The sequence below is a fragment of the Sphaerisporangium sp. NPDC049002 genome, from assembly GCF_040649355.1.
In the GTDB taxonomy this organism is placed as follows: domain Bacteria; phylum Actinomycetota; class Actinomycetes; order Streptosporangiales; family Streptosporangiaceae; genus Sphaerisporangium.
In genome coordinates this window covers 1-40,605 of sequence record NZ_JBEZFH010000043.1, presented here as the reverse complement: position 1 = coordinate 40,605, position 40,605 = coordinate 1, and the positions used below count along the sequence as shown (strand labels likewise).

Sequence of the window (40,605 nt, the reverse complement as noted above, 5' to 3'; positions counted from 1 at the left end):
ATGCTCAGCGCGATCGCCCTGGTCGTGTCGTACTTCTCGGGCCCTATGCTCAACTTCGGCGACTTCTCCCGGTACGGGAAATCGTTCGGGGCGGTCCGCGCCGACCCCCGAGGACGTGCGGGCACCGGACTCGGTGCTGACCGACACCGAGAACCCCATGCCGAAGAAGCTGATCGCGGCGGGGAGGGTCGCCGTGTCGGCGTATTCCGTGTGGTCGCGGGAGAAGATCGGCGACAGGAGCGACCGCCTTCAGGACACCTGGTACCTCTACAACCCCGGGACCGGGACCTACGGGCGGACCGACTGGGCCAAGCTCGACGTGGCGCCGGGCATGAAGCTCGCGGCGGTGCTGGAGCGCGACCTGCCCGCCCGCCGGATCGGCCTTCTCGATATGGCGACTTCGCAGGTCGTCACGTGGGTCGATCTCGATCACCCCGTGACCGACGTCTCCTGGTCGCCCGATGGCACCAAGCTGCTGGCCACGGCGTATGACAGGGATCCCACGATCCGCACCCACCTCTCCGCCGACGGGAACAGCTATCGGACCCCAGACCCCGGGCGCACCGGTTTCCAGGTGGTCGACGTGGCGTCGGGCCGCGCGTCGTTCCACCCTGTGGCCGCGGAGCGGGACGCCGGCTCTTTCCCGAAGCCGGCCTCCGTCTTCCGGTGGTCCGACGACGGCACGCTGGTCTTCGAACCCGACGGGCAGAAGGGGTACGACCACAGGCTGTACTACGACCTGGACGGACGGCGTCGCGACGACGCGCCGAAGGACGTGGTCACCTACCAGCGGGCGGGCGTCTCTCCCAACGGGAGGCTGTACGCCGACGGAGGCACTCCGCCGGGCCCGGAGACGACGGTCAGGGACGTCGCCACCGGCAAGGTCGTCGGCAGGCAGAAGATGCTCCAGCTTCTCGCCTGGGCCGACGACGAGCATCTGATCGCCCTCGGCTGCGCGGGAGCGTGCGAGAACGAGTTCCACAACGGGCTGGTGCTGGTCGGCATCGACGGGAAGACGAAGGTCCAGCTCTCGGGCAACCGCGAGAACACCCAGCGCCCCGGAAGCTGGGAGCCCATCTTCACCCGCCGCTGAACGACCGCCGGGTCACCCGCCGCGGGCCGGGCCGGTGGCGGGCCGGTGGCGGACGTGTGCGGTCGCTTCGCTAGATCAGGCGGGCGAAGTGGTTCTGGGGTTTGCGGATCACGAGGGTGACCTCGTCTCTGGTGGCGGGGAGGCGGTCACCGGAGAGCTTGCCGATCACCTGGCAGACGCCGCGTACGAGCCTGGCGCGCGGGCCGCGCAGCGCGGGACCCGACGACCCCGAGTAGTCCTCGGCGATCATCAGCCCGCGCATCAGGCAGTAGGAGTGGATGCCCTCGCGCGAGGCCACCTGCTCGTAGATCGCCGGGAGCGGCCCGACCGCGCCCTTCGGGGCGAAGCGGGACCACAGCAGCCGTCGCAGCCATGCGGGGACGAAGCGGTCGCAGAAGCCGTACGCCGAGGACCGGTCGCGCATCCGGATCAGCAGGAGGCCGCCGGGGCGCAGGGCGTTGACCATGCGGTCGAGCACCAGCTCGGCGTGGCGCACGCGCTCCAGCAGGAAGGCGACGTGTACGACGTCGAACGTGCGGGGAAGCAGCGGCGCGGCCCGCAGGTCGCCGACGAACCGCGCGTCCAGGTCGGCGCGGCGCCCGATCGAGGCGCGCAGCACGGGGAGGTCCTCGTCGATGCCCGTGACGCGGGTCTCGACGCGGTCGACGTCGATGGTGTCGCCTCGCCCGCATCCGGCGATGAGGATGTCGAGCCGCCGGCCGAGCTGCTCGGTCCACAGCTCGCGCATGCGGAGACTGAAGACGTCGCCTTGGGTCGCCGGCCACCATCGAACCTCTGACATGTGACTCAGGGTAGTCATGAAAACTCCTTCCGTAGTGGATTTACTTTACGAAAGGGCCGTTCTTCACCGCCGGAGCCCCGCCATGACCGGGCCGGAGCCGCTTCGTGACCGCGCAAGGAAGTGCGGTCGCACCGGTAGCTTTCATGACAAGTCCACTTCGATCGGGCGGAGAGGTGGTTCTCGGCATGGCGGGGCCTAGAGGGAAGTAGCCTTGTGGTAATCCCGGTGATCCGACGAACCCGGGATCGCGCGTGTCGCCGTACACATCGCTTGCGGGAACGTGTGCGGCCGTACGGAGTGATCGCGGCCGTACCGGCGCGCGCTGGTGGGTCGCCACGTGGAGTGTTCGAAGCCGAGCAGGCGGTCCGCGAGGCGAGCGAGAAGGCGGGCGCGACCATGTGGGGGCATTTCTAAAATGAGTCTTTCCGGACTGCTCGATCTTGTCGTCGCCGAACCACAGCTGGCCGGGGCCCTGGAACGCACGGGCGAGGACGTCAACCTGATCGCGCCGCCCGCGCTCCGGCCCTTCGCGGTCGCGGCGCTGGCGCGCCGGCGGCCCGTGCTCGCCGTCACGGCCACCGCGCGGGAGGCGGAGGACCTCGCCGCGGCGCTCACCGGCCTCGTCGGAGAGCACGCCGTCGCGGTCTTCCCGGCCTGGGAGACGCTGCCGCACGAGCGCCTGTCGCCGCGCAGCGACACGGTGGGCCAGCGACTGGCCGTGCTGCGCAGGCTGGCCCACCCCGTCCAGGGCGACGCCGCCGCCGGGCCGCTGAGCGTCGTCGTGGCGCCGATCCGCGCGGTGCTACAGCCCCTGGTCACCGGGCTCGGCGACCTGGAGCCCGTACGGCTGCGCTCGGGCGACGACGCCGACCTCGAAGAGGTGGTCGAGCGCCTGGTCGGCAACGGCTACCACCGGGTCGACATGGTGGAGAAGCGCGGCGAGGTGGCCGTGCGAGGCGGCCTGCTCGACGTGTTCCCGCCCACCGAGGAGCACCCCCTGCGCCTGGAGTTCTGGGGCGACACGATCGAGGAGATCCGCTGGTTCAAGGTCGCCGACCAGCGTTCGCTCGAAGTGGCCGAGGGCGGCCTGTTCGCCGCGCCGTGCCGCGAGCTGCTCCTCACCGAGGAGGTCAGGGAGCGGGCGAGCGATCTCGGCGAGCTGCACCCCGCGCTGAAGGAGATCCTCGACCAGCTCGCCGACGGCATCCCGGTCGAGGGCATGGAGGCGTTCGCTCCCGTGCTGGTCGACGGCATGGATCTCCTGCTCGACCACCTTCCCGCCCGCGCCGCGGTGATCGTCTGCGACCCCGAGCGGATCCGCGGCCGCGCCGTCGAGCTCGTGCACACCAGCCAGGAGTTCCTCGAAGCGTCGTGGATCAACGCGGCGGCCGGGGGCGAGGCGCCGATCGACCTCGGCGCGGCGGCGTTCCGCAGCCTGCCCGAGGTGCGCCACCAGGCCCGCGAGCTGGGCCAGCCGTGGTGGACCATCGCGCCGTTCGCGACCACCGACCAGACCGAGCAGACCGGCCGCATGGCCGCCTCCGGCAGGCCGGACATCTCCGACGACGACGTGTACGGCGAGAGCGAGATCATCGAGCTGTCGGCCCGGGAGGCCGAGTCGTACCGGGGCGACACCCAGCGCGCCCTCGGGGACATCAAGGGATGGCTCGGCGACGGGCGCGCGGTCGTGCTGCTCAGCGAGGGGCACGGCCCCGCCGAGCGCATGGTCGAGCTGCTCAAGGGCGTGGACGTCGCCGCCAGGCTGGTGCCCACCCTCGACGTCGCCCCCGGCAGGGACGTGGTCAACGTCACCACCGGCCGCGTCGAGCACGGCTTCGTCAGCGACACCGTGGCCGTCCTCACCCATCTCGACCTGGTGGGGCAGAAGGCATCCACCAAGGACATGCGGCGCCTGCCGTCCCGCCGCAGGAACATGGTCGACCCGCTCCAGCTCAAGGTGGGCGACTTCGTCGTCCACGGCCAGCACGGCGTCGGGCGCTACATCGAGATGGTCCAGCGGGCCGTCCAGGGCGCGACGCGCGAGTACCTGGTGATCGAGTACGCCAAGGGCGACCGGCTGTACGTGCCGACCGACCAGCTCGACGAGGTCACCCGGTACGTCGGCGGCGAGTCTCCCACGCTGAACCGCATGGGCGGCGCCGACTGGGCCAAGGCCAAGTCGCGGGCGAAGAAGGCCGTCAAGGAGATCGCGGGCGAGCTGATCCGCCTGTACAGCGCCCGCATGGCCTCGCCCGGCCACGCCTTCGCCTCCGACACCCCGTGGCAGCGCGAGATGGAGGACGCCTTCCCCTACGCCGAGACCGGCGACCAGCTTGAGGCGATCGACGAGGTCAAGCGCGACATGGAGCGTCCGATCCCGATGGACCGCCTGATCTGCGGCGACGTCGGCTACGGCAAGACCGAGATCGCCGTGCGGGCCGCCTTCAAGGCCGTCCAGGACGGCAAGCAGGTCGCCCTGCTCGTCCCGACCACACTCCTCGTCCAGCAGCACCTTTCGACCTTGGGCGAGCGGTTCGCGAGCTTCCCCGTCGTGGTCAAACCGGTGTCGCGATTCCAGAGCGACGCGGAGGTCAAGGCCACCCTCGAAGGGCTCAGGGACGGTGGCGTCGACATCGTGATCGGCACGCACCGGCTGCTCAACCCGGACATCCGGTTCAAGCAGCTCGGCCTCATCATCGTCGACGAGGAGCAGCGCTTCGGCGTCGAGCACAAGGAGGCCATGAAGCACATGCGTACGCAGGTGGACGTGCTCGCCATGTCGGCGACGCCGATCCCGCGCACGCTGGAGATGGGCCTCACCGGCATCCGCGAGATGTCGACCATCCTGACCCCGCCGGAGGAGCGGCACCCGATCCTCACCTTCGTCGGCCCGTACGACGAGAAGCAGATCGCGGCGGCCGTGCGGCGCGAGCTGATGCGCGACGGCCAGGTGTTCTTCGTCCACAACCGGGTGTCCTCGATCAACAAGGTGGCCGCCCGCATCCGCGAGCTGGTGCCCGAGGCGCGCGTGGCGGTCGCGCACGGGCAGATGAACGAGCAGCAGCTCGAAAAGATCATGGTCGGATTCTGGGAGCGCGACTTCGACGTGCTCGTCAGCACCACGATCGTCGAGTCCGGCCTGGACATCCCCAACGCCAACACGCTGATCGTCGACCGCGCGGACAACTACGGCCTCTCGCAGCTCCACCAGCTCCGCGGCCGGGTCGGGCGCGGGCGCGAGCGCGGCTACGCCTACTTCCTGTACCCGCCGGAGGCGCCGCTCACCGAGACCGCCCACGAGCGCCTGGCGACGATCGCCCAGCACACCGAGATGGGCGCCGGCATGTACGTCGCCATGAAGGACCTGGAGATCCGCGGCGCGGGCAACATCCTCGGCGCCGAGCAGTCCGGCCACATCGCGGGCGTCGGCTTCGACCTGTACGTCCGGATGATGGCCGAGGCCGTGCAGGAGCAGAAGGCCAAGCTCGCCGGCGAGGAGGTCGTCGAGGAGCGCGCGGACGTCAAGGTCGAACTGCCGGTCAACGCGCACATCCCCCACGGCTACGTGACATCCGAGCGGCTGCGCCTGGAGGCGTACAAGCGGCTCGCCGCCGTGGGTTCGGGCGCCGACATCGTGGCCGTCCGCGAGGAGCTCGTCGACCGGTACGGGCGTCCGCCGCAGGAGGTGGACAACCTGCTGGAGGTCGCCCGCTTCCGGGTCCACGCGCGCAAGGCCGGGCTGAGCGACGTCGCCTTCCAGGGTCAGCACATCAGGTTCGCCCGGGTGTCTTTGCGGGAGTCGCAGCAGGTGCGCCTGGACCGGCTGTACCCCAAGGCGATCTACAAGGTCGCCGCCGAGACGCTGCTCGTGCCGGTTCCGAAGACCAAGCCGATAGGGGGTCAGCCGCTGCGCGACCTCGATCTGCTCAAATGGTGCACCGACCTGGTCGAGGCCATGTTCCTCGAACTTCCCTCGAACCCCGCCAGGGCGGCAGGCACTCGATGACCGCTCTGACGCGCGGCTTGAGTAGAGTAGCCCGCGTCTGTCGAAGGGACCGCTAGTGAAGTCGAATCGTGTGCGCGTGCTGCCGGCCGTCGCTGCCGCCGTGCTCGCCGTTGTCGCGCTGACCGCCTGTTCCTCGCCCGTGCGGGTCGGCACGGCGGCGACCGTCGGGAGCAGCCGCATCACCAGCGGCGAGCTGGACGCCGAGATCACCGAGTACCAGGCGGCGCTGAAGCAGGCCAAGATCACCGAGGCTCAGCTCCAGATCCCGTCCATTCCGCGGGCCGTGCTGCTGCAGATGATCTCCATTCGCCAGTTCGAGCAGTTCGCGCAGCGCAACGGGGTCACGGTGACCGCGCGCGAGGTCGCCGACTTCCTCGCCGAGCAGGGCGGCATCGAGAAGATCGGCCCCGCGGCGCTCACCAAGGGCGTCCCCCCCTCCGAGACCACCGACTGGGTCCGCACCGCGCTGATCTACCAGAAGTCGCTGCAGAAGTTCGGCGCGAACCTGACCGACCAGGCGTCCGTCCAGACCGCGCAGCAGCAGCTGTTCGGGCAGATGGACACCATCCCGGTCGAGGTCTCGCACCGCTACGGCACCTGGGACCCGCAGCAGGGTCTCATCGAGGAGGCCCGGTTCGGCAAGCCCGCCGCGGGCACCGAGGCGACCTCCCAGCCGGATCCCGCCGCCGGCCAGTGAGATGACCCTCGTCGTCGTCACGACCTCGCCGAGGGTGGCCCCAGGCCTGCTGAGCGGTCGGGCGTGGGCGGTCCTCGGCTCCGGCCGGGTGCTCACCGGCTCCGGCGACCATCCTCTCCTGCCCTACCTCGCCGACGAGGGGATCCCGGTCGAGGTGGTGACGCCCGACCCGGTCGCCCTGTCGCGCGAGAGCCTCGACGCGACGCTGGTCTGGCTCGCCGCGCAGGACGGCGACGAGCCGTTCATGCGCGCCGTCGGCCGCGCCGCGCTCGACATGGAGGACCCCCCGGTCATCGAGCTGGTCCCCGGCTCGTACGACCTGCCGGGCGCCCGCCTGCTCGACCTCGTGGCCGTCATGGACCGGCTGCGCCGCGACTGCCCGTGGGACGCCAAGCAGACCCACGAGTCCCTTGTGCCCTACCTGCTGGAGGAGTCGTACGAGGTCCTTGAGACCATCGAGCAAGGCGACCACGCCGCCCTGCGCGAGGAGCTGGGTGACCTGCTCCTGCAGGTGATGTTCCACTCCCGCGTGGCCCAGGAGCGCTCGCCCGGCGACGGCGGCTTCGACGTGGACGACGTCGCCGGAGGCATCGTCGACAAGCTGGTCCGGCGCCATCCCCACGTGTTCTCGGACACGGTGGTCAGCGGTGCGGAGGACGTCAGCGACAACTGGGACACCATCAAGGCCGCCGAGCGCGCCGCGAAGGGCTGGGAGTCGCTGCTCGACGGCGTCCCGATGGGCCAGCCCGCGCTCTCCCTGGCCCAGGGGCTCCAGAGCCGCGCCGAGCGCGCGGGGGTCCCCGACGCCCTCGCGCGTGCGGTGGGCCAGGGCATCGGCCGCGAGCTGTTCGATCTCGTACGGCGGGCGCGCGCCGCCGGTCTCGACCCCGAGGCCGAGCTCCGTGCCGCCGCCCGCGCCTACCGCGACCGCGTCCGCACCTGGGAGCGGTCGGAGCGCGAGCCGTAGGGCGTGCGTGCTTCCTTGGTACGGTCGGCGGTCGCCGGTGGCGTGTTCACGGGAGGCACAGCCGTACCGGCGGGTAGGGCCCGATAGGCTCATGAGGCAAACCGTCCGCAACCGCATCGCGCACGACGGCGTGGTGGTGGGTTCCGGGGGCCCGTCCCCGGGCTGACAGATCTAGGAGCGCTTCGTGGCTGCCATCGAGGCCGTTACCGCCCGCGAGATCCTCGACTCCCGTGGGAATCCCACGGTCGAGGTAGAAATCCTGCTCGACGACTACAGCACCGGCCGCGCGGCGGTTCCGAGTGGTGCGTCCACCGGCCAGTTCGAGGCCGTGGAGCTGCGTGACGGTGACGAGCGCTACGGCGGCAAGGGCGTCCAGAAGGCCGTCCTCAACGTCACGGACGAGATCGCCGACGAGATCATCGGCTTCGACGCCGAGGAGCAGCGACTGGTCGACCAGACCATGCTCGACCTCGACGGCACGCCCAACAAGGGCAGGCTCGGCGCCAACGCCATCCTCGGCGTGTCCCTGGCCCTGGCCAAGGCGGCGGCCGACAGCGCCGACCTGCCGCTGTTCCGCTACGTCGGCGGGCCCAACGCCCACGTGCTGCCCGTGCCGATGATGAACATCCTCAACGGCGGCGCGCATGCCGACAGCAACGTCGACATCCAGGAGTTCATGATCGCTCCGATCGGCGCCGAGACGTTCTCCGACGCCCTTCGCATGGGCACCGAGACCTACCACGCGCTGAAGGGCGTGCTCAAGCAGAAGGGCTACGCCACCGGCCTCGGTGACGAGGGCGGGTTCGCGCCCAACCTGCCGAGCAACCGCGACGCGCTCGACCTGATCCTCGTCGCCATCGAGAAGGCCGGGTACGTCCCGGGCGAGGACATCGCGCTGGCGCTCGACGTCGCCGCGAGCGAGTTCCACTCCGGCGGCGTCTACACCCTCGACGGCAAGGGCCACAGCGCGGACGAGCTGATCGCCTTCTACGAGGACCTCGTCCGCTCCTACCCCCTGGTCTCGATCGAGGACCCGCTCGACGAGGAGGACTGGGAGGGCTGGAAGGCCCTGACCACCTCGCTCGGCGACAAGGTCCAGATCGTGGGCGACGACCTGTTCGTCACCAACCCCGAGCGTCTTGCGCGCGGCATCCGCGAGGGCGCCGCGAACGCGCTGCTGGTCAAGGTCAACCAGATCGGCACGCTGTCGGAGACCCTGGACGCCGTCGACCTGGCCCACCGCAGCGGCTACCGCTGCATGATGAGCCACCGCTCCGGCGAGACCGAGGACACCACGATCGCCGACCTCGCCGTGGCCACCAACTGCGGCCAGATCAAGACCGGCGCTCCCGCGCGGTCCGACCGCGTCGCCAAGTACAACCAGCTGCTCCGCATCGAGGAGCTGCTCGACGATGTCGCCCGCTACGCGGGTCGCGGAGCTTTTCCGCGTTTCCGGGGCTAGTTTTCTCCGTACGGCTTGCGCCTTATCCGCGCAAGCCGTACGGACCTGGGAGGATCATGAAGAAACGACCGCAGCTGACGGGACGTGCCGCGATCCTCGCGGTGGTCGTGTGCGCGATCGCCATGAGCCTTGCCTATCCTGTGCGGGAGTACGTCGCACAGCGGCGCCAGATCGCCCAACTGGAGAAGCAGCAGGCTCAGGCGCTCAAGGACCTTCAGGAGCTCGGAGAGCGCAGTAAGCGGCTCGACGATCCCGCGTACATCAGGCAGCAGGCCAGGGCCCGGCTGCACTACTGCGGCGTCGGCGAGAAGTGCTACGTCTTGCTCGACCTTTCCAAGAAGGCGAAGCAGCAGCCCAAGGCGGGGTCACCGCCTCAGGCCAGAGCACCCTGGTACCAGACGCTCTGGGAGTCGATCGAGGCGGCCGACCGAGGCACCGGTCAGCGAGTCGAAGCGGGCCGGACCCCGGCTCCGTGACGTCCTGTGGTCTGGTTGACGGTATTTCAGGGGGAGTGGACGACAGTGGAGCGGGCTGACATGACCGCGATGGGTCCGGGCGAGGCGGCCTTGGTGGATCCGGCCGATGTGGAGGCCGTGGAGCGGCAGCTCGGCCGACCGCCGAGGGGGCTGCGGGCCGTGGCGCACCGGTGCCCGTGCGGGCTGCCCGACGTCGTGGAGACGGCTCCGAGGCTCTCCGACGGCTCCCCGTTCCCAACCCTGTACTACCTGACGTGCCCGAAGGCGGCCTCTGCCATCGGCACGCTGGAGTCCTCCGGGCTGATGAAGCGGATGCAGGCCAGGCTCGCGGAGGAGCCCGACCTCGCCGAGGCCTACGCGAGGGCCCATGCCGGCTACGTCGAGCGGCGGGACAAGGTCGCTTCCGAGGACGGGCTGGAGCCGCTGCCCCGCGACATGCAGAGCGCCGGCGGCATGCCCAACCGGGTGAAGTGCCTGCACGCGCTGGTGGGGCACGAGCTGGCCGTACCGGGAAGCAACCCCCTGGGCCGTGAAGCTCTCGACGCGCTGCCCGAATGGTGGTGCGATGGCCCCTGTGTGGTTCCAGGGGAGGACGCATGACGCGAAGGTCGATCACACCGGCGCCGGTTTCGGTGAAGCTCTTGGGGAGGGGTTCATGACCCGCGTGGCGGCGATCGACTGTGGCACGAACTCCGTCCGCCTCCTCATCGCTGACATTTCCGGAAACGAGCTGTCCGAGGTCGAGCGCCGGATGGAGATCGTCCGCCTCGGCCAGGATGTCGACAGGACCGGGCTGCTCGCGCCCGAGGCGCTGGAACGCACGTTCACCGCGATGCGCGGCTACGCCAAGCTGATCAAGGAGCATGGCGCATCACGGGTGCGCGTGGTGGCCACCAGTGCCACCCGGGACGCCACGAACCGCGCCGACTTCGTCAGCGGCGTCAGGGAGATCTTCGGCGTCGAACCCGAGGTGATCACCGGGTCAGAGGAGGCGCACCTTTCGTTCCTGGGCGCCACGACCGGGGTCACCGGCGTGGCGACCCCGGTCGTGGTCGTCGACATCGGCGGCGGGTCCACCGAGTTCGTGCTCGGCTCCGCCGACGTGGAGAGCGCGATCTCCGTCGACATCGGCTGCGTGCGCCTGACCGAGCGCCACCTGTCGTCCGGGGCTTCCCCGCAGGCGGTGGAGGCGGCCGTCGCCGACATCGAGGCCGCCCTTGACCGGGTGTCCGCCAAGGTGCCCGTGGAGCGGGCGCGCACCGTCATCGGCCTGGCCGGGTCGGTGACCACGGTCGCGGGCATCGCCCTCGACCTGCACGCGTACGACCCTGAGCGGATCCACGGTTCCAGGATCCCGTCCGCGCGGGTGCACGAGGTCTCCCAGCGGCTCCTCGCCATGACCCACGACGAGCGCGCCGCGATCCCTGTCATGCACCCGGGACGGGTGGACGTGATCGGCGCGGGAGCGCTCATCCTCGCCCGCCTTCTCCGCCGGTACGCCTTCGCCGAAGTGGTCGTCAGCGAGCACGACATCCTCGACGGCATCGCCTACGGCCTGTCTCCCGGCGGCGCTCTTTAGACAAGACCGGCTGGACCATGGCCCGGCTCTGTACGTCTTGCCCGATCTCCCACACCTGCCTGCCGCCTCGGCGATGACGATGGCGGTCGAGAAGACCAGGACCGACGACGTCCTGTCGGCCTAGGCACAGATGTTTCCGAAACTTTCGGACACGTCGTGCGACCATGCGTCCTCCCCATGCCAGGTCCTCGTGATGACGGATCTGCCGTCGGCATGCTCAAAAGCCTGACCACCCACTGTGGATAACGGTTTGGTAGCTGTGCCCCTGCACCGTTGATCTCGATCTCCGAGCCCCTTACTGTCCACGTAGACGATAACTTTCGGACACGAACTCGAAACTTTCGAGAGGCTCCAGATGAAGAGACGCGCGTTCATGCGCACCGCCGGTGGTGGCGCGGTGCTGGCTCTAGGGCTGTCCCTGTCGGCGTGCGGAAACAGCAGCGAACCGGGCAACACGGGAGCGTCCGCCTCCGGTGAGGAATCCGGCCAGTTCCACGTCCTGGTCTACGGGGACGCCACGAACAAGGTCGAGAAGAAGATCGTCGAGACGTTCAACAAGACCTCGAAGGTCAAGGCGGTGCTCGACACCATCCCGGGTGCGGACTACCAGCAGAAGCTGCAGACGATCATCAACACCGACCAGGCGCCGGATGTGTTCTTCAACTGGGGCGGGGGCAGCATCGCCCCGTTCGTCCGCGCGAACCTGCTGCTGCCGCTCGACGACCTCATCGCCAAGAACCCCGGCCTGAAGGACAACTTCCTGCCGTCGGTGTTCAACACCGCCAGCGTGAACGGCAAGGCCTACGGCGTCCCGATGCGCGGGACCCAGCCGGTGCTGATGTTCAACAACAAGAAGGTGCTCGCCGACGCGGGCGTCACCCCGCCGCAGACCTGGGACGAACTGCTCGCGGCCGTGCAGAAGCTCAAGGCCAAGGGCGTCACTCCCATCGCGCTCGGCGGCGGCGACCAGTGGCCCACCCTGATGTGGTTCGAGTACGTCTACGACCGCGTCGCCGGGCCCGAGCTGTTCCAGAAGGCCCTCGACGGCGACAAGGAGGCATGGGCGAGCGAGGACAGCAAGAAGGCGCTGACCATGCTCAAGCAGCTCATCGACACCGGCGCCTTCGGCGACAACTTCGACTCGGTGAAGTTCACCGACCAGGGCTCACCCACCCTGCTGGCGACCGGCAAGGCCGGCTTCGAGCTGATGGGCTCCTGGGAGTACTCGACGATCAACGACTTCAACGAGGACTTCGCCAAGACCGGGCTCGGCTACACCAACTTCCCGACCATCACGGGGGGCAAGGGCGACCCGAACGACATCGTCGGCAACACCAACAACTTCTACTCGGTGCTGAAGAAGACCAAGACGCCGAACGCCATCGCCGAGTTCCTGAAGCTCATGTACTCGGACGAGTTCGTCAAGGCGCAGCTCGACATCGGCAACCTGCCGGTGACCACGAACACCGAGAAGTTCCTGGACCAGGCGGCCAGCCCCGACTACCTGAAGTACCAGTTCAACCTGGTCAAGCAGGCCCCGTCGTTCCAGCTCTCCTGGGACCAGGCCTACCCGCCGAGCGGCATCGAGCCGATCCACCGGGCCGTGCAGCAGTTCTTCAACGGCCAGATCGACGCCGACGGCTTCATCCAGGCCATGCAAGCGCTTCCCGCGGTCTGAGGTCCGTCACCGACATGACGACCATCGCTTCAGCGGTGAGCGGCAGGCGGCACGCCAAACGCCTGGGCAGGCTCGAAATGGGCCGCCCAGGCTTCGCCTGGGCCATACCCGCCACCTTGTTCTTCGGTCTCTTCGCGATCGTTCCGCTCGTGCTCGTCGCCGTCCTGTCCTTCACCAGGTGGGACGGCCTCAGCTCGCCCGAGTTCGTCGGACTCGCCAACTGGTCCGCGCTGCTCGACGACCCAATAATGATCAAGAGCCTCTGGCTCAGCCTGCTGCTCACCATGCTCGGCGTGGTGATCCAGACGCCGCTGAGCATCCTGCTCGGCGTCTGGGCCGCCGGTCACCAGCGCAACCGGGCCGTACTCTCGGTGATCTACTTCATCCCGCTCCTGCTGTCGGCCACCGCGGTGTCCGTCCTGTGGCGGGCACTCCTCGACCCGAACTTCGGCATCCCGGCGGAGGTGCGATGGCTGTTCGGTAGCGGCAACCTCTTCGGCTCGCAGGCCACGGCCGTCGGCGTCCTGGTCTTCGTGAGCACCTGGCAGTTCACGCCGTTCCACACCCTGATCTACCAGGGCGCCGCGCGGGCCATCCCCCGCGTCCTCTACCAGGCGGCGGAGATCGACGGCGCCAAGACCGTCCGCCAGTTCCTCCACATCACGTTGCCCCAGCTGCGCAACGCCATGATCACCTCGATGATCCTCATGGTCGTCGGCGGTCTGACCACGTTCGACACCGTGCTGATCATGACCCAGGGCGGCCCGGGCACCGACACGATGATCAGCGCCTACTACATGTACGAGAAGGGGTTCCGCAACTTCGAGTTCGGCGCCGCCTCCGCGATCGCGCTCGTCCTGGTGGTCGTCGCCACGCTCGTCTCGCTGGTGGTCGTGCGCGCCTCCGGCTACGACAAGATGCGCAGCACGATGGAGGGCATGTGAGGCCCCGCCCGAACCACCTGGCCGGACTGGGCTCGGTGGTCTGGCTCTTCATCGTCGGCCTGCCGATCTACGTGCTGATCTCGGCCACCCTCCAGACACGCTCCGGGTACAGCCAGCGCGGCCCGCTGAGCCTGCCCGGCTCGTTGACCCTGTCGAACTACGTCGACGTCTTCTCGGGCGGCTTCGGGCTGTACTACCTGAACACGGTGATCGTCACCGCGGCGGTCGTCGGCATCGTGCTCCTGCTGGTTCCGCCACTGGCCTACGCGATCGTGCGGAGCCGCAGCCGGGTGATCTCGGTCGTGTTCCGGATGTTCCTGCTGGGCCTCGCCGTCCCCGCCCAGGCCGTCATCGTCCCGGTGTTCTACGTCATCAGCACCGTGGGGCTGTACGACAACCTCATCGGCGTCATCCTGCCCACCGCGGCGTTCGCCCTGCCGGTCTCCACGCTGGTCCTGTCAGGGGTGATGCGTGACATCACGCCGGACCTCTACGAGGCCATGGCGATCGACGGCGCCTCGCCGGGGCGCACGTTCCTCCGGCTCGTCCTCCCCCTGTCCAAGGGCGGGCTGTCCACGATCGTGGTGTTCTCGGCGCTCCAGGCGTGGAATGGCTTCCTGTTCCCGCTGGTGCTCACCCAGTCGAACTCCACCAAGCTCATCACCATGGGCCTGTACGACTTCCAGACCCAGTACGGGATCAACATCCCCGGACTGCTGGCCGCGGTCATGCTGTCCATGGTCCCCATCCTGCTCGTCTATCTGTTCGCCCGTCGCGCCCTGGTACAGGGGCTGATGGGCGTCGGAGGAAAGTGACCCCCATCGTGTCCGTTGAGACAGACCCCGCCACTCCCATCTGGCAGGACCCCGCTCAGGACGCTGAGACCCGCGTCGACGGCCTCATCGCGGAGATGGCCGTGGAGGAGAAGGTCGCGCAGCTTTTCGGCGTCTGGGTCGGCGCTTCCCGCGAAGGCGGGGAGGTCGCGCCGCACCAGCACGACATGGAAGAGGCGGTCGACCTGGACGGCCTGCTGCCCAACGGTCTCGGACAGCTGACCCGCCCCTTCGGCACGGCTCCCGTGGATCCGGCGATCGGCGCGCTGTCGCTGCTCAGAACCCAGGAGCGGATCACCCGCGCCAACCGGTTCGCCATCCCCGCGCTGGCCCACGAGGAGTGCCTGGCCGGCTTCGCGACGTGGGGCGCCACGGCCTATCCGGTGCCGCTGTCGTGGGGCGCCACCTTCGACCCCGCGCTGATCCGCGAGATGGCGGGCGCCATCGGCCGCGACATGCGATCCGTCGGGGTACACCAGGGTCTCGCCCCCGTGCTCGACGTGGTGCGCGACGCCCGCTGGGGCCGGGTCGAGGAGACCATCGGGGAGGATCCGTACCTGGTCGGCACCATCGCCACCGCCTACATCCAGGGCCTGGAGTCGGCGGGCATCGTCGCCACGCTCAAGCATTTCGCCGGGTACTCGGCCTCCGTGGCCGGGCGCAACCTCGCCCCCGTGGCGATGGGCCCCCGCGAGCGCGCCGACGTGATCCTCCTGCCGTTCGAGATGGCGGTGCGCGAGAGCGGCGCACGGTCGGTCATGCACGCCTACACCGACACCGACGGCATGCCGGCCGTGGCCGACGAGTGGCTGCTGACCGGGCTGCTGCGCGACACGTGGGGCTTCGGCGGCACAGTGGTGGCCGACTACTTCGGCATCGCCTTCCTCAAGACGCTGCACGGCATGGCGGGCACCTGGGCCGAGGCGGCGGGTGCCGCGCTCGTCGCGGGGGTGGACGTGGAGCTGCCCACCGTGAAGACGTTCGGCGGCCCCCTGCTGGACGCGATCGCCGCCGGGCAGGTCCCCGAGGCGTTGATCGACCGGGCGCTGCGCCGCGTGCTGGTCCAGAAGGCGCAGCTCGGGCTGCTCGACCCGGACTGGAGTCCCGTGCCGTCCGGGCTGGCCGGCGCGGACCTGAGCGACCCCGAGGCGGTGCGCGGGTCGGTCGACCTCGACCCGCCCGCCAACCGCGAGATCGCCCGGCGGATCGCCGAGCGGGCCATCGTCCTGCTCAGCAACGACGGGACACTGCCCCTGGGGCGGCCCGGGAAGATCGCGATCATCGGTCCCAACGCGAACGACCCGCTGGCCGTCCTCGGCTGCTACTCCTTCCCCCAGCACGTGCTCGTTCACCACCCCGGCGTGCCCACCCGCATCGGGCTGCCCACGCTTCGCGAGGCGCTGGCGGCCGAGTTCCCCGGCACCGAGATCGTCACCGCGCCCGGGACCACCGTCGACGGCCTGGACACCGGCGGCTTCCCCGAGGCGGTCGAGCTGGCCCGCGGCGCGGACGTCGTCGTGGCCGCGCTCGGCGACCGGGCAGGGCTGTTCGGGCGGGGCACCAGCGGCGAGGGATGCGACGCCGAGTCCACGGCCCTGCCGGGCGTCCAGCAGGGGTTGCTGGACGCCCTCATCGGCACGGGGACGCCGGTGGTGACCACCCTCCTCGCGGGCAGGCCGTACGCGCTCGGCGACGCCGCCGGCGGCTCGGCCGCGATCGTCCAGTCGTTCTTCCCCGGCCAGGAGGGCACCTCGGCCATCGCGGGTGTGCTGAGCGGGCGGGTCAATCCGTCCGGACGCCTGCCGGTGAGCGTCCCCCGCCGGCCGGGTGTGCATCCGTCCACCTACCTCTCGGCGCGGCTGGCGCAGGTCAGCGAGGTGTCCAACATCGACCCGACGCCGGCCTTCGGCTTCGGCCACGGCCTGTCGTACACCACATTCGAGTGGTCGGACCTGGAGGTCGCCGACTCGGAGGCCGGTACGGACGGCGAGCTGCGCCTGGCGTTCACCATCCGCAACACCGGCGATCGCGAGGGCGCGGAGATCGTGCAGCTCTACCTGCACGACCCCGTCGCCTCGGTGGTGCGGCCGACGCAGCGGCTGATCGGCTACGCGCGGGTGCCGCTCGGCCCCGGGCAGGCGAGCCGCGTACGGGTGACGGTGCCCGCCGATCTCGCGTCCTTCACCGGTCGCGAGGGCCGGAGGATCGTCGAGCCCGGAGAGCTGGAACTGCGCCTCAGCGCCTCCAGCACCGACCCGCGCCTCGCCGCGACGGTCACGCTCACCGGGCCGGTACGTCACGTCGACCACACCCGCCGCCTCCACGCCGCCTTCGCCGTGTCCGTCCCCGGGGACGAGGACGCATGACGAGGCTTCCCCAGCGCGACGGTGCCGCGCCGGTTGGTCGCTCGGGTGGGTGGGGTGGGGCGCTCCCGCCCCCGGCCTGGCACGATCGATGGTATGAGTTTCGTTCCCCCAGGTAGCGGATGGCCGGAGGATCCCGCGGAGCCCGGCACTCCCGTGGCGCACACCGCGGCCGACGTTCGCGATCTCGCCCGGTCCAGCCGTACGCTCGCCGAGCTGACCGCCAGGCAGTCGGTGTGCCGGGCGTGCCCGCGCCTGGTGGAGTGGCGCGAGGGGGTCGCCGAGGTCAAGCGGCGCTCGTTCATGAACGAGACCTACTGGGGCAGGCCCATCGCGGGCTGGGGCGAGGAGAAACCGCGCGTCCTTCTTGTGGGCCTGGCCCCCGCCGCCCACGGGGGCAATCGCACCGGCCGGGTCTTCACCGGTGACCGCAGCGGCGACTGGCTGTTCGCGTCTCTTCACCGCACCGGGCTGGCGGCCCTTCCGACCAGCACGCACGCGGGTGACGGCCAGCGGTTGCTCGGTGCCCGCATGGTCGCGGCCGTACGCTGCGCTCCACCGGCGAACAAGCCGGCCATCGAGGAGCGGGCCGCCTGCTTTCCCTGGCTGACCAGGGAGCTGGAGCTGGTCGCCGACCCGCTTCGCGTCATCGTCGCCCTCGGAGGGTACGCCTGGCAGGCGATCTGGCCGGCGCTTCGGGAGGCGGGGTACACGCTGCCGAAGAGCAGGCCGCCTTTCGGGCACGGGGCCGAGGTGGAGATCTCGTACGGCTCGGCGCCGGTCCACCTGCTGGGCTGCTACCACCCGAGCCAGCAGAACACGTTCACCGGCAGGGTCACCGAGCCGATGCTCGACGCGATCTTCGCACGTGCGGTGGAGCTGGCCGGCTGAACCGGACAGCGGCGCCGGGAGGTGGACACCCTCTCACGGAGTGAAGTCCGTCACTAAGCGAAAGTTTGAGTGATCTTCCCTATAGAATCCGCGCTAAAGATGTACAAGATCGGAAATAGCTCCATAGTTGCGGATTAAGGGATTGGCGCTGAGACCCTCTCGTGACGTAGCCTTGTGAATGGTTTCACAAGCGACCATGCCACGAAGGGGCACTCAGGTGGACCAGAAGGCCAAGCACATCCTCATCGTCGGCGGAGGGTACGTCGGTCTCTACACGGGGCTCCGGCTTCAGCGCTCCCTGCGCCGCCAGCTGAAGTCCGGAAGCGTGCGGATCACGGTCATCGACCCGCAGTCCTACATGACCTACCAGCCCTTCCTCCCCGAGGCCGCGGCGGGCAACCTGTCCCCGCGTCACGTCGTCACGCCGCTGCGCCGGGTGCTGTCCGACGTCCGGATCCTCAACGGCAAGGTCACCAAGGTCCATCACGCGAACAGGTCCGTGACGTTCCAGCCCGCGGCGGGCCCGAGCGAGGAGATCGGGTACGACGTCATCGTCATGGCTGCCGGCTCCATCTCGCGCACGCTGCCCATCCCGGGGCTCGCGGACGCCGCGATCGGGTTCAAGACGGTCGGTGAGGCCATCGCACTGCGCAACCGCGTTCTCGCCCTCTTCGACCGGGCGGACTCCACCGACGACGAGCTGGTGCGCCGGCGGGCGCTCAACTTCGTCGTGGTCGGCGCCGGTTTCGCGGGCGTCGAGGTCCTGGCCGAGCTTGAGGACATGGGCAGGGACGCGGTGAAGTACTACGACACCCTCAGCGAGAAGGACCTTCGCTGGGTGCTCGTGGAGGCCAGCGACCGCATCCTTCCCGAGGTCGGCCCCGAGATGGGCAAGTGGACCCTGGAGGAACTGCGCAAGCGGGGCATCGAGGTCAAGATGCAGACCCTTCTGAAGTCCTGCGAGGGGGGCGAAGTGGTCCTCTCGGACGGCGACACCTTCGAGTCGGCCACGATCGTGTGGACCGCCGGGGTCAAGGCCAGTCCCGTCGTCAACGCCGGTGACCTGCCTCTCGACGAGCGCGGCCGGATCAAGACGACCACGAAACTCACCGTCGCCGGCGTCCAGGGCGCCTTCTCGGCCGGTGACGTGGCGGGCGTGCCCGACGTGACCAATCCCGGCCAGTACTGCGCGCCCAACGCGCAGCATGCCGTGAGGCAGGCCAAGGTGCTCGCCGACAACATCGTCCGCCACCTGCAGGGACGTCCCCTGGTCGAGTACCGGCACAAGTACGCCGGGTCGGTCGCGGGGCTCGGTCTCCACAAGGGGGTGGCGAACGTCTACGGTGTCAAGCTTCACGGATTCCCTGCGTGGTTCATGCACCGCACCTACCATCTGTCCCGGGTGCCTACGTTGAACCGCAAGGTCCGCGTGGTGGCCGACTGGACGCTCGCCCTCTTCTTCAAGCGGGAGACCGTCTCACTCGGGGAGATCGAGTCCCCCCGCGACGAGTTCAAGGCGGCGGCCGCCACAGGCTGACGGGTTAGGTACGGCTCGCGCCGCAATGCTTGGGCGCGGGCCGTACTGTTCTCTTAAGGCCTAACAGGGGTGACGTGGTGAATTTGGGCTACTTGAGCGGTCTGTTGTTCATTGCCCGAGTCACGGGGGCGCGTGACGTATACCGTTATCTTGCGCACTACGGAAGGAAGAGCAGAGACGTGGGCTCTGACCCGTTACGCAAGTGTGGTCCGTTACGTATGATTACGGCGCCCCCGTAGCCCAATGGCAGAGGCAAACCCCTTAAAAGGGTTCCAGTGTGGGTTCGAGTCCCACCGGGGGCACCTCTGCCGACTATATGAAACGCCCGATGGCGGTAACACGCTCGCGGACCTATATCCTTGTGGGTTCGCCTCAGGTCGCGAAGGTTTATCGCTGCGGTCCCGATCGGGTCAAACACCGGGTCACCGCACCGCCTACGCGAATCGTTACCATTCCGTGCCGATTTCCCGCGACCGGCCGCTGCCGCCTTCGCCTAGGTGGTGATCAGCCGCACATCGTCCCGCGCGGAGCGCAGGCGCGGCCGTACGAGCCCCGGGAATCGAACCGCGCGGCTCGCGTCGGGCGGGCGCCGTCGCGCCGGAACACCCGCGGGACAAAGCGGGGGCGGGGCCACCACCGCCCTCATCCTCCCCTCGCATGGGAGCCATTCGGCGGACCCGCTCTAAACCAGTCGCACGGACGGTAATGGGAGCGGAGCAGTAACGGCCCCTGAGCTCGGGGAAAGGGTTTAGTTCTCGACACTCATGAAAAGTCCACCTAGTCATCGGGATATCGGTCAGGACGAAACCCACCACTCGGGGCTTGTGGCGGGGCGGCACCTCCGCCACCGGCCGCGCGCCACGTCGCGGGCGGCACCGCCACCCGCCACCCCGCAGTCCCGCCGTGGAGCCGTAGAGGTGCGTGAAACGCGATCTGGGGGGCCGGAACTCGGACGCGGGCCTGGTCGTTGTATCCGTTGCCGTTGGATCTCGGTGTGCCGGGATCTCGCGGTGAAAACACGTCAGGGGCCATCCTGACCGCCAGAACAGATGTAAAGCTATGTGCTACAGGCGGCACTCCCTGTGAGGCTCGACCGAACAGGCTGATCGCAGGTCGCAGTGGAGGCAGTGATGCAGAGCAGGAACCCGGTCCTGAGCAAACTGGGGCCGAACAATCGTCAGACCTGGGGCGGTCCCGCGGCGAGCCCCGAGTACTTGCAGAACATGTACAACGCCCCCTCGTACGCCCCACCCACCGCGACGCGTCCCATGACGATCGACGACGTCGTCGTACGCGGGTTCATCACGCTCGGCACCCTGGTGGTGACCGCGGCTTTGGCCTGGTACCTCAACCTCGGCATGGCCATCGCCGTGCCCGCGGTGATCGTCGGCCTGGTGCTCGGCCTGATCGTCTCGTTCCGGCAGAGCACGAACCCCGCGCTGATCCTCGGCTACTCCGTGGCCTACGGCCTCGCCATCGGCGTGATCAGCAAGATGTACAACGACGTGTACTCCGGCATCGTCTTCCAGGCCGTCCTCGGCACGATGGTGGCGTTCGCGGGCGTGCTCGCGGTGTACGCGCTCAAGATCTTCCGGCCGACGCCGAAGTTCACCAAGTTCGTCGTCGCCGCGGGCTTCGCCGCGGTCGGGCTGATGCTCCTCAACTGGATCGTCAGCATCTTCACCTCCGGCGGTCTCGGGCTGCGCACCGACAGCCCCATGGGCTGGATCTTCAGCGTCGCGATGATCCTGCTCGGCTGCTTCTTCCTGCTGCTCGACTTCGACGCGGTGGAGCAGGGCGTGCGCGCCGGCGTCCCCGAGAAGTACTCCTGGCTGATGGCGTTCGGCCTCACGGTGAGCCTCGTCTGGCTCTACCTGGAGATCCTCCGGTTCATCAGCTACTTCTTCAACAACGACTAGATCCTCGGCAGAGGAGCGACCACCGGGTTCCGGTCGGCCGATTTCCTTTGGCATGGCCGTGGAACCGTTGGGTAAGCCCACACACAGCGACTAATGATCTACCTCGTGTAAGAGAAGGCTGGCCATTCAGGGCTTGCCATCACGGGGCTGGTGATGCAGTGTCTAGCAAAAGAGGCTTCACTCATGGAGGTGCCCATGTCGTTGAACCACTCACCGGAGACGCAGAACAAGCTGATTGCCAGGGTTCCGGACATCACCGGACGCGCACTCCCAGAGTGGTTCCAAGCCATCGACAACGGCCCGGCTTTCCTACGGTGCGACGAACGGGCCAACTGGCTCGCCGACGAGCACGGGCTGACCCACGGCTACGCCGCGGCGATCGTGATCGAGCACGAGCGGCAGCGCCGTTCCCGCATGGGCTTCATGTAAGTCCCTGCCTGCCTAGCGCGCCCACGTCATCGCGATGACGTGGGCGCGATCCTGTTGCCACGACATGGACCATGGAGATATGGATCTCGACAAGGCTCGTGAGTTCATCAGGAACAACCACCGCGCGGTGATGCTGACCTGGAATCCCAGCGGCCGCCCCCAGACCTCGCCGGTGGGCGTCGGCATCGACGCCGACGGCCGTCCCCTCATCAGCACGGCCGAGACCGCGGTCAAGACCCGCAACCTTCGCGCCAACCCCAACCTCACGCTGTGCGTGACCACCGACGCCTTCATCGGCGAATGGATCCAGATTGACGGTACCGCCGAGGTCCTCTCCGTCCCCGAGGCGGTAGAGCCCCTGGTCGAGTACTACCGGAGCATCTCCGGCGAGCACCCCGACTGGGACGACTTCCGCGCGGCCATGGTCCGGGACCGGCACGTCCTCATCCGTGTCGACATCACCCGCGCCGGTCCCGACATCCGCGGCTAGCTCAGGCGCTCCAGCACCATGGCCATGCCCTGGCCGCCGCCGACGCACATCGTCTCCAGGCCGATGGCCTTGTCGTGGAAGCGCAGGCCGTTGATCAGCGTGGAGGTGATCCGGGCGCCCGTCATGCCGAACGGGTGCCCGACGGCGATGGCGCCACCGTTGACGTTGAGCCGGTCGATGTCGATGCCGAGCTCCTGGTACGACGGGATGACCTGGGCGGCGAACGCCTCGTTGATCTCGACGAGGTCGACGTCGCCGATCGACATGCCGGCCCGGGCCAGCGCCTGGCGGGACGCCTCAACCGGTCCGAGGCCCATGATCTCGGGGGACAGGCCGGTGACGCCGGTCGAGACGATGCGGGCCAGCGGCGTGATACCCAGCTCGGCCGCCTTCACGTCGCTCATCACGATCACCGCGGCGCCGCCGTCGTTCAGCGGGCAGCAGTTGCCCGCCGTGACCGTGCCGTCGGGCCGGAACACCGGCTTGAGCTGGGAGACGGCCTCGTAGGTGGTGCCGGGCCTCGGCCCGTCGTCCTTGCTCACCACGCTGCCGTCCGGCAGGGTCACCGGCGTGATGTCCTGCTCCCAGAAGCCGTTGGCCAGGGCCTTCTCCGCGAGGTTCTGCGAGCGGACGCCGAACTCGTCCTGCTCCCTGCGGCTGACGCCCTTGATGCCGGCGACGTTCTCGGCGGTCTGGCCCATGGCGATGTAGACGTCGGGCAACTGGCCGTCCTGGCGCGGGTCGTGCCACTCGGGGCCGCCGCCCTCGGCTCCGGCGTCGGTGCGCGCCTTGGCGTCCAGGAACAGGGGGTTGGTGGTGTCGGGCAGCGAGTCTGAGTTGCCCTTGACGAAGCGGGAGACGGTCTCGACCCCCGCGGAGATGAACACGTCGCCCTCGCCCGCCTTGATGGCGTGGAACGCCATGCGGGTCGTCTGCAGCGAAGAGGAACAGTAACGGGTGACCGTGGTGCCCGGGACGCGGTCGAGGCCGAGCAGTACGGAAACCACGCGGGCCAGGTTGAAGCCCTGCTCGCCGCCCGGCAGGCCGCAGCCCAGCATCAGGTCGTTGACGTCGTTGGGGTCGAGCTGGGGGACCTTGTCCAGCGCGGCCTTGATCATCTGAGCGGTCAGGTCGTCGGGACGGATGTCCTTGAGCGACCCCTTGAAGGCGCGGCCGATCGGCGAACGTGCGGTCGCGACGATTACTGCCTCGGGCATCTGGCTCTCCTGGGTTCGTGACAGGGCTCCCTTCAGCGGAGGTTACCGTGCGGTAGCGCGGATGCCACGCCCCGGGGCACCAAGAAACAGAACTATGTACGGCAAGCAGGAGAAGGGCCCCGTGGACGAATCACGAGGCCCTGAACGGGGTGACCCCCGACCTCAGCCGTACATGCCGGGAGCTGTGCCGGAGCCGTCCCTGACGGCGTGCATGGCCCCCTTCTCGTCACGCCAGAGGCGCCAGCCGTCCTGGCTGCCGGTGAACCACGCGGGCGGGACCCCCGGGGAGCCGGGCACGCGCTTGCCGGTCGCCAGGTCGAACTCGCACAGGGAGGCCACGGAGTAGAAGCCCTGGGGCTGTCCGGCCAGCGGAAGCGGCTTCGGGTCGGTGACGCAGAACGACCAGCCGCGCTGGTCCTTCACGGGGGCGGGCTGCCCGGAGGGCAGGTCGAACGCGGAGCCGGAACCGTTGGGCTTGAGGAAGTCGAGCCTGCCCATGTCCTTGGGGAACGCGAGCCACCAGCCGGCGCCCGGCACCTGGTCGGCGGCGATCTGACCGATCACGCGGCCCGATCCGGGATCGAGCCGTGCGAAGCCGCCGTACTGGCCCTGATCGTCGATGGGCCGCACCACGGGCGCGAAGCCGGGGCTCCCGCTCGGATAGACGCGTACGACCGAGGGGCGCAGCCAGTTGACCGTGCCGTCGGCGAGCTTGACCGAGAAGAGACCGAAGGCCGAGGTCTTGTTCTTCTTCGGGTTCGTGTAGGGGGCGACGTAGCCGACGAGGTTCTCCCCGGCCGTGCCGAAGGCCCAGCCGCCGGACAGGTCGATGCCGGGGTTGAGGGCCTGCTCCACGGGTAACTGCCACACCGGAGCCCCGGACTTCAGGTCGTGGGCCGACAGGACGGGGTGCCTGGCCATGCGGAGCATGACGACCCTGGACGGATCGGACCACTCCACCTCGCTGATGCCCGGAAGCGTCCACAGGAGCTTGCCGGTGAGAGGGTCGAGGACGACCATGCGGGCCGAGGCCAGCGCGGTGTTCTCGGACATGCACAGGTAGGGGCCGCACCGCTGCGGGCCGAAGGTCGACTGGACGGGCCTGGACCACTTCCTCTGCCCGGTGCGCGCGTCACGGACGATCAGCGTCGCGTTCCACCTGCCCCGCTTGGCGGGGTCGATGGCCGCGACGACCCCCTGTCCGGGGCCGGTCTCGACCGCGGCGGGTGGCTGCACCCCCATGCCGGGCAGGCGCCCGGCGATCGTCGCGGGGTGGGCCCACAGGCGTCTCCCGCCGGTGAGGTCGAGAGCGGCGGTCTCCAGCGTGCCGTCCGGCTTCAAGGAGGTCACGGCGGCCACGCCTGCGGCCACGGTGGCGCGGCTGACGGCGTTCACCTGGCCGTTGAGCCAGGTCGGATGGGTCTCCTCGATGGCCACCTTGCTGCTGGAGCACCCAGCCAGGGCGAGGACCCCGGCGAGGGCCCCGGCAAGGGACAGAGCCGGTTTCGCTAATGGCCGGATCACGGGCATTCCACTCCAATGCGGGCAGAGTGACGGCTGCGTCGCGGAGGGTGACCGGATTCAGGCGCTGCGAGGCATCGTCCCTGGCCGGCGGCGAAGTATCGTGGCCCACCTTCCTTGGGGGCCGGTCGCTCGGCCGGCGACGCGGGTCGCGGTGACCTCGGTGCCGGACTCCTCCGCGGCGATGGCCGCCGCGAGGTAAATCGATTGCGATCCCTCGCCACGCTCGGGTTCAGGCTCGGGCCACAACCCCAACGCGGCGCATACAGAAGGTAGCACTACGTAAGCGGACCGTTGGTAACCTCGCGCAGATGGGTGGTATCGATCAGGTCCAAACATCTCGCCCGGGTATGAGGCGAATTCCGGGCCGAGGACGTCCGCGAACGCCACCGTGCGACCGCCCTCCTCGATCACGCCGACCGTCTGCGCCGCGGCGAGCTGGCGGCTCCACCGCCGTGTGACCCACCGGAGCGGCTGGCCGATCGGCCTGATCGTGCCGAGGTCGGGGCAGGTGCCCACGACCACCTCCGCGCCCACCTCGCGCAGCCGCCGCACCGCGTTCCGCAGGTGCCGTACGGCCTCGGCCGGCTTGGTCTGGGTGGTGACGTCGTTGGCGCCCACGAAGATCACGGCGATGTCGGGGCGCGTCTTGAGCGCCCGGTCGACCTGGAGGGCGAGGTCGGCCGACCCCGCGCCCGACCTGCCGAAGACGCCCAGCCGCACGGGGCGCTCGGCGATCGAGGCCAGGCCGTTGGCCAGCAGCACCGCGGGGGTCGTGGACGGGTCGGTCATGCCGAGCCCCACGGAGGTCGAGTCGCCGAGCATGGCCAGCTTGATGGGCTCGGCGGGCCCCTCGCCGTGACCCGGCCACTCCCCGTAGATGCCGTCGGAAGGGGGTCCTTCCATCCCGTGCGGGCGGCCGACGATCCTTCTCGCGAGCATCGCCTCGGCCATCAGCAGGCCGTAGACGGCCGCTCCGAGCGCGGTGACGCCCCCGCTGCCCAAGGCGGCCGCGGTCGCGATACGGCGGGCCACTCGTGCCCTTCCCGGCGTCCACATCACTACTGTCGTCCCTTCCTGATCCCTGTACCTTCGTCGTGGTTCCTATCGGGGTTCCAGTGGTCATATGTGTTGGTTTGTAGCTGGTTTCGTGGTCTGATCACGGTCCTGACCACTATGATCGCGGCCGTTCTGATTCGTGGTGGCGCGACTCGCGGACGCCTGTCCCTTGGTGTGGTAGTCGTGGCGGTACGGTGAGGAGTTGAAACCCGCCGGACGCGAGATCACCCATCGGTTGTCCGGCATCGGCAAGCTGACAAAGCTTCGGCAAATGAGGTGTTATTCCCGGTGCGCGTACACGACTCGCTCATCGAGCTCATGGGCGACACCCCGCTCGTACGGCTCCGCAAGGTCACGGCCGGCATATCCGCACAGGTCCTGGCGAAGGTCGAGTACTTCAACCCGGGCGGCTCGGTGAAGGACCGCATCGCGCTGCGCATGGTGGAGGCGGCCGAGCGCTCCGGAGCGCTGCGCCCCGGCGGCACGATCGTGGAGCCCACGTCCGGCAACACGGGCATCGGGCTGGCGATCGTGGCCCAGGACAGGGGTTACCGCTGCCTGTTCGTCGTGCCCGACAAGGTGGCCCAGGACAAGATCGCCGTGCTGCGCGCGTACGGCGCCGAGGTGGTCGTCTGCCCGACGGCGGTCTCGCCCGACCACCCCGAGTCCTACTACTCGGTGTCCGACCGGCTGGCGCGCGAGATCCCGAACGCCTGGAAGCCCGACCAGTACTCCAACCCGGAGAACCCCGCCAGCCACTACCACTCGACGGGCCCGGAGATCTGGGACCAGACCGACGGGCGGATCACCCACTTCGTCGCCGGGGTGGGCACCGGCGGCACGATCAGCGGCACCGGCCGCTACCTCAAGGACGTCTCCGGCGGCCGGGTCCAGATCATCGGCGCCGACCCCGAGGGCTCGGTCTACTCCGGCGGCTCCGGGCGGCCGTACCTGGTCGAGGGCGTCGGCGAGGACATCTGGCCCGCCACCTACGACACCACGGTCGCCGACCGCATCATCGCGGTCTCCGACAAGGACTCCTTCGGCATGACCCGCCGCCTGGCCCGCGAGGAGGCCCTGCTCGTCGGGGGTTCCTGCGGCATGGCGGTCGTGGCGGCGCTGAAGGTGGCGGCCGAGGCGGGGCCCGACGCCGTCGTGGTCGTCCTGCTGCCGGACGGCGGGCGCGGCTACCTGTCCAAGATCTTCAACGACGACTGGATGGCCGACTACGGCTTCCTGACCTCCGCCAGCGAGGAAGGGCTGGTCGGCGACGTGCTCGGCCGCAAGAACCCCGGGCTTCCCGAGTTCGTGCACACCCACCCGCACGAGTCGGTGAGCACGGCCATCGCCATCATGCGCGAGTACAGCGTGTCGCAGCTCCCCGTCATGAAGGAGGAGCCCCCGGTCATGGCGGCCGAGGTGGTCGGCTCGATCGTCGAGCGCGACCTGCTGGAAGCCCTCTACCGGGGCAAGGTGCGCGGAGAGGACCCGATCGAGGAGCACATGTCGGCACCGCTCCCCATGATCGGCTCGGGCGAGCCCGTCTCGGTGGCCATCGAGGCGCTGGAGAAGGCCGACGCCACCGTGGTCCTCGACGACGGCAAGCCGATCGGCCTGATCACCAGGCAGGACCTGCTCGCCTTCCTCGCGAGCGCAGCGAGCGTTTAAGACGACACAGCCTCGCGAGCGCAGCGAGCGTCTAAGACGACACAGCCTCGCGAGCGCGGCGAGCGTCTAGGGCGCACACCCTCTTGTGAAGATCTGAGGCCGGGTGCGGGGCCGGAACGAAGGCACGGCACCCGGGTTCAGAGGCGGGCCGGCTCGTGGTCGGCGGGGAACCAAGCGCGGACCTCCCAGCCCCCCTCGGGGGTGGGTCCCGCGACGAGGTCGCCGCCGAGGGCCTTGACCCGCTCGGCCATGCCGACCAGGCCGAACCCGCCGCCCAGCCTGGCGACGCGCGGGTCGGACGGCGATCTGTGGTTGCGCACCCGCAGCAGCACCCCTCGTTCCACCGGCCTCAGGTCGGCCTCCACCCAGCCGGTGCCGGGCGCGTGCCGCCGTACGTTCGTGAGGGACTCCTGCAGGACGCGGTGCAGGGTGGTGAGCACCTCGGGAGCCAGCGCGGACTCGGTGAGGCCCTGACCTATGCCTAAGGCGACCGGGGGGCCGCTCGCCGAGAACCTCTCGACGAGCACACGCAGGTCGGTGAGCGTGGTGCCCGCGTTGCGGGACGCGTCGTCGCCGGCGCGGAGCACCCCGACCAGGCGGCGCATGGAGGTCAGCGCGTCCGCCCCCGCGGTGGCGATCGCGTCGAGCGAGGGTACGACGGCCTCGGGCTTCCGCGCGGCCACCGTCTTCGCCGCCTGCGCCTGCACCACGATGCCGGTGATGTGGTGAGCGACCAGGTCGTGCAATTCCCTGGCGAGCTCCAGCCGTTCGGCCCTTCGTACGGCGTTCACCGTCTCCTGGCGGTGTTCTCGCTGGTAGCGAAGGTAGCTGCCGATGCCCATGGCCACAGCCCAGGCGACGAAGAACAGGAAGCCGAAGGCGATGGCCGACGACTTCTCGGTACGCAGGCCCGCGGCCAGTTCGAGGGTGACCATCGACAGCAGCGAGAGCAGCACGGCGAACCGGAGAGGCGTGACCCAGCGCAGGGCCCCGACCGTGACGAGAAGCAGCGCTCCGGCCTCGGCGAAGCCGGGGGGGCCCGACCAGTGGAAGACGCCGGCGAACAGCGACACCACGGCGGACATCGCCATGAGCAGGACCATGCCCTGGACGCGGAACCGGTGGCGCAGCAGGTACGCCCCGATGCCGAGGAGCCCGCACAGCGGCGCCGCGAACCGCGACTGGCCCATCGGGACATCGACCGCCGTTTCGACGAGGAGGAGCAGCCCAAGCCAGCCGACCAGAGCGATCTCGCTGAGTCGCTGAATCCAGTACACGAGCCGATGGGTGTCCCTCACGGACGTCGAGGGTAATCCGGTCGCCGTAGTAAAGAATCGGCCATTCGGCCGAGCCGCCCCCGAGCCGCCCCCGAGCCACCGCCGGGCGGCCGCTCAGGCCAGGTGAGCGTCCGTACGGCGCACGGAGGGGGCCGGGGCGGCGTCGGGCCACCATGCGCGAGCGCCGAGCATCGCGGTGAGCCCCGGGACCACCACCAGTGAGAGCGCCGCGCCCCCCGCGACCAGGCACACGCCGGACAGCACGTCGTAGACGGTCGCGGTGAGCGTTCCGGCGGCCAGCAGGGCGGCGAGGGCGGGCGGAGCCGCGTACTTGGTCGCCAGCGCCGAGCAGGTGCGAGGGTCACGGCCGGTACGGGCCGTCTCGCGCACGCGGGCGAGCACGAGCAGCGCGGTGGTGACGCTGACGACCAGCACGAACATGAACACGGCGATCTGGTCGCCCGACGGGGCGGCGGCCGTGCCCGACGCCCACGCGACCAGCAGCGCTCCCGCCGTGAGGTAGACGGGGGAGATCAGACTCCGGAGCACCAGCGCGAGGACGAGCGCGACCAGCACCCCGGCGACGGCCATGACAGGCACGGGGAGGGGGGAGGGCACCAGCACCGGCCCGATCGCCCCCATCGCGACGATGAGCCCCGCCGCCAGGGCCGTCCAGGTGCCGGGGTGGGCGGCGACGGCCAGCCCGAACCTCGCCGCCGGCCGTCCGGTGCGGCGCCGTCGTGAGGGCCACGCCAGCCGGGACCCCAGCACGGCCAGCACGGCGGGGAGCAACGTGAGCACGACGAGCAACTGCACCGAGGCCGTGAGGGCGAGCGCCGGGCCGAAGCCGGGCGGGTAGGCGCCGAGGGGCAACGCGCCGCAGGAGGCGATCCATGCCGCGCCCGCCGTGGCGATCACCCTCCCCGCCTGGTCCAACGAGGTGCGTACCGCGTGTACGGGCCCGTCGCCCGAGGCCAGGCGCTCCCTGAACCGGTGGATCAGCATGGTCGCGCACGCCGTCGTCGTGCCGTAGGCGAACAGGCCCGGCGGGGCGGGCAGGCCGAGGGCCGCGATCGCCACGGCGGACAGGCTGTGGACGGCGAGGGCCGCCAGCACGGCCGTCAGCGTCGCGGCGGGGGAGCGGAGGAAGGCCAGGAGCGCGAGGAGCGCCACGCCGGCCCCGAAGGCTCCGGAGGCGTCGGGCGGCAGCGGGCCGTACTCGCCGTAGCCGCCGTAGCCGCCATAGCCGCCGGGGACGCCGGAGACCCCGGGGAGCGTGCCGGGCCGGGCCACCAGGGCCGCGGCGAGCACGGCCGTCCAGAAGGCGAGCACCCACCACGCGTGGCGGGTCGTGAGCCTGCCGATGACGTCGAGCATTCGCCGTGGTCCCGTCGTGAGCACGTCGCGGGCGCCCGGTGGCCTCCGTGGGGGCCGTGCCTGAGGTCCAGCCGGGAAGGGGGTCCCCAGCCGACGGTAAGCGGGGGCGCGAGGCGCTGCCATCGGACGTCGGGCTGATCCCCGCCTCGTCCTTCCGCCGTAGTACGGCGGCGCGGTTTCCTCCTCCGGGAGGGCGATAGCGTGGAGCCATGATTGAAGGTTTCGAGACTTTGGCCATCCACGCAGGCCAGGAGCCCGACCCGCACACCGGTGCGGTCGTGCCTCCCATTTACGCCGTGTCCACGTACAAGCAGGACGGTGTCGGCGGGCTGCGGGCCGGATATGAGTACAGCCGCTCGGCCAACCCCACCAGGAACTCGCTGGAGGAGTTGCTGGCGGCGATCGAGGGCGGGACGCGCGGGCTGGCCTTCGCGTCGGGCCTCGCCGCCGAGGACACCCTGCTGCGCACGGTGTGCAGGCCGGGCGACCACGTGATCATCCCGGACGACGCCTACGGCGGCACGTACCGGCTGTTCGCCAAGGTCCTCTCGCGGTGGGGGCTGCACTACGACCCGGTGCCGCTCGGCGACGTGGACGCGGTGCGCGCGGCCGTACGTCCCGACACCAGGGCGATCTGGGTGGAGACCCCGACCAACCCGCTGCTGGGCATCGCCGACATCGAGGCCCTGGCCTCCATCGCCCACCAGGCGGACGCGCTCCTGCTGGTGGACAACACCTTCGCCTCGCCGTACCTCCAGCAGCCGCTGGCGCTGGGCGCCGACGTGGTGGTCCACTCCACCACCAAGTACATCGGGGGGCACTCCGACGTGGTCGGCGGGGCGCTGATCACCCGCGACCGCGGCCTCGGTGACGAGCTGGCCTACCACCAGAACGCCATGGGAGCCGTCGCGGGCCCGTTCGACGCGTGGCTGACGGTGCGCGGCATCAAGACGCTCGCCCTGCGCATGGAGCGCCACTGCGACAACGCCGAGCAGGTCGTCGACATGCTGCTCTCGCACCCGCGGGTCATCGAGGTGTTCTACCCGGGGCTCTCCAGGCACCCCGGCCACGAGGTGGCCGCCAAGCAGATGAGGCGGTTCGGCGGCATCGTGTCGTTCCGCGTCGCGGGCGGTGAGGCCGAGGCGCTCGAAATCTGCGACCGCACGAAGCTGTTCACCCTCGGCGAGTCGCTCGGGGGCGTCGAGTCGCTGATCGAGCACCCGGGCCGCATGACCCACGCCTCGGTCGCCGGAACGGCCCTGGAGGTGCCCTCCGACCTGATCCGCCTGTCGGTGGGCATCGAGACCGCCAGCGACCTGCTCGGCGACCTCAGGCAGGCTCTGGGCTCCTAGGGGAGGGCCGGCGCACTCAGGTGGGGTTGAACCACACCATCAGCACGAGGATCACGAGCCAGATGAGGGCCATGATCGACGAGAGGGTGGCGATGCGGCCGGTCTGCACCTTGGCGTCGTCTTCGGGCGTCTCGTTGGAGAGCACGCGAACGGCGGTGCTCTGGTCACGATCGATGATGACCAGCAGCACCGCCGCGACGATGAACAGCGTCATCGACACCGACAGGTACGGCTTGCCGATGTGGGAGCCGGCCAGGGCGAGGCCGAACAGGAAGACGCCGAGGGTGAGGATGCCGAAGATGCGCGTGCTGCGGTGCAGGTAACGCAGCACGCTCGCGTCTCTGGCCCGGATGTATCGCGGGGTGAACATGGTGGCGGCGGTCAGCGGCCCGATCGCGAAGATCGCGAAGCCGATGTGCAGCCACAGCAGGAGCTTGTCGAGAAACGACATGCCGCTGAGGCTATCGTCTCCGTGATCAGCGGGGAACGGCCGCCGGACAACCGTACGAAATCATGAGCGGTGGCTCATGGTTTCGGGATGTCCGTCGCCTCCTGCGCCGTCTCCTCGGGGGTCTCGGTGACGGGCGGCTTCGGCGACCGGTGCCGGTTGTTCACGGTGACCTCGAACATCGTCACCGTGAAGATCATGAGAAGGAGGAGCGCGACCGCCGCGAACATGGCACCCTCCTTTCGTGGCGGGCGGGCCTCGGGGACCGCGGGTCAATCACCCTTTATGAATATCCTCCGAGATCGCATATGAATCGGCAACCGATTAACGCCCGGTTCGACAAAGCGTATTGAATGTCCTTTACTGAAAAGCGCGCCGGAAGATGGACATACCCCCGCAAAACGCTATTCAGACCCGGTTGTCTCAGCGGGTGCGGCGGGACCGGAGGAAGTCGCTGACGACGTACTCGCCGAGCCGGTCGGCGCTCGGGGAGAAGACCCGGCCGCCGTTGCGCCTGGCCACCTCGTCCACGAACTCCTTGAGCCGCTCGTCGGTGGCCAGCATGAACACGTTGATCGTCGCCCGGCGGCGGGTCATCTTGTCGACCTCCGCCAGCGTGAGCTCCAGCGTCTCGCGCGAGGGCGGCCACTCGAACCAGGAACGGCCGTTTCGCATGAGGTGGGCGGTCGGCTCGCCGTCGGTGACGACGAGCACCACGGGCTCGAAGTCGGGGTGCCGGTCGAGGTGGCGGCCGGCGATCAGCAGCGCGTGGTGCAGGTTGGTGCCCTGGACCATGTCCCATTCGAGCCCGGCCAGCTCCTCGGCCTGCAGCACACGGGCGTAATTGGAGAAGCCGATGATCTGGACGGCGTCCCCCGGGAACTTGGAGGCGACCAGCGCCTGCAGGGCGAGCGCCGTCTGCTTGGCGGGCGCCCAGGTGCCGCGCAGAGCCATGGAGTACGACAGGTCGACCAGCAGGCACACCGCCGCCGCCGTCCTGCGTTCGGTCTCGGCCACCTCGAAGTCGTCCACCGACAGCGAGACCCGGCCGTCGCCGTTCGCCTGGCCGCCCCTCCGCACGCCGTTGACCAGGGTGCGCACCACGTCGAGGGGCTGCTCGTCGCCGAAGCGCCACGGGCGCGAGGAGCCGGTGAGCTCGCCGGCGGCTCCCGCGTCACGCTGGTCGTGGTCGCCGCGGCGACCGGCGTCCAGCGAGTCGAAGACCCTGCGAAGGGCGGTCTCCCCGAGCCGGCGCACGGCCTTCGGCGTGAGCTCCAGCTTGCCGCGCTGCCGCCGGAGGTATCCCTGCTCCTCCAGCTCGCGCTCGATCCGCTTGAGCGCCTCCAGGTCGTCGACGGCCGACCGGCCGAGGGCGCGGCGGATCGCCGACTCGTCGATGTCGTCGAGCCGGGCTCCGGGATAGTCCTGGCGGAGCGCCTCCTCCAGGCGGCCGAGGTCGGCGAGCTCCTCCAGGGCGCTGACGGCGTCCCCCATGCCGAGGGGCCGGTCGCCGTTCATCCGCTCGGGGGTGTCCCAGGCGAGGTCGGGACGGCGGGCGTACAGGGCCTCACCCAGGCGGGACATCTGCTCGCCCAGGCCCGCCTGCTCCAGCGTCTGGTCGATCAGGCCCTGAAGCTCCTGGCGCTGTTCGGGGGTCATGGAGGCGAGCATCCGCTGGGCCGCGGCGGACCTGCGGGCCAGGATGTCGACCAGCTCTTCGAGATTGCGGGGATTCTCCGGAAAGAATTCCCCATGCTTCTGCATGAACTGGTGGAAATCTTCTGGGGTGTGCTCGCCGCGGGCATCGCGGTCCAGCATGTCGTTCAAGTCCGACATCATCTGCCGGACCCGTTCCATCGTCTCGGGATCGGGATTGGCCAGGGCCTCCCGCATGCCGCGGAACCGGCTGTCGAGGACCTCCCTGCGCAGCAGGGCGCGCAGTTCCTCGAACGTCTGGCGGGCGGCCGGCGAACGCCACTCGTACGTGCTCAGCTGCTGGACCGCGCTGGCGGTGTCGCTCGGCACCCCGTCGAGCTCCGACTCGCGCAGCCGCGCCTCGTCGGAGGGGTCGGGGAACAGCTCGGCCCGCTCCTGGCCGATCGCCTTGTCCAGAAGGGCGCGGGCGCGTTCGAGCGTGCCGTCGAGGCTGCCGCGTTCCCGCAGTTCGCGGCGGCGCTTGCGGACCTCGCGCAGCAGCTCATCGAGGCCGCGCCGGTCCTGGGCGCCGGGCAGACCCCGCCTGAGCAGGTCCTTGAGGGAGTCCATCGGGCTGGAACCCGACAGGATCGCGTCGCCCATCTCGTCGAGCGCGGCGCGCACGTCGTACGGCGGCGCCAGCGGATCGGGCCCGTCCTGGTACTCGCCGTATCGGTAGCCACTCATCTTTTGTGAGCCTAATCGTCGTGTGTCCGATGTGCGAGGAACGCCAAGCCCGCCGGGTGGGACCGAAGGCGGCTCACCGGCAGGGGGCCGCCTTCGGTCCCGGTTTCGGCGGGGCCGGGCTCAGGTGCGGTAGACGGCGCCTCCGTCGACCTCGTCCTTGGACAGGCGCCGCATGAGATAGAGCCCTTCGAGGGCGAACTCCAGCGCGGCGGCGGCGTGCCCGGGGGACTCGTCGCCCTCGCCCATGCCCACGGCGGACATGATCTTGGAGAGGCCGTTGACGGGACCGATCTGCTGGAGCAGCTCGGTGGCCGGCGTCAGCTCACCGGACTCGATCTGGACGCCCTCGCTGAACTTGTCCAGCAGCGCCGACAGGTCCAGGCCGCCCAGGGCGCCGCGGAAGGTCTCCGCGGTGGCCCGGCGCAGCAGGTGGGCGAGCACCTCGACCTCGCGGCCCTCCTCGCTCACCTCGAACTCCACCTTGCCGCGCAGCGTGGGGACGATGCCGGGCAGGTCGCACACCCGGGTCACCGGGCGCTCCTCGCCGGTCAGGGCCGCCCGCCGTACGGCCGAGGCGGCGGCCGTCTCGGCGGCGGCGATGGCGAAGCGGGCCGAGACGCCCGAGCGCGAGTCCACGGCCGTCGACTCGCGGACCAGGCGGGTGAACCTGGCGATGGTCTCCACGAGGTGCTCGGGCAGCTCGGCGCTCAGCCCCTCGGGCTCGCCCGCCCCGCCGTCCTGGGCGCCGGCAGCCTCCTGGCCCCGCCAGTTGAGCGCGGCCTCCTGGCGGATCAGGTCGAGCTCGTCCTCCAGGGTCAGCGGATAGTGAGTGCGGATCTCGGCCCCGAACCGGTCCTTCAGCGGGGTGATGATCCGTCCCCGGTTGGTGTAGTCCTCGGGGTTCGCGCTGGCGATCAGCAGGAGGTCCAGGGGCAGCCGCAGGTTGTAGCCGCGTACCTGGATGTCGCGCTCCTCCAGCACGTTGAGCAGCGACACCTGGATGCGCTCGGCCAGGTCGGGCAGCTCGTTGACCGAGAAGACGCCCCGGTTGGTGCGGGGCACCAGGCCGTAGTGGACGGTCTCCGGGTCGCCGAGCGTGCGGCCTTCCGCGATCTTGATCGGGTCGACGTCGCCGATCAGGTCGCCGACCGAGGTGTCCGGCGTGGCGAGCTTCTCGCCGTACCGGTCGTCGCGGTGCTTCCAGGCGATCTCCAGCTCCTCGCCCCGCTCGGCCGCGAGCTTCACGCAGCGGACGCACGCGGGGGCGTACGGATGATCGTTGATCTCGCAGCCGTCGACCACCGGGGTCCACTCGTCGAGCAGGCGGGTGATCGTACGGATGAGCCGGGTCTTGCCCTGGCCGCGCTCGCCAAGCAGCACCAGGTCGTGGCCCGCCAGCAGGGCCCGCTCAAGGTGGGGGAGCACGGTGTCGTCGAATCCGACGATGCCCGGGAATCTCGGCGTGCCTGAGCGTAATCTGTCGAGCAGGTTTTCGCGGATCTCCGCTTTGACCGTGCGATAGGTGTGTCCACTTTCGCGCAGGTCGCGGAGAGTGCGAGCTAGCGGCGTTTCACTTCGCGGTGTGGGCGATTCATGCACGGGACGAGACTACGTCGCGCGGGGAGGATGCGGCAGCTTATACACATTTCGGATCTTGACCATTGCGTGACGCTATGCGCGCGTCGTTACTCCCGTAGTGGGGAGAATCCGGCCAAGAGGGGCAAATGGCCGACACTACGACTCGCGACGGAACAGAGGAGGCGAGGCGTGTGGCAGTGCTGACGAGCCGGTTCGCGGACGGTCTCGCCGTGGGCTCCGACCTGGTGGTGGCCGCGGAGACCGCGGTGCGCCAGGCCCTCTCCGGCCTGTCGGGGCCGCCCGACCTGGTGTGCTTCTTCATCTGTGGTGAGGACCCCGAGGACGTGGCCCGCGCCGGGCTTCGCGCGATGCGCATGGCGCCCGGGGCCCAGGTCATCGGGTGCAGCGCCACCGGTGTGATCGGCGACAGCCAGGGCGTCGAGCTGACCTCGGCGGTCAGCGCCTGGGCCGCGAGCCTCGGCGGCGGGCGGGTCACGACCTTCGCGCTGGAGACCCTCCGCATGGAGGACCGCTTCGTGATCATCGGCCTGCCCGACCGGGGCGCCGACGACCAGGTGGCGATACTGCTGGCCGATCCGTACAGCTTCCCCACCGACGCCTTCGTGGAGCACTCGGCCGACGTCCTCGGGAACCTTCCGCTGGTGGGCGGGCTGGCCAACGGGATGCGGGGCCAGGGCTCGGTCCGCCTGTTCGCGGGCGGTGAGATGTACACAGAAGGGGCGATCGGCGTGATGCTGAGCGGCCCCGTCAACGTCAGCACCGTCGTCAGCCAGGGTTGCCGTCCCATCGGCCCCACCATGGTCGTCACCCGCTCCGAGGAGAACCTCCTGCTGGAGCTGGCCGGGCAGCCCGCGCTCGCCCGCCTGGAGGACATCGTCAGCGGCCTCGACGAGGAGGACCGGGAACTGGTCGCCTCGGGCCTGCAGATCGGCGTCGCGATGGACGAGTACGCCGAGAGCCACGAGCGGGGCGACTTCCTGATTCGCGGCATCCTCGGCATCGACCCCGAGCGCGAGGCCGTGGCGGTCGGCGACGTGCTCGACATCGGGCAGAGCGTCCGCTTCCAGGTCCGCGACGCCGCCACGGCCGACGAAGATCTGTACGAACTGCTGGACGCCCACGTCGAGCAGCGCGGGCACATCGACGGCGCGCTGCTGTTCTCCTGCAACGGCAGGGGCTCGGCCATGTTCGGCAGCCCCGACCACGACGCGCTCGCGCTCCACGACACCCTGGGCCCGATCGGCATGGCGGGGTTCTTCGCCGCCGGCGAGGTCGGCCCCGTGGCGGGCCACAACCACGTGCACGGCTTCTCGGCCTCGATCCTCGTCTTCTCCAGCGGCGCCACCCACGACGGCTCCGACGGAGGCCAGAAGGCCGCCCGCGGAGTCTGAGCCGCCCCTACGGCATGTGATCCTTGGAGGCATGGGAGGCGTGGCGGGGTCGGTGGCGCGTGACCCGGGCGTCGTGGTGGCGGTCGATGTCGGCGGCACCAAGCTGGCCGCCGCGCTGGTCGACCCCACCGGGGAGATCGTCGTAGCCGGCCGGATGGCCACCCCGCCCGGGGGAGACGCGCCCACGCTGTGGAAGGCCCTGGCCGGGCTGGTCGACTCCGTGCTGGAACGCCGGCCCGGGCATGAGGTGATCGGCGTGGGGGCCGGGTGCGGCGGCCCGATGGCCTGGCCCGAGGGCGTCGTCTCTCCGCTCAACATGCCGGGCTGGCGCGATTTCCCCTTGCGCGAGCGGCTGGGCGAGCGGTTCTCCGGCGTGCCCGTGCGGGTCCACAACGACGCGATCTGCCTGGCCGTGGCCGAGCACTGGCGTGGGGCCGGCCGGGGCAGCGACGACATGCTCGGCATGGTCGTCTCGACGGGCGTCGGCGGCGGCCTGATCCTCGGCGGCCGGTTGATCGACGGCGGCACGGGCAACGCCGGGCACATCGGCCACGTCGTCGTGGACCCGGACGGCCCCACGTGCGGCTGCGGGGGACGAGGCTGCCTGGAGGCCGTCGCCCGGGGTCCCGGCCTCGCCGCTTGGGCCCTGGAACAGGGCTGGACCCCCGGCGGGGCCACCGGCCGGGCCTCGGCCACAGACACGGAGGGCCCTCGGACGGGCGCCCGCCTGGCCGGGACGTACGTCGAGGCGGCCGAGGCGAGCGGACGGCGGCTGTCGGCGGACGCCGCCGCCGGGGACGAGATCGCCCGGAGCGCGATGACCCGCGCGGGACGGGCGCTCGGCATCGCCATCGCCTCGGCCACCCACCTGTGCGACCTCGACATCGTGACCATCGGCGGCGGCCTCTCGCAGGCGGGCCCGCTGCTGTTCGACCCGCTCGAAGAGGCCCTGCGGGCGCACGCCCGTATGGGCTTCGCCGGGCGCGTCCGCGTCGTCCCCGCCCAGCTGGGCCAGGACGCCGGCCTGATCGGCGCCGCCGCCCTCATCCTCGCCCCCGACCACTACTGGACCGCTCACTGAAAGCTCACTTAAGGCACGGCAAGTCCCGATGTAACGGTTTGTTTCTCTTCGTCCAAGCAGGGTGTAAGCACTCGGACGACGAAGGGAGCGAAGCAGGTGCGCCTCAGACAACCGGGGTTGGCGGGGATCGCCGATGACCCCGGCGCTTTCGAAGCCTTCTACCGGCGCCACTTCGACGAAATGACGCGTTTCCTGGCCCGCCGGGTCGACGATCCCCACACGGTCGCGGACCTCGTCGCGGAGGTCTTCCTCGCCGTCCTCGACTCCGCGCACACCTACCGGCCGGGACGGGGGAGCGAGATCGCGTGGCTGTACGGCGTGGCGCGGAACACCCTGCTGGCCGAGCGGCGGCGGGCCGCGCGCGAGCTGCGAGCGGGCGGCCGTATCGCCGGTCGCCGACTGCTGGAGGCCGATGACGTGGCCCGTCTGGAAGATCGGATCGACGCGGAGAGCCCGGCCCGCCGTGCTCTCCAGGCCATGACCGGCCTGCCGGAAAGCGAGCGGGCGCTGCTGGAGCTGGTCGTGGTCGACCAGCTCACCGTCTCGGAGGCCGCCGCCGCCCTCGGCATCCGGCAGGGCACCGCCCGCGTCAGGCTCCATCGTGCCAGGCGCTCACTCCAGCAGGTTCCCGGTGTCGTACCGCCCCTGGTGATGGAAGGAATCAGATGAACGACACATTCGAGGACAGGTTGCTCGCGGAGCTCAGGACGGAGATGGCCGGCAGGGCACCGCAGGGGCGTGCCCCCGCTCCGCGCCGGAACACAGGCCGCAGGCTCCTGGCGACGGCCGCGGTGACCGCGATCGCCGCGGCCGCGGCGATCGCCGTGCCACTGGTGACCGGGACCGGTACCGCCGCCTACGCGGTGACCAAGAACCCCGACGGCTCGGTCACCCTCACGATCCGCGAGTTCCGGGACCCGGAGGGCGTCGAAGACGAACTGGCCGCAGCGGGTGTGCGGGCAGATGTCACGTACATGCCGTTGGGCAAGCGGTGTGAGAGGCCCGGGTTCCGTCCCCTGGACGCAGACCAGGCGAACATGCCGACCAAGGAGGAGCTTCTGAGCAAGGATCCCGCCGTACGGGCGAAGATCCGGGAGAAACTCGCCAGTTCGCCTTCCGGGAAGGCCATACGGATGCGGAACGGCATCACGATCTATCCCCGGTACGTCGAGCCCGGCCAGACCGTGGTGCTCCAGATCGCGGAGAACCCGAAGGAGCCGACGGTCCGCGACCCCGGCGTCGCCTGGCAGTTCAGCGGCATGCTGACGGATGGGCCCGTCAACCCGTGCAGGCTCGTGGACGACCCGGGGGCGTTCGACGTCGGGGACGCCGTGCCGCCGGGCAGCTGACCGACGGGCCGGTCGGTAGGGGAGTCCCCAGCCGCCGGACTGATGGTGGGCCGGTGAGCGTGTGGGCAGGCGATGAGTGGGAGACTTCGGGCATGGCCCACCCTGAGGTGACCTATGACGATGTGGTCGCCGCCCGTGACTTGCTCGACAACGTGGTCATCCGCACGCCGTTGTTGCATTCGCGGGTCCTGTCGGAGCTGATCGGCGGCCCGGTCTACCTCAAGTGCGAGAACCTCCAGCGGGCCGGCTCGTTCAAGGTCAGGGGCGCGTACGTGCGCATCGCCAGGCTGACCGACGAGGAGCGCTCCCGGGGCGTGGTCGCGGCGAGCGCGGGCAACCACGCCCAGGGGGTGGCTCTGGCCTCGGGGCTGCTGGGCTGCAAGTCCACGGTGTTCATGCCGCAGGGGGCGCCGCTGCCCAAGGTCGAGGCCACCCGCGCGTACGGCGCCGACGTGATCTTCGCGGGGACGACCGTCGACCACGCGCTGGCGGCGGCCAAGGAGCACGCCGAGGAGACCGGGGCCGTCTTCATCCACCCCTTCGACCACCCCGACGTCGTGGCCGGTCAGGGCACCGTCGGGCTGGAGATCCTCGACCAGCTCCCCGACGTCGGCACGATCACGCTCGCGGTCGGCGGCGGCGGGCTCGCGGCGGGCGGAGCCGTAGCAGCTTGGCTCCCTCGTCGGGTACCGGTGGGTTCATGTCACCACCCATCGCC

General features: G+C 70.0%; 34 protein-coding genes and 1 tRNA gene. 25 read left to right on the top strand and 10 right to left on the bottom strand.

Going from position 1 to position 40,605, the window contains the following annotated elements:
* Nucleotides 1-115 precede the first annotated feature (115 nt).
* Nucleotides 116-1,093, top strand: a complete 978-nt coding sequence (locus AB0B89_RS12075) for a hypothetical protein (protein WP_358551403.1) — start codon at nt 116-118, stop codon at nt 1,091-1,093.
* A 70-nt stretch (nt 1,094-1,163) separates the two neighbouring features.
* On the opposite strand, the gene AB0B89_RS12070 is transcribed toward AB0B89_RS12075, so the two are convergent.
* On the bottom strand, nt 1,164-1,913 hold the full coding sequence (locus AB0B89_RS12070) for a class I SAM-dependent methyltransferase (protein WP_358551401.1): 750 nt from the start codon (nt 1,911-1,913) through the stop codon (nt 1,164-1,166).
* A gap of 397 nt (nt 1,914-2,310) precedes the next feature.
* Between AB0B89_RS12070 and mfd the strand changes: the two genes are divergently transcribed.
* The 17 genes from mfd (at nt 2,311) to AB0B89_RS11985 (ending at nt 22,166) form a co-directional block, all read left to right on the top strand.
* The gene (mfd, locus tag AB0B89_RS12065; protein ID WP_358551399.1) at nt 2,311-5,901 is read left to right on the top strand and encodes a transcription-repair coupling factor; all 3,591 of its coding nucleotides are present in this window, start codon (nt 2,311-2,313) and stop codon (nt 5,899-5,901) included.
* A gap of 55 nt (nt 5,902-5,956) precedes the next feature.
* Nucleotides 5,957-6,598 carry a SurA N-terminal domain-containing protein gene (locus AB0B89_RS12060; protein WP_358551397.1) on the top strand — a complete coding sequence of 214 codons (642 nt, stop codon included), beginning with the start codon at nt 5,957-5,959 and terminating at the stop codon, nt 6,596-6,598.
* A 1-nt stretch (nt 6,599) separates the two neighbouring features.
* Nucleotides 6,600-7,565 (top strand): MazG family protein, encoded by a 966-nt coding sequence (locus tag AB0B89_RS12055; RefSeq protein ID WP_358551395.1) that lies wholly within the window; start codon nt 6,600-6,602, stop codon nt 7,563-7,565.
* Nucleotides 7,566-7,749: 184 nt separating this feature from the next.
* On the top strand, nt 7,750-9,027 hold the full coding sequence (gene eno, locus AB0B89_RS12050; RefSeq protein ID WP_358551393.1) for a phosphopyruvate hydratase: 1,278 nt from the start codon (nt 7,750-7,752) through the stop codon (nt 9,025-9,027).
* 56 nt (nt 9,028-9,083) lie between these two features.
* Nucleotides 9,084-9,503 (top strand): septum formation initiator family protein, encoded by a 420-nt coding sequence (locus AB0B89_RS12045; protein ID WP_358551391.1) that lies wholly within the window; start codon nt 9,084-9,086, stop codon nt 9,501-9,503.
* A 60-nt stretch (nt 9,504-9,563) separates the two neighbouring features.
* Complete coding sequence (locus AB0B89_RS12040; RefSeq protein WP_358551389.1) at nt 9,564-10,103, top strand: DUF501 domain-containing protein; 540 nt, start codon at nt 9,564-9,566, stop codon at nt 10,101-10,103.
* A 55-nt stretch (nt 10,104-10,158) separates the two neighbouring features.
* Entirely contained in the window at nt 10,159-11,082 is a 924-nt protein-coding gene (locus AB0B89_RS12035) for a Ppx/GppA phosphatase family protein (protein ID WP_358551387.1), read from the top strand.
* A gap of 355 nt (nt 11,083-11,437) precedes the next feature.
* Nucleotides 11,438-12,760 (top strand): extracellular solute-binding protein, encoded by a 1,323-nt coding sequence (locus AB0B89_RS12030; protein WP_358551385.1) that lies wholly within the window; start codon nt 11,438-11,440, stop codon nt 12,758-12,760.
* Nucleotides 12,761-12,837: 77 nt separating this feature from the next.
* Nucleotides 12,838-13,704, top strand: a complete 867-nt coding sequence (locus tag AB0B89_RS12025; RefSeq protein ID WP_358551405.1) for a sugar ABC transporter permease — start codon at nt 12,838-12,840, stop codon at nt 13,702-13,704.
* On the top strand, nt 13,701-14,519 hold the full coding sequence (locus tag AB0B89_RS12020) for a carbohydrate ABC transporter permease (RefSeq protein ID WP_358551383.1): 819 nt from the start codon (nt 13,701-13,703) through the stop codon (nt 14,517-14,519). Before AB0B89_RS12025 ends, AB0B89_RS12020 begins: the two co-directional genes overlap by 4 nt.
* Before the next feature lie 8 nt (nt 14,520-14,527).
* Entirely contained in the window at nt 14,528-16,903 is a 2,376-nt protein-coding gene (locus AB0B89_RS12015; RefSeq protein WP_358551381.1) for a glycoside hydrolase family 3 N-terminal domain-containing protein, read from the top strand.
* A gap of 93 nt (nt 16,904-16,996) precedes the next feature.
* Nucleotides 16,997-17,791: a uracil-DNA glycosylase gene (locus tag AB0B89_RS12010; RefSeq protein ID WP_358551379.1), complete on the top strand. Its 795-nt coding sequence runs from the start codon at nt 16,997-16,999 to the stop codon at nt 17,789-17,791.
* Between the two features lie 178 nt (nt 17,792-17,969).
* Nucleotides 17,970-19,328, top strand: coding sequence for an NAD(P)/FAD-dependent oxidoreductase (locus AB0B89_RS12005; RefSeq protein ID WP_358551377.1), 1,359 nt, complete (start codon nt 17,970-17,972; stop codon nt 19,326-19,328).
* 229 nt (nt 19,329-19,557) lie between these two features.
* Nucleotides 19,558-19,630, top strand: a tRNA-Leu gene (locus AB0B89_RS12000).
* Between the two features lie 828 nt (nt 19,631-20,458).
* Nucleotides 20,459-21,247 carry a Bax inhibitor-1/YccA family protein gene (locus AB0B89_RS11995; RefSeq protein ID WP_358551375.1) on the top strand — a complete coding sequence of 263 codons (789 nt, stop codon included), beginning with the start codon at nt 20,459-20,461 and terminating at the stop codon, nt 21,245-21,247.
* A gap of 195 nt (nt 21,248-21,442) precedes the next feature.
* Nucleotides 21,443-21,676 carry a DUF4287 domain-containing protein gene (locus AB0B89_RS11990; protein ID WP_358551373.1) on the top strand — a complete coding sequence of 78 codons (234 nt, stop codon included), beginning with the start codon at nt 21,443-21,445 and terminating at the stop codon, nt 21,674-21,676.
* 79 nt (nt 21,677-21,755) lie between these two features.
* Nucleotides 21,756-22,166: a PPOX class F420-dependent oxidoreductase gene (locus tag AB0B89_RS11985; RefSeq protein WP_358551371.1), complete on the top strand. Its 411-nt coding sequence runs from the start codon at nt 21,756-21,758 to the stop codon at nt 22,164-22,166.
* On the opposite strand, the gene AB0B89_RS11980 is transcribed toward AB0B89_RS11985, so the two are convergent.
* The 3 genes from AB0B89_RS11980 to AB0B89_RS11970 form a co-directional block, all read right to left on the bottom strand.
* Nucleotides 22,163-23,383, bottom strand: coding sequence for an acetyl-CoA C-acetyltransferase (locus AB0B89_RS11980; RefSeq protein WP_358551369.1), 1,221 nt, complete (start codon nt 23,381-23,383; stop codon nt 22,163-22,165). The two genes, AB0B89_RS11985 and AB0B89_RS11980, sit on opposite strands and share 4 nt — an antisense overlap.
* Before the next feature lie 162 nt (nt 23,384-23,545).
* Nucleotides 23,546-24,913 (bottom strand): hypothetical protein, encoded by a 1,368-nt coding sequence (locus AB0B89_RS11975; protein WP_358551367.1) that lies wholly within the window; start codon nt 24,911-24,913, stop codon nt 23,546-23,548.
* A 51-nt stretch (nt 24,914-24,964) separates the two neighbouring features.
* Entirely contained in the window at nt 24,965-25,939 is a 975-nt protein-coding gene (locus tag AB0B89_RS11970) for an SGNH/GDSL hydrolase family protein (RefSeq protein WP_358551365.1), read from the bottom strand.
* A 312-nt stretch (nt 25,940-26,251) separates the two neighbouring features.
* Here AB0B89_RS11970 and AB0B89_RS11965 point away from each other — a divergent pair, with 312 nt between their 5' ends.
* Nucleotides 26,252-27,631, top strand: coding sequence for a cystathionine beta-synthase (locus tag AB0B89_RS11965; protein WP_358551363.1), 1,380 nt, complete (start codon nt 26,252-26,254; stop codon nt 27,629-27,631).
* A 137-nt stretch (nt 27,632-27,768) separates the two neighbouring features.
* On the opposite strand, the gene AB0B89_RS11960 is transcribed toward AB0B89_RS11965, so the two are convergent.
* Both AB0B89_RS11960 and AB0B89_RS11955 read right to left on the bottom strand, forming a co-directional pair.
* The gene (locus tag AB0B89_RS11960) at nt 27,769-28,929 is read right to left on the bottom strand and encodes a histidine kinase (RefSeq protein ID WP_358551361.1); all 1,161 of its coding nucleotides are present in this window, start codon (nt 28,927-28,929) and stop codon (nt 27,769-27,771) included.
* 93 nt (nt 28,930-29,022) lie between these two features.
* Nucleotides 29,023-30,285 carry an MMPL family transporter gene (locus tag AB0B89_RS11955; protein ID WP_358551359.1) on the bottom strand — a complete coding sequence of 421 codons (1,263 nt, stop codon included), beginning with the start codon at nt 30,283-30,285 and terminating at the stop codon, nt 29,023-29,025.
* A 209-nt stretch (nt 30,286-30,494) separates the two neighbouring features.
* On the opposite strand from AB0B89_RS11955, the gene AB0B89_RS11950 reads away from it, so the two are divergent.
* Nucleotides 30,495-31,637, top strand: a complete 1,143-nt coding sequence (locus AB0B89_RS11950; RefSeq protein ID WP_358551357.1) for a cystathionine gamma-synthase — start codon at nt 30,495-30,497, stop codon at nt 31,635-31,637.
* A 16-nt stretch (nt 31,638-31,653) separates the two neighbouring features.
* Here AB0B89_RS11950 and AB0B89_RS11945 read toward each other — a convergent pair whose 3' ends face one another.
* The 4 genes from AB0B89_RS11945 to AB0B89_RS11930 form a co-directional block, all read right to left on the bottom strand.
* The gene (locus tag AB0B89_RS11945; RefSeq protein WP_358551355.1) at nt 31,654-32,088 is read right to left on the bottom strand and encodes a hypothetical protein; all 435 of its coding nucleotides are present in this window, start codon (nt 32,086-32,088) and stop codon (nt 31,654-31,656) included.
* Nucleotides 32,089-32,162: 74 nt separating this feature from the next.
* Entirely contained in the window at nt 32,163-32,315 is a 153-nt protein-coding gene (locus AB0B89_RS11940; RefSeq protein WP_358551353.1) for a hypothetical protein, read from the bottom strand.
* A 193-nt stretch (nt 32,316-32,508) separates the two neighbouring features.
* The gene (locus AB0B89_RS11935) at nt 32,509-34,467 is read right to left on the bottom strand and encodes a hypothetical protein (protein ID WP_358551351.1); all 1,959 of its coding nucleotides are present in this window, start codon (nt 34,465-34,467) and stop codon (nt 32,509-32,511) included.
* Between the two features lie 120 nt (nt 34,468-34,587).
* Nucleotides 34,588-36,066 (bottom strand): sigma 54-interacting transcriptional regulator, encoded by a 1,479-nt coding sequence (locus tag AB0B89_RS11930; protein WP_358551349.1) that lies wholly within the window; start codon nt 36,064-36,066, stop codon nt 34,588-34,590.
* 170 nt (nt 36,067-36,236) lie between these two features.
* Here AB0B89_RS11930 and AB0B89_RS11925 point away from each other — a divergent pair, with 170 nt between their 5' ends.
* The 5 genes from AB0B89_RS11925 to AB0B89_RS11905 form a co-directional block, all read left to right on the top strand.
* Complete coding sequence (locus AB0B89_RS11925; protein ID WP_358551347.1) at nt 36,237-37,457, top strand: FIST N-terminal domain-containing protein; 1,221 nt, start codon at nt 36,237-36,239, stop codon at nt 37,455-37,457.
* Between the two features lie 31 nt (nt 37,458-37,488).
* Nucleotides 37,489-38,538 carry an ROK family protein gene (locus AB0B89_RS11920; RefSeq protein WP_358551345.1) on the top strand — a complete coding sequence of 350 codons (1,050 nt, stop codon included), beginning with the start codon at nt 37,489-37,491 and terminating at the stop codon, nt 38,536-38,538.
* A 96-nt stretch (nt 38,539-38,634) separates the two neighbouring features.
* Nucleotides 38,635-39,207, top strand: coding sequence for an RNA polymerase sigma factor (locus AB0B89_RS11915; RefSeq protein ID WP_358551343.1), 573 nt, complete (start codon nt 38,635-38,637; stop codon nt 39,205-39,207).
* Nucleotides 39,204-39,887 (top strand): hypothetical protein, encoded by a 684-nt coding sequence (locus AB0B89_RS11910; RefSeq protein ID WP_358551341.1) that lies wholly within the window; start codon nt 39,204-39,206, stop codon nt 39,885-39,887. Before AB0B89_RS11915 ends, AB0B89_RS11910 begins: the two co-directional genes overlap by 4 nt.
* A gap of 92 nt (nt 39,888-39,979) precedes the next feature.
* Nucleotides 39,980-40,605 (top strand): pyridoxal-phosphate dependent enzyme (locus AB0B89_RS11905; protein ID WP_358551339.1); only part of this gene is annotated, 626 nt, incomplete at its 3' end.

Excerpts from the sequence above, each read along its gene's own strand:
- AB0B89_RS12040 (WP_358551389.1), top strand. The coding sequence starts at position 9,564 with ATGACCGCGATGGGTCCGGGCGAGGCGGCCTTGGTGGATCCGGCCGAT.
- AB0B89_RS11940 (WP_358551353.1), bottom strand. The coding sequence starts at position 32,315 with ATGTTCGCGGCGGTCGCGCTCCTCCTTCTCATGATCTTCACGGTGACG.
- mfd (WP_358551399.1), top strand. The coding sequence starts at position 2,311 with ATGAGTCTTTCCGGACTGCTCGATCTTGTCGTCGCCGAACCACAGCTG.
- AB0B89_RS11920 (WP_358551345.1), top strand. The coding sequence starts at position 37,489 with ATGGGAGGCGTGGCGGGGTCGGTGGCGCGTGACCCGGGCGTCGTGGTG.
- AB0B89_RS11935 (WP_358551351.1), bottom strand. The coding sequence starts at position 34,467 with ATGAGTGGCTACCGATACGGCGAGTACCAGGACGGGCCCGATCCGCTG.
- AB0B89_RS11995 (WP_358551375.1), top strand. The coding sequence starts at position 20,459 with ATGCAGAGCAGGAACCCGGTCCTGAGCAAACTGGGGCCGAACAATCGT.
- AB0B89_RS11945 (WP_358551355.1), bottom strand. The coding sequence starts at position 32,088 with ATGTCGTTTCTCGACAAGCTCCTGCTGTGGCTGCACATCGGCTTCGCG.
- AB0B89_RS11955 (WP_358551359.1), bottom strand. The coding sequence starts at position 30,285 with ATGCTCGACGTCATCGGCAGGCTCACGACCCGCCACGCGTGGTGGGTG.
- AB0B89_RS11950 (WP_358551357.1), top strand. The coding sequence starts at position 30,495 with ATGATTGAAGGTTTCGAGACTTTGGCCATCCACGCAGGCCAGGAGCCC.
- AB0B89_RS12005 (WP_358551377.1), top strand. The coding sequence starts at position 17,970 with ATGGTTTCACAAGCGACCATGCCACGAAGGGGCACTCAGGTGGACCAG.
- AB0B89_RS12010 (WP_358551379.1), top strand. The coding sequence starts at position 16,997 with ATGAGTTTCGTTCCCCCAGGTAGCGGATGGCCGGAGGATCCCGCGGAG.
- AB0B89_RS12035 (WP_358551387.1), top strand. The coding sequence starts at position 10,159 with ATGACCCGCGTGGCGGCGATCGACTGTGGCACGAACTCCGTCCGCCTC.
- AB0B89_RS12045 (WP_358551391.1), top strand. The coding sequence starts at position 9,084 with ATGAAGAAACGACCGCAGCTGACGGGACGTGCCGCGATCCTCGCGGTG.
- AB0B89_RS11975 (WP_358551367.1), bottom strand. The coding sequence starts at position 24,913 with ATGCCCGTGATCCGGCCATTAGCGAAACCGGCTCTGTCCCTTGCCGGG.
- AB0B89_RS12030 (WP_358551385.1), top strand. The coding sequence starts at position 11,438 with ATGAAGAGACGCGCGTTCATGCGCACCGCCGGTGGTGGCGCGGTGCTG.
- AB0B89_RS12025 (WP_358551405.1), top strand. The coding sequence starts at position 12,838 with ATGGGCCGCCCAGGCTTCGCCTGGGCCATACCCGCCACCTTGTTCTTC.
- AB0B89_RS11910 (WP_358551341.1), top strand. The coding sequence starts at position 39,204 with ATGAACGACACATTCGAGGACAGGTTGCTCGCGGAGCTCAGGACGGAG.
- AB0B89_RS12055 (WP_358551395.1), top strand. The coding sequence starts at position 6,600 with ATGACCCTCGTCGTCGTCACGACCTCGCCGAGGGTGGCCCCAGGCCTG.
- AB0B89_RS12070 (WP_358551401.1), bottom strand. The coding sequence starts at position 1,913 with ATGACTACCCTGAGTCACATGTCAGAGGTTCGATGGTGGCCGGCGACC.
- AB0B89_RS11980 (WP_358551369.1), bottom strand. The coding sequence starts at position 23,383 with ATGCCCGAGGCAGTAATCGTCGCGACCGCACGTTCGCCGATCGGCCGC.
- AB0B89_RS11985 (WP_358551371.1), top strand. The coding sequence starts at position 21,756 with ATGGATCTCGACAAGGCTCGTGAGTTCATCAGGAACAACCACCGCGCG.
- AB0B89_RS11990 (WP_358551373.1), top strand. The coding sequence starts at position 21,443 with ATGTCGTTGAACCACTCACCGGAGACGCAGAACAAGCTGATTGCCAGG.